Origin of the sequence: Pseudomonas sp. 2,4-D (assembly GCF_030418155.1) — a bacterium.
Lineage (GTDB): Bacteria > Pseudomonadota > Gammaproteobacteria > Pseudomonadales > Pseudomonadaceae > Aquipseudomonas > Aquipseudomonas alloputida.
On sequence record NZ_JAUHUI010000044.1, the window covers coordinates 1 to 42,282 of the forward strand.

Sequence of the window (42,282 nt, forward strand, 5' to 3'; positions counted from 1 at the left end):
CCAGCGCTTGACGGGCATCCATGCCCGTCACCTCCCTCCGCAAGCCCTGCGCTCGGCCTCCTGAAGTCGCAATCTGCGTCGCTTGAACTATCGCGCACTTACAAGCAAAAGCAAGGGCAAGGACTCTGTCAGATCAGACATTTCGCCAATGTATAAGGCAAAAAAATACCGCACTGTCACCAGTGCGGTATTTTTCAGGTAAAGCCTGAACGATCAACGCTCCAGCAGAATCCGCAACATGCGGCGCAGCGGTTCGGCGGCGCCCCACAGCAGCTGGTCACCCACGGTGAAAGCGCCCAGGTACTGCGAACCCATGTTCAGCTTGCGCAGGCGGCCAACCGGAATGTTCAGGGTGCCGGTGACCTTGGTAGGGGTCAGCTCCTGCATGCTGATTTCACGCTGGTTCGGCACCAGCTTCACCCAAGGGTTGTGCTGGCTGATCATGCCTTCGATGTCGGCGATCGGCACGTCCTTGTTCAGCTTGATGGTCAGCGCCTGGCTGTGGCAACGCATGGCGCCGATGCGCACACAGATACCATCGACCGGGATCGGGCTCTTGAAGCGGCCGAGGATCTTGTTGGTTTCGGCCTGGGCCTTCCACTCTTCGCGGCTCTGACCGTTCGGCAGTTCCTTGTCGATCCACGGGATCAGGCTGCCCGCCAGTGGCACGCCAAAGTTCTCGGTCGGGAACGCTTCGCTGCGCATGGTCTCGGCAACCTTGCGGTCGATATCGAGAATGGCGCTGGCCGGGTTGGCCAGGTCATCGGCCACTGCCGCGTGGGTAGCACCCATCTGCTTGATCAGTTCGCGCATGTTCTGCGCACCGGCACCCGAAGCCGCCTGGTAGGTCATGGCGCTCATCCACTCGACCAGACCGGCCTCGAACAGGCCACCCAGGCCCATCAGCATCAGGCTGACAGTGCAGTTGCCACCGATGTAGTTCTTGGTACCTGCGTCCAGCTGCTGGTCGATGACCTTGCGGTTGACCGGATCAAGGATGATCACCGCGTCATCCTGCATGCGCAGGGACGAAGCGGCGTCGATCCAGTAACCCTGCCAGCCGGCTTCACGCAGCTTGGGGAAGACCTCGTTGGTGTAGTCGCCGCCCTGGCAGGTCAGGATCACGTCGAGGGTCTTGAGTTCTTCAATCGAATAAGCGTCCTTGAGGGGCGCTGTATCCTTGCCCACGTTCGGACCCTGGCCACCAACATTGGAGGTAGTGAAGAACACCGGCTCGATAAGGTCGAAATCCTGCTCCTCCAGCATCCGCTGCATGAGCACGGAACCGACCATACCGCGCCAACCGATCAGACCTACACGTTTCATCGCAACTACACCTTTGCTAAAAGTGGGCCGCCACCGGGAATTTTGGGGGGCGGGCCAGAGAGATTACAGATTCCGCAGCGCTGCGACTACTGCGTCGCCCATTTCCTGCGTACCAACTTTGCGGCAGCCTTCCGAGAAGATGTCGCCGGTACGCAGCCCCTGGTCCAGAACCAGGCTCACGGCCTTCTCGATCGCCTCGGCGGCAGCCGACTGATTGAAGCTGTAACGCAACATCATCGACACCGACAGGATGGTCGCCAGCGGGTTGGCGATACCAAGGCCAGCGATGTCCGGTGCCGAGCCGTGGCACGGCTCGTACATGCCCTTGTTGTCGGCATCCAGGGACGCCGACGGCAGCATGCCGATGGAACCGGTCAACATGGAAGCTTCATCCGACAGAATGTCACCGAACATGTTGTCGGTCACCATCACGTCGAACTGTTTGGGGGCACGCACCAGCTGCATGGCAGCGTTGTCGACGTACATGTGGCTCAGTTCCACGTCCGGGTAGTCCTTGGCCACGTCTTCGACCACCTCACGCCACAGCTGGCTGGAGGCCAGAACGTTGGCCTTGTCCACCGAGCACAGCTTCTTGCCGCGCACGCGGGCCATGTCGAAGCCGACACGGGCAATGCGGCGCACTTCGCTTTCGCTGTACGGCAGGGTGTCGTAGGCCTGGCGTTCGCCGCCTTCCAGCTCGCGCTGACCACGCGGGGCACCGAAGTAGATGCCGCCGGTCAGCTCTCGGACGATGAGGATGTCCAGGCCCGATACGATTTCCGGCTTCAGCGACGAGGCATCGGCCAGTTGCGGGTAAAGGATGGCTGGGCGCAGGTTGGCGAACAGGCCCAGTTGCGAGCGGATCTTCAGCAGGCCGCGCTCGGGGCGAATGTCTCGCTCGATCTTGTCCCACTTCGGCCCGCCCACAGCTCCCAGCAGCACCGCATCGGCCTTGCGCGCACGCTCCAGGGTTTCGTCGGCCAGCGGCACACCGTGTTTGTCGATGGCGGCACCGCCAATCACGTCGTGCGCCAGGCTGAAGCCGAGCTGGAACTTGTCGTTGGCCAGCTCCAGTACCTTGACTGCCTCGGCCATGATTTCCGGGCCGATACCGTCACCTGGGAGAATCAGAATCTGCTTGCTCATGCTTTCCTCTATCCATTCACGCGGCGTGGCCAAGCGGGCCCCACCGAAAAGTGCTTAACGCTCGGCCCACAACACCAGCACATCGGTGCTGAACGAGCCGTCGGCCTCGATCTGGTAATACTGCCGTACTTCTTCGCCCATGGCTTGCTGCAATTGGCGGATGGCCACACGCATCGGCTCGGGGGTGCGCATGCGCTCAACCCAGGTGCTCCACTCCAGGCGCAACGGCTGGCGGGTGTGGCTGCGCACGTGCAGGCCGGCTTCGCTGACCTGGCGTTGCCACTCGGCGGCGGAGTAGTCGCGCACGTGGCTGGTGTCGCGCAGCACTTCGACCGTTTGCAGGTAAGTGTCGAGCAGCGGGCTGCCCGGCGACATCACGTCGATGAACGCCGCCACTCCACCTGGCTTGAGCACCCGAAGCACCTCGCGAAGGGCCAGGCCCAGGTCGCTCCAGTGGTGGGCCGAATAACGGCTGAAGACGAACTCGAACGACGCGTCGGCGAACGGCAGGCGTTCGGCAGCGCCGCGTTCGGTCGTGATATTGGCCAGGCCGCGTTCGGCGGCGGCGCTGGCGACCACGTCGAGCATGGACTGCGAGAGGTCGTAGGCGACCACTTCGGCAACCAGCGGGGCGACGTGGAAGCTGACATGACCGGCACCGCAGCCCAGGTCCAGCACGCGGGCATGGGCCTGCCCTGCCAGCTCAGCCTGCAGCAGGGCGAATTCACTGCCTTGGGCGTGCACGGCGCTGCTGAGGTAGGCGCTGGCCTGCTCGCCGAACTGGCGCTGGACCACATCGATGTGCTGGGTGCTGGTCATGTCTCGTTCCTTTAGATTTTTGTTGCCTGTGCCGGCCTCTTCGCGGGTAAACCCGCTCCTACAACGACCGCGTAACTGTCTGTAGGAGCGAAGAGGCCCGCACTGTCACCTACGAACTTCAGGCATCACGGAACAGCCAAGGCTGGCTGGCGCGGTGCTTGGCTTCGAAGGCCTTGATCGCGTCGCTGTCCTGCAGGGTCAGGCCGATATCGTCCAGACCGTTGAGCAGGCAGTGCTTGCGGAACGCATCGATTTCGAAGTGCAGCACCTTGCCATCCGGGCGGGTCACAGCCTGCGCCTGCAGGTCGATGGTCAGCTGGTAGCCCGGGTTGGCTTCGACCTGCTTGAACAGCTCGTCGACTTCCTCATCGTTCAGAATGATCGGCAGCAAGCCGTTCTTGAAGCTGTTGTTGAAGAAAATGTCGGCAAAGCTCGGCGCAATGATGCTGCGGAAGCCGTACTCATCCAGCGCCCAAGGGGCATGCTCACGGCTGGAGCCACAACCAAAGTTTTCCCGCGCCAGCAACACGCTGGCGCCCTGGTAGCGCGCGTGGTTGAGCACGAACTCTTCGTTGACCGGGCGCTTGCTGTTGTCCTGGTAGGGCTGACCCACGTCCAGGTAACGCCACTCGTCGAACAGGTTCGGACCGAAGCCGGTGCGCTTGATCGACTTCAAGAACTGCTTGGGGATGATCTGGTCGGTGTCGACGTTGGCACGGTCCAACGGCGCGACGAGGCCAGTGTGCTGGGTAAAGGCTTTCATGCTGCGCTCCCTTGGATCAACTCGCGAACATCGATGAAGTGGCCCGCTACAGCAGCAGCGGCGGCCATGGCCGGACTGACCAGGTGGGTACGGCCACCGGCGCCCTGACGGCCTTCGAAGTTGCGGTTGGAGGTGGACGCACAGTGCTCGCCGCTTTCCAGGCGGTCCGGGTTCATCGCCAGGCACATCGAGCAGCCTGGTTCACGCCATTCGAAACCGGCTTCGAGGAAGATCTTGTCCAAGCCTTCACGCTCGGCCTGGGCCTTGACCAGACCCGAACCCGGCACGACGATGGCTTGCTTGACGCTGGCGGCCACCTTGCGGCCCTTGGCGATTTCCGCCGCAGCGCGCAGGTCCTCGATTCGTGAGTTGGTGCACGAGCCGATGAACACACGGTCCAGCTTGATATCGGTGATCGCCTGGTTGGCGGTCAGCCCCATGTACTTCAAGGCACGTTCGATCGAACCACGCTTGACCAGGTCGGTCTCAGCAGCCGGGTCTGGCACACGCTGGTCGACGGCCAGGACCATTTCGGGCGAAGTGCCCCAGCTGACCTGTGGCTTGATCTGGCTGGCATCCAGCTCGACCACAGTGTCGAATACGGCATCGTCATCCGACACCAGGTCCTTCCACGACTCGACCGCTTGCTTCCACTGCTCGCCCTTCGGCGCGTAAGGACGCCCTTCGACGTAGGCAACGGTAGTGGCATCGGTCGCCACCAGGCCCACACGGGCACCGGCTTCGATGGACATGTTGCAGATGGTCATGCGGCCTTCCATCGACAATTCGCGAATGGCACTGCCTGCGAATTCCATGGCGTGACCGTTGCCACCGGCGGTGCCGATCTTGCCGATCACGGCCAGCACGATATCCTTGGCGGTAACGCCGGCCGGCAATTGGCCTTCCACGCGTACCAGCATGTTCTTCATCTTCTTGGCGACCAGGCACTGGGTGGCGAGCACGTGCTCGACCTCGGAGGTGCCGATGCCGTGGGCCAGGGCACCGAAAGCGCCGTGGGTGGAGGTGTGCGAGTCACCGCAGACCACGGTCATGCCCGGCAAGGTGGCGCCCTGCTCCGGGCTGATGACGTGGACGATGCCCTGGCGCTCGTCGTTCATCTTGAATTCGACGATGCCGTATTCGTCACAGTTCTCGTCGAGGGTCTGCACCTGCAGGCGCGACACCTGGTCGACGATCGCCTCGATACCGCCCTTGCGCTCTGGCGTGGTCGGCACGTTGTGGTCAGGTGTGGCGATGTTGGCGTCGATACGCCATGGCTTGCGGTTGGCCAGGCGCAGGCCTTCGAAGGCCTGGGGCGACGTCACTTCGTGGATGATGTGGCGGTCGATGTAGATCAAGGACGAGCCGTCATCACGGCGCTTGACCTCATGGGCTTCCCAGAGTTTGTCGTAGAGCGTTTTGCCAGCCATCAGACTGTTCCTCATCAGCGTCTTTCTATGCCAAAGACCCCTTGGCTTGTACGGACGATGCTAGGGGGTTAGATTGAATAACTCAAATTCATAATTTTTATGCTTTGGATAACCCAAAGGAATACAACACCATGGACCTGGCCAACCTCAGTGCCTTCATCGCCATTGCCGAAACCGGCAGCTTTTCCGGCGCAGCCGAACGTCTGTTCCTGACCCAGCCGGCCATCAGCAAACGCATCGCCGGCCTGGAGCAGCAACTGGACGTGCGCCTGTTCGACCGCCTGGGCCGCGAGGTGACCCTGACTGAAGCCGGGCGCGCACTGCTGCCGCGGGCCTACCAGATCCTCAACGTCCTGGATGATACCCGACGGGCGCTGACCAATCTGACCGGGGCCGTGAGCGGTCGCCTGACCCTGGCCACCAGCCACCACATCGGCCTGCACCGCCTGCCCCCGTTGTTACGGGTTTTCACCCGCCAGTACCCGGCAGTGGCACTGGATATTCAGTTCATGGATTCGGAACAGGCCTACGACGAGATTCTGCATGGCCGTGCCGAAATCGCCGTGATCACCCTTGCGCCCGAGCCGCACCACTTGGTCAAGGCCGTGCCGGTATGGGATGACGCCCTGGACTTTGTCGCCGCCCCCGAGCACCCGCTGGCCAACAACCATTCGGTCAGCTTGGCTGACATCGCCCGCCATCCGGCGGTATTCCCCGGCGGCAATACCTTTACCCACCATATTGTCCAGCGCCTGTTCGAAAGCCAGGGCCTGACGCCGAACATCGCCATGAGCACCAACTACCTGGAAACCATCAAGATGATGGTGTCGATCGGCCTGGCCTGGAGCGTGCTGCCACGCACCATGCTCGACGAACAGGTTGCACCCATCGTTTTGCCCGGCATACAGCTGTCGCGCCAGCTAGGCTACATTCTGCACACGGAGCGTACGCTATCGAATGCGGCCAGGGCTTTCATGGCCCTGCTCGACAGCCACTCAGGGCCCACCTGACTGGCTGCCAGCCCGCTATTCCGATTCCAAGGACACGCCATACGCCAAAGGTCTGGTACCGATGCCCAAATCAGCAAACCGCTTTTTGCGCCTGCCGCGCATACCTGCAGCTGATCCCCAGGAGTCCGAGCAGGCCTGGCAGAACGCCCCACAACTGCTGGCAGCGCTCAACGGTGCGCGCCTGGGTGCCTGGCTGTGGGATATCGAAAGCGGCAGGGTCAGTTGGTCGCGGGGCACCCAGGCCCTGTTCGGTTTCGATCCACAGCGGCCACTGCCCGCCGATATCGATTACCTCGACCTGCTGCCCGAGGAGGACCGCGCCCGCACGCGCCAGGTGTTCCAGGCGGTGGTCAATGGCGAGCCGGTGGAGCAAGCCATGCGCCACCGTATCCGCTGGCCGGACGGCAGCCTGCACTGGCTGGAGATCAACGGCAGCCTGACCCACGACCCGCACGGCCGACCGCAGATGATCGGCGTGATCCGCGAGATCACCCGCCAGCGCGAACGGGAAACAGCACTGATCAATTCGGAAAAGCGCTTCGCCACGCTGTTCCACCTGAGCCCCAACGCCATTTTGCTGACCCGTCGCCACGATGGCATGATCTTCGAGGTCAACCAGCACTTCGAAAACATGTTCGGCTGGCCCGGCAGTCAGGTGATCGGCAAGACCAGCCTGGAACTGGGCCTGTGGGTCAACCCCGAACAGCGCCACCAGATCATGGAGTCGACCTGCGCCAACGGCGGCCCGTTGATCATGGAGGTGCAATTTCGTGCGACCAGCGGCAAGGTGCATGACGGCATCCTGTGCACCCAGGGCATCGAGCTGGAAGGCGTGACCTTCCTGATCAGTACATTCGTCGACACCACCGAACGCAAGCGTGCCGAGCAGGCCCTGAAGGACAGCCAGGAGCGGCTGGACCTGGCCCTGGACTCGGCGCAACTGGGCACCTGGGACTGGCACATCCCAAGCGGCATGCTCTACGGCTCAGCCCGCGCGGCGCAGCTGCATGGCTTGCCGCCCATCCCTTTTCATGAATCGTTCGATGCGTTCTTCGAAGGTGTGCCGGAGCAAGAGCGCAACTCGATGCGACAGGCCTACCGTAGCCTGCGCGAAGGGCCTGCCGGCAACTATCAGATCACCTACCGGGTACAGTTGGAAAACGGCACTTCACGCTACATCGAAAGCCGCGCGCGGCTGTATCGCGACGACCAGGGCGCCCCCCTGCGCATGGCGGGCACCTTGCTCGACATTACAGATCAGGTGGAGCGCGAACAGCGCCTGAGCGCCTCGGAAGAGAAGTTTGCCAGCCTGTTCCAGGTCAGCCCCGACCCGATCTGCGTCACCCGCCAGGACACTGGCCAGTTCATCGAGATCAATCCGGCGTTCACCCAGACCTTCGGCTGGAGCAGCGCGCAGGTGCTTGGACGTACCGCCGAGGAAATCGGCCTGTGGGCCGAGTCCGTCGAGCGCGCGAAACGTATCGAGCAGGTGATCCGCGAACAGGCCTTGAGCAACGTCGCCGTGGTACTCAACCACCGCAACGGCGACCCGCTGACCTGTGTGATTTCCAGCCGCCTGATCACCGTCGACGACCAGCCCTGCAGCGTGACCACCCTGCGCGACATCACCCAGCAACAGCGCGCCGAAGCCGCGCTGAAGTCCAGCGAGGAGAAGTTCGCCAAGGCCTTCCACTCCAGTCCCGACGCTATCACCATCACCGAACGCCACAGCGGCCGCTACCTGGAGGTCAACGACGGCTTCTGCCGCCTGACCGGCTACAGCACTGATGAAGTGATCGGCCACACGGTGTATGAGATCGGCATCTGGGCCGACGACAAGCAGCGCGGCGCGCTGCTGGCCGAGTTGCGCGAGCGCGGCCGGGTACACCACCGCGAGATGCTCGGGCGCAACAAGCGTGGCGATATCCTCACGGTCGAGGTTTCGGTGGAACCGATCACCCTCAACGAAGTGGATTGCCTGCTGCTGACCGCCCGCGACGTCAGCCAGTTGAAGAACGCCCAGGCGCAGATACGCCACCTGGCCTATCACGACCCGCTGACCAACCTGCCCAACCGCGCCTTGCTGATGGACCGCCTGAGCCAGCAGATCGCCCTGCTCAAGCGCCATAACCTGCGTGGCGCCCTGCTGTTCCTCGACCTCGACCACTTCAAGCACATCAACGACTCGCTGGGCCACCCGGTGGGCGACACTGTGCTGAAGATCATCACCGCCCGCCTTGAGGCCAGCGTGCGCCTGGAGGACACCGTGGCGCGTCTGGGGGGCGACGAATTCGTGGTGCTGCTCAGCGGCCTGGAAGGGAGCCGCGAACACGTGGAAGAGAAAGTGCGCGAGCTGGCCGACACCCTGCGCGAACTGTTGGCCGAGCCAATGTCACTGGATGGCCAGCGCCTGCAAGTAACGCCCAGCATCGGCGTGGCGCTGATCCCGGACCACGGCACCACACCGGCCGACCTGCTCAAGCGTGCCGATATCGCCCTGTACCGGGCCAAGGACTCCGGTCGAAACACCACACAGCTGTTCCACACCACCATGCAGAAGGCCGCCAGCGAGCGCCTGCGCATGGAAAACGACCTGCGCCTGGCCCTGGCCCGTGGCGAACTGGCGCTGCACTTCCAGCCGCAGGTGGATGCCCGCGACAACCGCATTGTCGGTGCTGAAGTACTGCTGCGCTGGCACCACCCGCTTCTGGGCCAGCAACCGCCCTCGCAGTTCATTCAGGTACTGGAAGAAAGCGGCCTGATCCTTGAAGTTGGCAGCTGGATTCTCGACGAAGCCTGCGACGCCTGCGCCCGCATGCTCACCGACGGGTTGATCGACGCTGATGATTTCAGCCTGTGCGTGAACATAAGCCCGCGACAGTTCCGCCAGAACGACTTTGTCGGGCGGGTGCTGCGCAGCCTGGACGATTACCGCCTGCCGCGGCAGATGCTGACGCTGGAAATCACGGAAGGCATCGTCATCCAGAACCTGGAAGACACCATCAGCAAGATGCGCGAGCTGAAGCGCTACGGGGTGAGTTTTGCCATGGATGACTTCGGCACCGGCTATTCCTCGCTGACTTACCTGAAGCGCCTGCCGGTCGATGCGCTGAAAATTGACCAAAGCTTCGTACGCGATGCACCGGTCGACCCCAACGACGCAGAAATTGTCCGCGCCATTGTCGCCATGGCGCGCAGCCTGGACCTGGCGGTGATTGCCGAAGGGGTAGAGCTGACCGAACAGCTGGCGTTTCTCGAGCGGCTGGGGTGCCATCTGTACCAGGGTTATCTGCACAGCCGGCCATTGCCGTTGCTGGAGTTTCGGCAGATGTTGCTGGAGGCGCCGGCAGATTACTGATCGCATGACGGCCGCGCGCCTACGCGGGACCATGTGAGAAGCACGAAAAAGGGCACCTCTGGAGGTGCCCTTTTTCAGTGCTGCGCGGTCAGTTCAGCGCTGGTTTTTCGCCATTGATCGGAATGCGCTTGGCCTTGGCTTCTTCAGGCACGATGCGCAGCAGGTCGATGCTGAGCAGGCCATTGGCCAGGCCGGCGGCCTTCACTTCGATGTGATCTGCCAGGCGGAACGACAGCTTGAAGGCGCGTTGTGCGATACCCTGGTGCAGGTAGGTCACTTCAGCGGCGCTATTGTCGCGCTTGCCACCGGTCACGGTCAGGACACCTTTTTCGACCTGCAGGTCGAGGTCCTCTTCCTGGAAACCAGCTGCAGCAACCACGATGCGGTAGTGGTCATCGCCATGCTTTTCCACGTTGTAGGGCGGGTAGCTGCTACCGGCCTCGTTACGTGCCGCGGATTCGAACAGGTCGTTGAAACGGTCGAAACCAACGGAATGACGGAACAGTGGAGCAAGAGAGAAAGCAGTAGTCATGGTCATAAACTCCTGAGATTCAGCAAGTAAGTCATTACGCGACCCGGCTTCGGCATCGCGTACTCAAAAGATATGGCCGAGGGAAATGCTTTCAAGGGGTAGTTAGAAAAAATTTGTTTTTTGCACGGGGTTTGATGGCCTCTTCGCGGGTAAACCCGCTCCTACACGACGGCCTGTGCCCCGCCACCGACATGTGTCCACCCTCGATCAGGCGTAGGAGCGGGTTTACCCGCGAATACGGTAGCAGCGGCAACGGTGAACGGCGGGTGGTAATTGGCCAGCAGGGCCGGCCCTTTCGCGGGTAAACCCGCTCCTACACGACGGCCTGTGACCAACCACCGACCTGTGTCCACCACCGATCCGGCGTAGGAGCGGGTTTACCCGCGAATACGGTGGCGGCGTCAACAGTGAACGGCGGGTGGAGATTGGCCAGCAGGCCCGGCCCTTTCGCGGGTAAACCCGCGAAGAGGCCATGACAGGTACAGCGAACTCAACTGGCAGGCACAGGGTCGGCAACGACAGTGGACGCATGCACCGGCAGCAGCGGGTTGCGCAGCCAGCGCTCCACCAGCGGCCACACCTGCACCTGCGCGGCCTTGCTCACCAGCATGTCGACATGCCCAAAGGCCTCGAAACCTTCTTCACGACCCAGCCGCAGGAACTGCTTGCGCTCGCCGCCCAACTGCTCGAACAGCTTGCGACAGGCCCACACCGGGTCCTGGAAGTCCCCTGCACCGGCCACCGCCAGCAGCGGTACATCCACTTCAGCCAGCCCTGCCCACCAATCGCTCTGCTTGTCGCCAAAGCGCCCGAACAGGCCGTGCCAGCGCATGCTCTCCAAGGCGAGGCCTATCGGCTCGTCTTCAGGCCCACGCTTGAAACGTGGCCCGGATATCTGCCCCCAACGCTTGAGCACCAGCTTCGCGCCCCAAGCCAGCGGCGGCACTTTCAACGGCCAATAGACACGGCTGATCTGGGTACCGAACAACGCCACACTGGCGACTTGCCCGGGCGCCAGGAAGCCGCCACCCAGTGCTGCCGCCAATGTCGTACCACCCAGCGAATGGCCGACCCAGTGCGGCGCCTGGCCCGATTGCTCGTGCACGAACGCGTTGAACAACGGCAGGTCATCACGGGCGTAGGCGGCAACGCTGTTGTGTTTCCAGTCCTGGTTACGCGGCGACAGGCCGTGGCCTCGCATTTCCGGGATCCAGACATCGAAACCTGCGCGCGCAAGGTAGGCGCCCAGGCCAACCCCTTTGGGCGAATACCAGAAGCGCCGATTGGAAAAACTGCCGTGCAGGAGAATGACCGGCACGCCTTGGGCCTGACCCTGGTCGGCCAGTCCCAGACGGGTGATGGCGAGCTCGACGCTGGGATCCGGACCATTACCGGCCTTGATCCGATACACGTCTTCGCTGAGATCGCCGCGGCGCTCGGCACTGAGCAGGGCCACGGGGAATAAAGTGCTGCTGCTTTGCATAAGGTTGCTTGGTGCACAAAAAAGGGCGGGGTCCATTGCTGGAACTCGCCCTGGAAAAAAACCAGGCAGGAGGACGCCAGACGTCCCCCCGCGTTTTACTGCATCAGGCCGCGCCTTGGCCTTCGGCCAGGAAGAACCAGGTTTCGAGTACCGAGTCCGGGTTCAGCGACACGCTTTCGATGCCCTGCTCCATCAGCCACTTGGCCAGGTCCGGGTGGTCCGATGGGCCTTGGCCGCAGATGCCGATGTACTTGCCAGCCTTGTTGCACGCGGCAATGGCGTTGGCCAGCAGCTTCTTCACCGCAGGGTTACGCTCGTCGAACAGGTGGGCAATGATGCCCGAGTCACGGTCCAGGCCCAGGGTCAGCTGGGTCAGGTCGTTGGAACCGATCGAGAAGCCGTCGAAGTATTCCAGGAACTCTTCGGCGAGGATGGCGTTGGACGGCAGTTCGCACATCATGATCACGCGCAGGCCGTTGTCGCCGCGGGCCAGGCCGTTTTCGGCGAGCAGGTCCACGACCTGGCTGGCTTCGCCCAAGGTGCGTACGAACGGCACCATGATCTCGACGTTGGTCAGGCCCATCTCGTTGCGCACACGCTTAAGTGCACGGCACTCGAGCTCGAAGCAGTCACGGAACGATTCGCTGATGTAACGCGAAGCACCGCGGAAGCCCAGCATCGGGTTTTCTTCTTCCGGCTCGTACAGCTTGCCGCCGATGAGGTTGGCGTACTCGTTGGACTTGAAGTCCGACAGGCGCACGATGACCTTTTTCGGGTAGAAGGCCGCCGCCAGGGTGCTGATGCCTTCTACCAGCTTCTCGACGTAGAAGCCAACCGGGTCGTTGTAGCCGGCGATGCGCTTGTCGACGCTTTCTTTCAGGTCGGCAGGCAGGCCCGCATAGTTCAGCAGCGCCTTGGGGTGCACGCCGATCATGCGGTTGATGATGAACTCCAGGCGTGCCAGCCCGACACCGGCGTTGGGCAGCTGGGCGAAGTCGAAGGCGCGGTCCGGGTTGCCGACGTTCATCATGATCTTGAACGGCAGTTCCGGCATGGCATCGACCGAGTTCTGCTTGATGTCGAAGCCCAGCTCGCCTTCGAAGATAAAGCCGGTATCGCCTTCGGCACAGGAAACGGTCACGCCCTGGCCGTCTTTCAGTATCTGGGTAGCGTTGCCGCAACCGACAACCGCCGGGATACCCAGCTCACGGGCGATGATCGCTGCGTGGCAGGTACGGCCACCGCGGTTGGTGACGATGGCACTGGCGCGCTTCATCACCGGTTCCCAGTCAGGGTCGGTCATGTCGGAGACCAGCACGTCGCCTGGCTGGACCTTGTCCATTTCCGATACGTCGTTGATGACGCGAACCTTGCCGGCGCCGATACGCTGGCCAATGGCACGGCCTTCGACCAGCACGGTGCCTTTCTCTTTGAGCAGGTAGCGTTCCATGACGTTGGCGCTGGAACGGCTCTTCACCGTCTCAGGGCGGGCCTGGACGATGTACAGCTTGCCATCGTCACCGTCCTTGGCCCACTCGATGTCCATCGGGCGCTGGTAGTGCTGCTCGATGATCATGGCCTGCTTGGCCAGCTCGCTGACCTCGGCATCGGTCAGGCAGAAGCGTGCGCGCTCGGCGCGGTCGACTTCGACGGTCTTGACCGAACGGCCGGCCTTGGCTTCGTCGCCATAGACCATCTTGATCGCCTTGCTGCCCAGGTTACGGCGCAGGATGGCCGGGCGGCCGGCCTGGAGGGTGTTCTTGTGCACGTAGAATTCGTCAGGGTTGACTGCACCCTGTACGACGGTTTCGCCCAGGCCATAGGCGCCAGTGATGAACACCACGTCGCGGAAGCCCGACTCGGTGTCGAGGGTGAACATGACGCCGGCGGTGCCGGTTTCGGAGCGAACCATGCGCTGCACACCGGCAGACAAGGCAACCAGCTTGTGATCGAAGCCCTGGTGCACGCGGTAGGCGATGGCGCGGTCATTGAACAGCGAAGCGAACACTTCCTTGGCCGCGCGGATCACGTTATCGACGCCGCGGATGTTGAGGAAGGTTTCCTGCTGGCCGGCGAACGAGGCGTCTGGCAGGTCTTCAGCGGTAGCCGAGGAACGGACAGCAACGGCCATGTTGTCGTTGCCGGCGGCCATTTCTGCGAAGGCCGTACGGATTTCCGAATCCAGGCGTGGCGGGAATTCGGCTTCCATGACCCACTGGCGAATCTGCGCGCCGGTCTTGGTCAGGGCATTGATGTCGTCAACGTCCAGCGCGTCGAGCGCGGCGTGAATGCGGTCGTTCAGCCCGCTCTGCTCGAGAAAGTCACGGTACGCCTGAGCCGTAGTGGCAAAGCCGCCCGGCACCGACACGCCGGCACCGGCGAGGTTACTGATCATCTCGCCCAGGGATGCGTTCTTGCCCCCCACATGCTCCACATCATGGACGCCGAGCTTATCGAGGGAAACTACGTACTCTACCAAGGTGATCTCTCCACTAACTGTGTTGGAAAAGCTCAAAAGGCGCCCGCCTGTCTTCTGTGACTTGGCCGGGCGTTTGTGGCCTGTACCTGGAAAATAGGCTCTGCAAATGTGGCAGAATGTCGACAGCCGCATTCGGCAAACCGAACTTATCATATCCAAGAATCGTCATCAGCTTAAGGCCCAGATCGCAAATGAAACGAACCGCGTTCTTCATCTCCGACGGCACGGGTATCACTGCCGAAACCCTGGGCCAGAGTTTGCTCGCGCAATTCGAGAGCATTCCATTCAACAAATTCACCCGTCCTTACATCGATTCGCCGGACAAAGCGCGGGCCATGGTCCAGCAAATCAACGCTGCGGCCGAGCGGGATGGGGTCCGCCCGATCATCTTCGACACCATTGTCAACCAGGACATCCGCGAGATCCTGGCGACGTCGAATGGCTTCATGATCGACATCTTTTCTTCGTTTTTATCCCCACTTGAGCAGGAATTGATCGCCCATTCGTCGTATTCCGTGGGCAAATCCCACTCGATTGGTGGCAATTCCAACTACATGGAACGCATCGAGGCGGTGAATTTCGCCCTGGATAACGACGATGGTGCACGCACCCACTACTACGACAAAGCCGACCTGATTCTGGTTGGTGTGTCGCGCTGTGGCAAAACCCCAACCTGCCTGTACATGGCCATGCAGTTCGGCATCCGTGCCGCCAATTACCCGCTGACCGAGGACGACATGGAGCGCCTGCAGCTGCCGGCGGTGCTGAAAAAGCACCACAGCAAGCTGTTTGGCCTGACCATCGACCCCGACCGCCTCACCGCCATCCGCCACGAACGCAAGCCCAACAGCCGCTATTCCAGCTTTGCCCAGTGCGAATTCGAAGTGCGTGAAGTGGAAAGCCTGTTCCGCAGGGAGAACATCCCCAATATCAATTCCACGCATTTTTCGGTGGAAGAGATTTCCGCCAAGATCCTGGTCGAAAAAGGCGTGGAGAGGCGGTTCAAGTAACGGCCCCGCCCCCTGTAGGAGCGGGTTTACCCGCGAATACGGTGGCGGCAGCGACAGTGAACGGCGGGTGGAAATTGGCCAGCAGGGCCGGCCTCTTCGCGGGTGAACCCGCTCCTACACGACGGGCTGTGTCCAACCCCCGATGTGTGTCCACCACCAATCTGTGTAGGAGCGGGCTCACCCGCGAAGGGGCCAGCCCAGGAATACAAAAAAAGCCCCGGCATCACTGCCGGGGCTTTGTTTTACCTCACCAGAAGGCTCAGGACGGCACCACCGCCGCCTGCCCGCTCATGGCCAGGTCGACCAGCTCGCGGTTCGCCACCGCGTACATCGCATAGTCAGTGCCCGTGGCATTGCGCAAGTCGTCGAGCATGGCGCGCCAGCGCTCCACCATTCCCCGATGCTGCTCTGACCACAACGCCACGCGGGCATCCATGTCTTGCGGTGCATCGACCATCTGCAGGACCGAAATGGTGATCGCCCGCTGCTGCAAGTCGATATCGTCGCGGAAAGCCTCGCGCGCCAGCGCCTGCCAGTTGTTTTCCACCGGCAGGTTGCTGATTTCCTGCAAGTACCAGGTCAGGTCCAGTGCGCTGCCCACGGCGAAGAATGCCTTGGCCACCTGCGCTGGCTCATGGCCGGTCACGTCGGCCGCCTCAATGATTGGCAGCAGGGTGTACAGGTGGCTGGTACCCGCCACCATCCGCGCCAGCAACTCCGGCACACCGGCGTCGACAAAGCCTTGGTAGCGCACCATCCAGCGTTCGCGGGTGGGGCCTTCGAGCAGCTCATCCAGCTTCAGACCCAGCTGCGCGATCTTCGGCCCGAAGTGCGCGGTATCGCGCCCGGCGTCCTGTTCGTTGCGGCGGCTACGCAGGAACCAGCGGGTGGCACGGCGGCCCAGGCGCATCAGCTCGTCCATCAGGGTGAGCTGGATTTCCGCCGGCACCTGATAGTCCAGCGCCTCGATCTGGCGGAACCAGTGCGGCAGGTGGAAGATGTCGCGCACGATCACGTAAGCGCCGGCCACGTTGGCCGGGCTCATGCCGGTCGACTCCTTCAGGCGCTGTACGAAGGTGATACCCATGTTGTTGACCAGGTCGTTGGCGATCTGGGTGCTGACGATTTCGCGCTTCAGGCGGTGGCGGCGCATGGCCTCGGCGAACTTGCTGACCAGGGACGGCGGGAAAGCGGTTTCCATGTCACGGGTCAGGTAGTCGTCGTCCGGCACCAGCGACTTGAGCAGTTGCTCCTTGAGGTCGATCTTGCTGTACGAGATCAGCACCGACAGCTCGGCGCGGGTCAGGCCCTGGCCGGCAGCCAGGCGTTCGGCCAACTGCTCTTCAGACGGCAGGAATTCAATGGCACGGTCCAGCTTGCCCCGCGCCTCGAGGTCGGCCATCAGGCGCTTGTACTCGGCAATCCGCTCGCGGGCGCGGCGGGCGGCCAGCGAAAGCGCCTGGGTCTGCTTGTAGTTGTTGCCCAGCACCAGGCCGGCCACTTCGTCGGTCATGCTGCCCAGCAGCTGGTTGCGCTGCTTCTCGGTCATGTCGCCACCCTGCACCACTTCGTTGAGCAGGATCTTGATGTTGACCTCGTGGTCGGAGCAGTCCACGCCGCCGGCGTTGTCGATGAAGTCGGTGTTGGTGGCGCCGCCATTCAGGCCGAACTCGACGCGGCCGAGCTGGGTCATGCCCAGGTTGCCACCCTCGCCCACCACCTTGCAGCGCAGTTCGTTACCGTTGACCCGCAGCGCATCGTTTGCCTTGTCGCCGACATCGGCGTGGCTCTCCGTACTGGCCTTGACATAGGTCCCGATACCACCGTTCCACAGCAGGTCTACCGGGGCCTTGAGCAGCGCATTGAGCAACTCGGTCGGGGTCAGGCGGTCGGCTTCGATGGCGAAGCGCTCTTTCATCTGCGGGCTGATGGCGATGCTCTTGGCACTGCGCGGGAAGATCCCGCCGCCTTCGGACATGATGCTGGTGTCGTAGTCGCTCCAGGCCGAACGCGGCAGATCGAACAGGCGCTTGCGTTCAGCGAAACTGGAAGCGGGCTCCGGGTTGGGGTCGATGAAGATATGCAGGTGGTTGAACGCGGCCACCAGTTGCAGCTTGTCGGACATCAGCAGGCCATTGCCGAACACGTCACCGGCCATATCGCCCACACCAATGACGGTGATCGGGTCTTCCTGCACGTTGATGCCACGCTCGCGGAAGTGACGCTGCACGCCCACCCAGGCACCGCGTGCGGTAATGCCCATTTTCTTGTGGTCGTAACCGGCCGAGCCGCCCGATGCAAAGGCATCGCCCAGCCAGAAGCCGTAATCGATGGCAATGCCGTTGGCGATGTCGGAGAAGGTCGCGGTGCCTTTGTCGGCCGCCACCACCAGGTACGGGTCGTCATCGTCATGACGCACCACGTTGGCCGGCGGCACCACGCCACCGTCCTTGAGGTTGTCGGTGATGTCGAGCAGGCCGGAAATGAAGATGCGGTAGCACGCCACGCCTTCGGCGGCAATCTCGTCACGGCTGCCGCCAATCGGCAGACGGCGCGGCAGGAAGCCCCCCTTGGCGCCGACCGGCACGATGACCGAGTTCTTCACCTGCTGGGCTTTGACCAGGCCCAGCACTTCGGTGCGGAAGTCTTCTTCGCGGTCGGACCAGCGCAGGCCGCCACGAGCGACGTTGCCAAAGCGCAGGTGCACGCCCTCGACGCGTGGCGAATAGACGAATATCTCGAACTTTGGCACCGGCTTGGGCAGTTCGGGGATCAGCTTGGGGTTGAACTTGAAGCTGAAGTACGACTTGTTCTGGCCGCTTGCGTCGGGCTGGTAGAAGTTGGTACGCAGGGTGGCCTTGATCAGGTCCAGGTAGCGCCGCAGGATGCGGTCTTCGTTGAGCACTTGCACGTCGTCCAGCGCAGTCAGAATGGCCTGTTCCAGGCGCTGCTGCTTGTCGTCAAGGTCGTCCTGGGTAAGCTTGCGCGCCAGGTAGAAGCGAGTCTTGAACAACCGGGTCAGCTCACGGGCGATGTCGGTGTGGTTGTTCAGGGTGCTGGCGATATAGCCCAGATCGAAGCCCAGACGGATCTGTTTCAGGTAACGGGCGTAGGCACGCAGCAAGGCCACGTCACGCCACGGCAAGCCGGCGGTGAGCACCAGGCGGTTGAAAGCGTCGTTCTCGGCATCACCACGGACGATGTGGATGAAGGCGTCCTGCAGGGTATCGTTGAGCTGCTGGATATCCAGGCTCAGGCCTTCGCTGTAGGTGAAGGCGAAGTCGTGGATCCAGTATTCACGGCCATTGGCATGGCGCAGGCGATACGGGAACTCGCCGAGCACGCGCAGGCCGAGGTTTTCCAGAATCGGCAGCACGTCGGACAGCGCCAGCGGGGTGTCGGCGTGGTACAACTTGCAGTGCAGGATGCGCTCGCCCATCTGGGTCAACGGCTGGTAGAAGCTCATGGCCAGCGGCTTGCTTTCCGACAGGTTCAGCACATGCTGCAGGTCGACCACCGCCGAGTGCGCGGCGAAGCGCTCGCGGTAACCGGCCGGGAACCCTTTGGGGAAATCGGCAAGGATGTTGGTGCCCTGGGCTTCGCCGAAGTTCTCCACCACCAGTGCCGAGTAGTCGTCATGCCACGAGCGGCAGGCCTGGATGACTTCGCGTTCCAGCTGCTGCGGGTCGATGTCGATACGGTTCTTGGGGTCGACCCGCAGAATAAGTTGCACACGGGCCAATACCGATTCGGAGAAGAAGGTCCAGAACTCGCAGTCGGTGGCCTTCAGGCGCTCCATCAGCACCTGCTGGATCTTCTGCCGCACTTCGGTGGAGTAGATTTCCCGCGGGACGTAGGCCAGGCAGTAGCAGAAGCGGCCATACGGGTCTTTGCGCAGGAACACGCGGATCTTGTTGCGCTCCTGGATCTGCACGATTGCCATGACCGTGCTGAACAGCTCGTCGATCGGCGTCTGGAACAGGTCGTCGCGCGGCAGCACTTCCAGCACCTGGGCCAGTTCCTTGCCCAGGTGGGCCTTGGGATCGAAGCCCGAACGGCGCTCGACTTCGGCCACCTTCACGCGGATGTACGGAATGGCATGTACGCTTTCGCCATACACCGACGAGGTGTACAGCCCCATGAAGCGGTGCTCCTTGATGACCTTGCCGTCGGCGTCCAGCTGGCGGATCGACACATAGTCCGGGTAGGCCGGGCGATGCACGCGGCTGGGCAGCGCGGCCTTGGCGAACGACAGCAGCAGCGGCTCGTTGAGGTAGGCCACAGCGTAGTCTTCGATGCGCAGCTCTTCTGCGGTCAGGCCCACACGCAGACGACGCGGCAGGCCGAGGAACGACTGCTCGTCGTAGACCATCTGGCCGCCATCGGCGTCGCCCTTGACGGTGAATTCTTCATAGCCCAGGAAGGTGAAGTGGTTATCCAGCAGCCACTCAAGGAAGGCCTTGACTTCGCCCTTCTCGTTTTGGGCAGGACCAAAGCCGGTCTGTTCCACCTGCGCCACCACTTCACGCAGTTTGGCCTTCATCGGGTCGAAGTCGGCCACCACCACCCGTACCTCGGCCAGCACCTGCTCGATCTCGCGGGTCAGCACTGTCAGCTCGGCGGCATTGGCGCAGCGGTCGATCTCCAGGTACATCAGTGACTCGTAGCGCACGCCCTCGCCCTGGGTTCCCTTGGGCAGCAGCTCCAACAGCTCGCCCTTGGCGCCACGGCGCACGCTGAGCACGGTGGTTTGCAGGGTGTGGATGCTGTAGCCACGGCGGTTGAGCTCGGTGCGCACCGAGTCGACCAGGAACGGCAAGTCATGGTGCAGCACTTCGACCACGGTATGGGTCGACTGCCAGCCATTGCGTTCGTAATCAGGGTTGTACACCCGCACTTGCGGGTATTCGGGGTCGAAACGCTCGATGATGCGCCAGGCTGACAGGGTGCAGCCGGCCAGGTCGGAAAGCCTGCGCTGGGTGAGTTCGTCCAGAGAGATGATGCCGAAGAACTGCTCGGCGAACAGCGCCACTTGTGGCAGGGACTGCTCGCTGATGTGCTGCGCCAGGGCCGCTTGCAGTTGATGCTGGAAGTCGGCTTTGCTGGCTGCGGTGAAGAACGCCATCTGTGGTACTCCGCTTGGGCTTTGTAATAATTGAAGCGTCGCTGCGTGCGCCGTGTACGGATCAACGATAGCCAACCCGTGGCATGGCGGACGGTAAAAAACCAGACGTTGAACGTGCGCATGCACGCCCAGGGCTCGCCGAAGCTTAACGACTGATCGGTCATCTACGCTTGCAGCGCTGCGACAATTTCGGTCAAGGGGCGGTAACTTTACGTTTATGCCTGTACGCAAGACTGTCAGAATTCCCTTCCGTTTCCTTTGACCCGAGCCTGCTCATGCAAATCAACACCGCCCTGCTGTTCGCCACCCCTTGCGATGACGAGGAAGACAACATGGCGACCCTGTGCTGCCACAGCGACAAGGGTCAGATGTTCCTGCTTACCCGTTACCCGGACGAGGACACCGTCGACCTGACGCTGGATGACGAGCCGTCGACGCTGGATGGCCTTAAAGTGACCCTGAGCGCCAAGCGCCTGCTGATCGAAGTGGCGGCCGGCGACCGGGACGCGCTGAAGGGGGATGAAGTACTGGAAATCAACCTGACCAGCGAGCTGAGTGACATGGATGAAGTGAAGGAAACCCTGGAGAACATCCTGGCCGGTACTGGAACCTTGGTCTGCGAGCTTTGAACCCTGCCCCTGCCTAGTGGGAGCGCGCTCCCACAATGATCAGGCCAGCGCCTGCTGCATCTCTTTGGCCTGCACCCGCAACGCCTCGCAAAACGGCTCCACCGCTGCCGATGCCGGCCGATGGTCCGGGCGTATGAGCATCACCTGATAGGGCACCGATACCCGTAACCTGCGGATCGGTAGCCCGCCTTGCGCCGCCTCCAGCCCGCTCAGTGGGTTGATGATCGCCACCCCCAGGCCTTGCCTGACCATGGCGCACACCGAAGCGGCACTGGTGGTTTCGATGACCGTGCGGCGGTTAACCCCGGCCGCACGAAAGTGCTGATCCAGACGCTGGCGGTAGGTATCCAGGCTGGCCAGGTTGATGAAGTCGACCTCATGGAAATCACTCAGCTCCAGTTCAGCCTTCACCTGCAGCGGGTGATGCTCGGGCAACACGCACACCATGTTGGCACTGAACAGCAATTCACCATACGCGCCGCGCGGTATCTGTTCGACTTCAGTCAGGCCAAGGTCATGCTGCTGGGCAACCAGTGACTCCTCCAGCAACGGCGACTCCTGCGCAAGAATGCTCACGCTCACGCCACTGTGCTGCTGGTGAAAGCGCTGGCAAGCCTTGGGCAACAAGGTTTGCGAGAACAGCGGCAGGCAGGTGATGGCCAGCCGGCCCTGCTCGAAGTTGCGGATGGCCTGGGCAAAGCGATCGATCCGCTCCAGCCCGACGTAGGCGCGTTCGACCTCTTCGATCAACAGCAGCGCCTGGGCCGTCGCCACCAGGCGCCCGCCCTCGCGCTCGAACAGGTTCAGGCCAGTTACCTGCTCCAGCCGCGCCAGTTCGCGGCTGACGGTGGGCTGCGAGGTGAACAGCAGGCGCGCCGCACCCGTGACACTGCCAGCGGCCATGATGGCGCGGAACACTTCGATGTGGCGGACGGACAATTTCACGGCAATACCCTGAGATTCGACAATGGGTATATCAGATATGAATGGCAGACAGAAGAATAGCTATTTTTCTGAATCCACCCTTTGGCTCATCCTCGTGGCCTTCCTTATACGAGTAACGCCACCATGACCGCACCCTTCACCCTCCTGGCCGAGGCGGTTCGCCAGCACGGCTCGCCACTATGGGCATACGACACCCGCACCATCGCCGATCGTGTCAAGCAGTTGAACGTGTTCGACACCGTACGTTTCGCCCAGAAAGCCAACCCGAACTTGCATGTGCTGCGCCTGATGCGCGCCCATGGCCTGGTGCTGGACGCAGTGTCGCTGGGAGAGATGGAACGGGCCTTCGCCGCCGGCGCGAGTGTTGACGGTGACCCTGCCGGCGTGGTTTTGACCTGCGACGCGCTGGACCGCCCCACCCTGGAACGCGTGGTGGCGTCAAAGATCGAAGTCAATGCCGGCTCCATTGACATGCTGCGCCAACTGGGTGAACGCTCGCCCGGCCACCGCGTGTGGATCCGCATCAACCCAGGCTTCGGCCATGGCCACAGCCGCAAGACCAATACCGGCGGCGAAAACAGCAAGCATGGCATCTGGCACGAAGAGCTGGACGAAGCGCTGGCGTGCATCAAGGCCCATGGCCTGCACCTGGTGGGCGTGCACATGCACATTGGTTCCGGGGTGGACTACCAGCACCTGGAACAGGTGGCCCGCTCGATGATCGAGCTGATCGGCCGTCTGGGCGTGGACATCGAGGCGTTCTCCATCGGCGGCGGGCTTTCCACCCCTTACCGCAGCACCGACAAACCGGTCGACCTGCAGCGCTATGCGCAGACCTGGGCGGTGGCGCGCAAGGAGATCGAAGCGATGCTCGGCCACCCGGTGCGCATGGAGATCGAACCCGGGCGCTTCCTGGTGGCGGAGTCGGGCTACCTGGTGGCCGAAGTCCGTGCCGTGAAACAGGTGGGGCGCAATACCTTCGTCATGATCGACGCCGGCTTCAACGACCTGATGCGCCCGGCGATGTACGGCGCCTACCACGGCATGACCCTGCTCGATGCCGATGGCCAGGCAGTAGATCGCCCGCGCCAGCCGACCGTGGTGGCCGGGCCGTTGTGTGAATCGGGTGACGTGTTCACTCAGGATGACCAGGCACTGACCCCGCAGGACCTGCCCCAGGCACAGGTGGGCGACCTGCTGGTAATCCACGATGCCGGGGCCTATGGCGCGTCGATGTCGTCGAACTACAACAGCCGGCCGCTGCTGCCGGAGTTCCTGATCGAGAACGGTGCCCTGCGGATGATCCGCCGGCGCCAGACGGTGCAGGACCTGCTGAGCCTGGAGGCCGGGTTCTAACCACTGCCCTGCAAGCCTGCACGACTCTTTGTGGGAGCGGCCTTGAGTCGCGATAGGGCTGCACAGCAGCCCCACAAATGTAGCCGTGATGCCGAAACCCGGGCCGCTTTGCGGCCCAATCGCGACGCAAGGCCGCTCCCACAGGGTGTGTGCTCGCGGTCCTTGCAATAAGCCCCGCCTCTCGCGACAATGCGATCAATTCCCATTAATATCGCGGTCTTGACGCCATGGCAACGCTCGATCCCCAGGCCCTGCACCAGCTGTACAGCGAAAACAACAGCTGGCTGAAGGGCTGGCTGCGCGCCCGCCTGGGCAACGCCGCCGACGCTTCCGACCTGGCGCACGACACGTTCTTGCGGGTAATGACCGCGCGTAACCCGTTGCCGATCCGTGAGCCGCGCAGCTACCTCAGCGCTATCGCCCGCGCCCTTCTGATAGACAAAGCTCGCCGTCGCATCATCGAAAAAGCTTACCTGCAGGCTCTAGCCCTGCGTCCGGAACCGGTCGAGGTGTCGCCGGAGGTGCGCTTGTCCATCATAGAAATGCTGGTGGCCGTGGACAGCCTGCTCGACGAACTCGGCGCCAAGACCCGCGCCATCTTCCTTGCCGTTCAACTCGAAGGCCTGACCTACGGCGCTGCGGCCGAGCGCTTCGGCGTGTCGATCACCACCGTGAAGAATCACCTGATCAAGGCCATGACTCGCTGCCTGCTGGCAGTCGAAGGCTGACGCCCATGGATCTCAAGACACTCGAAGCCGCTGCCACCTGGTATGTTCAGCTCAACGACGGCGCCAATAGCGAGGCCCGCACCCAGGCCTGGCGACAGTGGCTGCAGGCCAGCCCCCTGCACGCAGCCGCCTGGGCGCGGGTAGAAAAGCTGCAGCAGCAATGGGCCATGGTGCCGCCGCAGGCGGCGCTGTCCGGCCTTGGCGCGGCCCAGGCGCAGCGGCGTGACGTGCTGAAAGTGCTGGGCCTGCTGATGGCCATGGGGGGCGGCAGCTGGCTGGCGGCCGAGCAGGTGCCCCATCGTGCCTTGCTGGCCCAGCACAGTACCCGCAGCGGCGAGCGCCGCGCCCTGCACCTGGAAGATGGTTCACAGCTGGAGCTGAACGTGGATACCGCGCTGGATGTGCGCTACGCCACAAAGGTGAGGGCGATTCAGCTGTATCAGGGGGAAATTCTGGTGCGTCCGGTCAGCGATCGTCAGCAGCGCCCGTTCATCGTGCACACCGATGACGGCAGCGTACTGGCCCGCAGTACCGCGTTCAGCATCCGCAAACTGGCGCAGCAGACCCGCGTGGGTGTGCTTGAGGCCCGCGTCGAAGTTCGCCCCCTGCGCCACCCTGATCGAGTGCTGCAACTGCACGCTGGCCAGCAAGTGAGTTTTGATCAGGATGTCGTCCTCGACGCCCATGCACTCCCCGCCGATTCCACGGCCTGGTTGCAAGGCATGCTCAGCGTGAACGACTGGCGCCTTGGCGATTTCCTCGAAGAACTGGGGCGCTATCGTCCAGGTGTGCTGCGCTGTGCCTCGTCGATCCAGGCCATGAGCATTTCCGGTGCGTTCCGCATTGACGACACCGATATCGCCCTGGCCAACCTGCCGAAAACCTTGCCCGTGAAAGTGCGCTACTTAAGCCGCTACTGGGTGAGTGTGGAGCCCGCCTGAGCAACTGCGGAAAAATTTTCGCCGCAATCTTGCTGATTTCGATTCTCGTCCGTCCCTGACACAAGCCGCGACGACAGCGACTTTCTGCCATGACTCGGAAGGACCACGAAATGCCACACCTGCACCCTACCCCAGCTACCAAGCTCAGCCAGGCCGTCCGCCTGGTGCTGTTCGGCATGTCCCTGGCCAGCGCGCCCGGCCTGCTGCTGATGCCTGCCCAGGCAATGGCCCAAAGCCAGGCCACCTACCATGTCCCTGCTGGCTCACTGGGCAACGCCATCACCCAGTTTGGCGTACAGGCGGGTGTGACCATTTCGTTCGACACCGCACAGACGCGCAACCTCGACAGCGCGGGCCTGGAAGGCAGCTTCAGTGTCGAGGAAGGTCTGGCGCGGCTGCTGGGCAACAGTGGCCTGCAGGCGCAACGTCAGGGCAATGGCGGCTATGTGCTGGTCCCTGCGCAAAACGGTTCGGCCATGGAACTGGCGCCGATGAACATCGACGCCAACCGCCTGGATGCGACCAGCGAAGGCACCCAGTCCTACGCCGCCCGTGCCATCACCATCGGCAAGGGCGTACACACGCTGAAAGAAACCCCGCAGTCGGTCACCGTGATGACCCGCAAGATGCTCGACGACCAGAACCTCAACACACTGGAGCAGGTACTGGACAAGACCCCGGGCATCACCGTGTATGACTCGCCCATGGGCGGCAAGTATTTCTATTCCCGTGGTTTCAACCTGGATGGCCAGTACCAGTACGACGGCGTGCCCTTGGACGTGGGCGGCAACTACGTGCAGGCCAACAGCTTTTCCAGCGACATGGCGTTCTATGACCGCGTCGAGGTGCTTAAAGGTGCGGCCGGCATGATGAAAGGCTCTGGCTCCTCCGCCGGGGGCGTCAACTTCGTGCGCAAACGGGGGCAGGAAAAAGCCGCCACCACCGTCACCCTGTCAGCCGGCAGCTGGGACAACTACCGCGGGCAAGTGGACGTGGGCGGCCCGCTGAACGCGTCGGGCACCGTGCGGGGGCGCGCCGTGGCGACGCTGCAGGACCGCCAGTACTTCTATGACACGGCCAAGCGCCAGGACCAGATACTGTACGGCGCCATCGACTGGGACGTCACGGCCGACACCACCGTGGGCTTTGGCCTGGCTTACGAGGATGTCGATGCCACCCCGTGCTACGCCGGCCTGCCACGCTACGCCGATGGCAGTGACCTGAAGCTGTCGCGCTCCACCTGCCTGGGGGCCAGCTGGAACGACATGCAAAGCCAGCGTATTACCGGCTTTGCCGACCTCAAGCACCGCTTCAACGATGACTGGACCCTGAACTTCGCCTCGATCTACACCCACAACACCCAGGACATCGAATACGCTTATTCCGAAGGCACGGTACCAGTCGGCGCCAGCACCGCCAGCATGAACGTCCGGGCCGGCCGTTTCGACTACGACCAAGACGACTACGGCTTCGATAGCTATGTCGATGGCAAGTTCGAGGCGTTCGGCCTGCAGCACGAGCTGATCATGGGGGTCAACGCCAGCCGACAGAAAACCCATGATTACTTCGCGCTGATGCTGCTGGACGGCAAGCAGGACCCGTTCAACCCATCCTCGAACTTCACACACCCGTCCAAGGCCGATTACCTGGTCAACCCGAGCCGCGGTGGCAGCGTGCCAACCGACTCCACCACCACCCAGTACGGCACTTACGCCAACCTGCGGCTGAAGCTGGCAGAGCCGCTGACCCTGGTGCTGGGCGCGCGGGTCAGCTGGTACCGCAACAAGAGCGACTCCTATACCCAGCTCTACGATTACTGGGTACATAACCGCAGTGAAGAAAACGGCCAGGTCACGCCGTTCGCCGCCGTGCTGTACGACCTGAACGACCAGTGGACCGCCTACGCCAGCTACGCCGACATCTTCCAGCCGCAGAGCGACAAGGTGAATGCCGAGCGGCAAGCGTTACAGCCCAAGACCGGTGCCAACTACGAGATCGGCATCAAGGGCGAGCTGCTTGATGGCGCATTGAACACCTCGTTCAACCTGTTCCGCACCATCGAGAATCACCGCGCGGAAACCGACTACAACGAAGCCTGCCCGTCAGGCGACGGCTATTGCTACACCGACAGCGGTAAGGTGCGTGCGCAGGGTTTCGAGGCCGAGATCAGCGGCTCGCCAATCGAGCGGCTGCAGCTGCTGGCGGGTTACACGTACACCCAGACCAAGTACCTGAGTACCATCGAAGACACCGACCCCACCGAGCTGACCTTCACCTCCAGCTTCATCCCGCGGCACATGCTCAAGGTGTGGGGTGACTACCAGCTGGGCGGTGCACTGGAGCGCTTCACCGTCGGCGCCGGCCTGAACAGCCAGAGCGAGAACTTCCGTACCACCGGCACTACCCGCGTCGAGCAGGCGGGCTACACCGTATGGAACGGCCGCGTGCAGTACCGCATCGACCCGAACTGGACGGTCGCGCTAAACGGCAACAACCTGTTCGACAAGAAGTACTACGCCACCATCGGTGCGCCGGCGTGGGGCAATTTCTATGGCGAGCCACGCAACTTCATGGTGACGTTGCAAGGCACGTTCTAAGCGATCACGGGCGGTTGCGGGGGATCGTGCAGAGAACAGAGCAATGGGGCGCAAGGTGGCCCCGGCAAATGATGCAGGTTGGCTCAAACCCTGGGGCCGCTGCGCGGCCCATCGCGACACAAGGTCGCCCCTACACGGGCCGCGTCAACCCATTGATTGTTTTAGCAGATAAGGAAATCGCTCATGCGCCCGAACAAGGCTTGCCCGGTAGTCATCCGCACAATGATCGCGGCTAGAGCCCGATCGCCACTTCACGCTCGCCGCTCATGTATTGCTGCAGGCGGCTGCGCAGCCAGCGTTCGGCCGGGTCGCTGTCGGTAGTGCTCAGCCAGACCATGGCCAGCTCCAGCGCAGCCGTCTCGAACGGCAGCGTCTCGGCCTGCAGGTTGCCCCAGCGCTCCATGCCGTGGGCGGCATAGTCGGGGCAGCAGGCCAGCAGGTCGGTCCCGGCCAGAATCGCCGGCAGCGCGCTGAACTGCGGCACCGACAACACCACCTTGCGTTCGCGGCCAATCTCTTTCAGCCAGTCATCGACCACACCCTGCGTATTGGCGGTGGGCGATACCTGAACGTGCGGGCGGGCACAGAACTCATCCAACGTCAGTGGGGTGGCTGATTTGTCGGCCCGCACCACCCTGCCCTGCATCGTGCGCAGCACCTTGCGCTTGGCGTTGGCCGGCAGCCCCTTGGTCTGGCTGATGCCGACCGTCACATCGCCTGCGGCCAGCAAGTCCGGAATGCGCCAGTAATCCACGTGCTGCACGACCACCACCACATTCGGTGCCTCCACCCGCAGCGCCCGCAGCAACGGCGGCAACAGCCCCGACTCGACATCATCGGACAAACCGATGCGGAAGGTCATCTTGCTGGTCAGCGGGTCGAAATCATGGGTCATGCTGAGGGCGACAGACATCGCATCCAAGGCTGGCGTGAGGTACTTGATCACCTCTTCGGCCCTGGCCGGGGGTTCCATGCGGTTGCCCACTCGAACCAGCAACGGGTCGTTGAACATCGCGCGCAACCTGGCCAGCGCGGCGCTGACCGTGGGCTGGGCGACGAACAGCTTCTCCGCGGCACGGGTGAGGTTGCGTTCCTGCATCAGCGCTTCGAATACCACCATCAGGTTGATATCGGCTTTGCGCAGTTCGTTGCGGTTCATGGGTGCTCCCGGGCCGTGCTTGTTGTTCGGGTTCAATTCCAGCATCGACATGCATCCTAGCCGAGTCGAAACCTGCACTGCACTTTATGCAATCGCCATTGCCCCCTACTGCGCGACCGGGGTAATCTTCCGCTCTCTTCCCTTCCGGCCTCCCCTGCCGTGCACCGCCCAGGCGTTGACTCGCGAAGCGGTCATTCATGATGCCGACACTTGCATGGCCGCCGCTCACTGGCGCGCCCATCCGCCATCAATACACCCAGGATGACAACATGATCATTCGCCAAGGCATCGCTGCAGACTACCCGCAGCTGCTCGACATCTGGCTGCGCGCTGTTCGCGCGACGCACCACTTCCTGCAACCCTCCGACATCGACGCACTATTGCCACAGCTGCGCGACGTGTACTTCCCGGCCGTCGACCTGTGGGTTGCGGAAGACACCGATGACCAGCCACTGGGCTTTATCGGCTTCAATGAAAACCATGTGGAAATGCTCTTCGTCGATCCAGCGCACCACCGCCAGGGCATTGGCCGTGCACTGCTGGATTTCGGCCGCCAGTCACGCAGTGCGATGAGTGTCGATGTCAACGAGCAGAACCCACAGGCAACAGCGTTCTATCAGCACTATGGCTTCGTCCAGACTGGCCGTTCACCGCTGGATGGCGAAGGTCGCCCGTTCCCTTTGCTGCACATGAGCTTGCCCACCCGGGCGTGAGCAGGAGGCACTCACCGCGATGGCCCGGCCCATCAGGCCTTGTGTCGGATGGTTTTGAGGTGTCTGCGTAGGGATCAGGTCAGGGCCACCATGTGCTTGCCACAACATGTCCAGCGCCTGCGAGATCGGGCGCCGAATAATTGCGCCGAACAGCCAATCTTCGCAATCCAGCATCAATAAGCCGCCGTATAATCGGATCCAATACCGAGGATGCCCCGCATGCAAGCATTGGAAATGGATTATGGTCACGGCGAACAGGTCGCCAGCCACTGCCACGCCGAAGACCAGCTGATCTACGCTGCCAGCGGTGTGATGCGGGTCAGCAGCGAGGGCGGTAGCTGGGTGATCCCCGGCGGGCATGCGTTGTGGATGCCCGCCGGGGTCAGCCATGCCATCCGCATGGAGGGCGTGGTCTGCATGCGTACCTTGCTGTTTGAGGCACGGGTCGAGCGCTGCCAGGTCATCGTGGTATCCGGCCTGCTGCACGAGTTGATCCTGGCTGCGTCACGCATGCTTGACAGACGTGACGGCGAGCACGTGCGGGCACTGATTCAGTGTGAGCTGGCCACTGCCAGGTGCATCGATGCCTTTGTGCAATTGCCGCAACAGGCGCGGCTGCGTGCCTGGTGCGAGCGCTTCCTGCAGGACCCGGCTCAGGACCTGACCTTGGAGCAATGCGGCGCTCAACTGAACATGAGTGCCCGCAGTGTGGCCAGGCTGTTCCAGCGCGAGGTGGGCATGTCGTATGGCCAATGGCGCGCCCGTGCCCGGGTGATGCTCAGCCAGCAGTGCCTGGCCGATGACAAGCCGATCCTGAACGTTGCGCTGGAGCACGGCTACCAGAGCGCCAGCGCATTTACTGCCATGTTCAAGCGCATCCTCGGCTATGCGCCGAGTGATTGGCAAAACGGTACCGCGCGCGAGTACTGAGCCTCAGGTTGTCCCGCTTGCGCGCAGGGTTGTCCCGCTTGCGACAGCGACGCCCATGCAACCCTCGTTAACCTCGTGTCACGACCCTTGAGCGACAATCGTGATGCCCTTACTGCACTCATTTCCCGGCCCTGCCCGGCTTGCCACAGCCCTCGGCATGCTCGCTGCACTCGCGGCGTGCGGCCACCAATCCACTCCTGCCGAACCCCCTCTAGCGCTGCAGGCAGACCCGCTGGCGAACATGCCGGCCGGCGTCAGCAAACAGCCCCTGCCCGAACGCTGGTGGGCACTGTATCAAGACCCCCAACTCAATCGCTGGGTACAGCAAGCCCTGGCGCACAACCAAGGCCTGGCACAGGCCGAGGCCAACGTGCAGGCCATGCTGGCTGGCATCGGCGAGTTCGACGCCAGGCGCTGGCCGTCTACCGACATAGGCGTTGCCGCTACCTATGGCAGAAGCGCCGCTGACCAGACGCTGGCCGAGGCGACCGACAGCAATGCGCCGTCGCAATGGCAATTCAACCCGGGCATCGAGCTGGCCTATCAGGTGGACATCTGGGGCCAGGTACGCGCCGCCATCCAACGTGCCAGGGTGCAAGCCGAAGCCAGCGCTGCGGCGCTAGACCTGGTACGCCTGCAGGTGGTCGCCCAGACCACCCGCGCCTACATCGACCAGTGCACCTACGCGGCGCGCCTGGAGGCAGCGAAGCAGGCCTTGCAAACCCTCGACCACAGCGTGCAACTCAGCCAGCGCCAGCGCCAGGCCGGTGTGGCCACTGCCCTCGACAGCGAGCGCCTGCTGGGCTTGCGGGAACAGGAGCGTGCGCAACTGCCGATGCTCTCAGCCCGGCGGCAGATAGCGCTTTACGAACTGAGCATGCTCAGTGGCCAGGCCTCGGTGGACGAGCCCACGACCTGCGTAGCCATCCCCACGCTGTCGACGCCGCTGCCGGCTGGCGATGGCTGGCATTTGCTCGAACGCCGGCCAGATGTGCGCCAGGCCGAACGGGAACTGCAAGCGGCCACCCTGGAGACCGACATCGTGCGGGCCGACCTTTACCCAAAGGTCAGCTTCGGCGCTTCGTTGACGTCTTCGGACCATCACCTTGCCAACCTCGGCGACAGCCGCGCGGTGATGTTCGGCATTGGCCCGCTGATCCGCTGGGAATTTCCCAACCTGAAGGCCAACCGCGCACGGGTGAGCAAAGCCGAGGCATTGCAGCGGGCACAGGTCGCCCGTTACCACGGCGTGGCGCTGAGCGCGCTGAAAGACGTGCGCCAGGCACTGGCCCGCTACGACGGCGAGCGACAACGGTTGCAGGCGCTGGACGCAGCCCTGGCGCACAGCCAGCACAGCTTTGCCCTGGCCCAGGGTAACTACCGCGCCGGCACCGTGGACGGGCTGGCCCTGCTCGACAGCGAGCGCGAAATGATCAGCCTGCGGGCCAGACACACAGAAGCCCGAGGGCGCCTGGCGCAAGCGCAGGTAAACCTGTTCCGCGCGCTGGGCGGGCGGTGGTAGCGAGAAGCAAGACCAGCAGCGAGCACCGCCCACTGTAGGAGCGGGTTTACCCGCGAAGAATACACCGCGGTGGATGGCACGGGCTTCGCCCGTGTTCGCGGGCAAGCCCGCTCCCACACGGATCGCGCCAGCTTTTAGAAATCGAGCAAGACAGTTGCACCCACAACCGACAGCCAGCAGGTCCAATTCGAGAATGGAAACCAACCATGAATGTTGCCGTAGACAAACCCTCACCCGCCGAAACTGAACAGCGGCCGAGCGCTAAAACCCGTCGCCGCCTGGCAGTCATCGCCAGCGGCAGCCTGGCCGCAATCACCCTGCTGGCCTTCACCAGCTACTGGTTCAGCACCGGCCGCTATCTGGAAACCACCGACGATGCCTACGTCCGCGCCGACTGGGTGGCCCTGAGCCCACGCGTGGCGGGCTACGTAGCCGAGGTCGAGGTGGCTGACGACCAGCCGGTGAAAGCCGGCGATGTGCTGGTGCGCCTGCAAAACCGCGACTACCGCGCCCGCCTCGACCAGGCCCGGGCTGGCGTGACCGAGGCACAGGCGGCACTGGCCGCCGCCCAGGCCAGCCAACAGGTAGCGACCGAGCGCATCGACCAGCAACAGCAAGCCATCCTGCAGGCCGAGGCCGTCGTGCGCAGCGCCACCGCCGAACAGCGTCGCAGTGAACTGGATGTCCAACGCTACCGTGGCCTGGTGCGTGACGACGCAGCGACCGTGCAGCGCCTGGAAACCGCCAGTGCCCATGCCAGCCAGGCACAAGCCGCGCTGCAAGGTGCCCAGGCCGCGCTGCGCCAGCAACGCTCACAACTGGCCATGGCCAAGGCCCAGTCAGCCCAGGCCGAGGCCAAACAGCAACAACGGGCTGCGGCCCTGGCACGCGCCCAGGCCCACCAACAGCTCGCCGAGCAGGACGAGCAGGACACCGTGATCCGCGCGCCGATCACCGGCGTGGTCGGCCAGCGCCGCGTGCGCACCGGCCAGTACGTGGTGCCGGGCCAGCCGCTGCTGGCTGTGGTGCCCCTGCAGCAAGCCTATGTGGTGGCCAACTACAAGGAAACCCAACTGGCCCGCATGCGCCCCGGGCAACCGGTAGAAATACGTGTCGACAGCTTCGCCAGCCAGCCACTGCATGGCCATGTGGCCAGTTTTTCGCCAGCCTCGGGCAATGTCTTCGCCTTGCTGCCGTCGGACAACGCCACCGGCAACTTCACCAAGATCGTCCAGCGTTTCCCGGTGCGCATTCTGCTCGACAAACCGCTGGATGGCCCGCAGGTACTGCCCGGCATGTCGGTGGTCAGTACAGTCGACACACGCCCCGCAGAGGTTGCCGATGCGCACTGAGCAAACGGTCTCGCTGCGTGCCTGGGTAGCGGTGCTTGGCGGCCTGTTCGGCTGCTTCATGGCGGGCATGAACGTGCATGTCACCAGCGCCGCACTGCCGGAAATCCGCGGCTCGCTGGGTGCCAGCTTCGAGGAAGGCTCATGGATTTCCACCGCCTACCTGGTGGCGGAAATCGTGATGATTCCGCTGACGGCCTGGTTGGTGGACGTGTTCTCGCTGCGCCGGGTCATGTGGACCGGCTCGCTCATCTTTCTGATCGCCTCGGTGGCCTGCTCATGGGCGCCCAACCTGGAGGCGATGATTGTAATCCGGGTGATCCAGGGGGCTGCGGGCGCGGTGCTGATTCCCCTGTCGTTCCAGCTGATCATCACCGAACTGCCGGCCAGCAAGATGGCCATGGGCATGGCGCTGTTCAGCCTGGCCAACAGCGTGGCACAGGCCGCCGGGCCGTCGATTGGCGGCTGGCTGACCGATGCCTATTCGTGGCGCTGGATCTTCTATCTGCAACTTTTCCCCGGCATTGCGCTGCTGTTGGCCATCGCCTGGTCGATCGAGGCCAAGCCCATGAAGCTTGAGCTGCTACGCAAAGGTGACTGGCTGGGTATCGCCGCCATGGTGATCGGCCTGGGCGGCTTGCAGATCGTGCTGGAAGAAGGCGGTCGGCTGGACTGGTTCGGCTCGCCGCTCATTGTCGGCATGAGCGTGGTCGCTGCCATTGCGTTGGTGGTGTTCGTGGTGACCCAGCTGTTCGGCCAGCGCGCGTTCATCAACCTGCGCTTGCTCGGGCACTACAACTTCGGTGTCGCCAGCGTGGCGATGTTCATCTTTGGCGCTGCCACGTTCGGCCTGGTGTTCCTGGTGCCCAACTACCTCTCGCAGTTGCAGGGGTTCAGCGCGCACGACGTGGGCGTGGCGCTGATCGCCTATGGCGTGGTGCAGTTGCTGCTGGCGCCGTTGATGCCCCGGCTGATGGGCTGGACCAGTGCCAAGTTCATGGTCGCCAGCGGCTTTTTGATCATGGCGCTGGGCTGCTGGCTGGGGGCTAGCCTGAGCGCCGACAGTGCCGACAACGTGATCATCCCGTCCACGGTGGTACGTGGTATTGGCCAGCCTTTCATCATGGTTGCGTTATCGGTGCTGGCGGTGGCCGGGCTGGACAAGCGTGAGGCCGGCTCAGCCTCGGCGGTGTTCTCGATGTTGCGCAACCTGGGTGGCGCCATCGGCACGGCCGGGTTGACGCAACTGGTGGCAACCCGTGAACGCTTTCATAGTGAGCGCATTCACGAGCAGGTGACGCTGTTCGAGCCAAGCGTCCAGGCGCGTATCAACCAGACGGTGCAAAGCTGGCTGCCGCATCAGCAGCAAATGCTGGAAGCGTTGGCGGCGACCATTCGGCGAGAGGCTTACCTGATGGCCTACAGTGATGCGTTCTACCTGGCGTGCCTGGCATTGGTCGGGTGTGCCCTGGCAGCGTTGCTGCTGCGAGCCAGGCAGCAGCATTGACGGCGGTATCGACCTCTGTGGGCGGCCGGAGCGCTCGGCATTCGGCCGCTGTTACACTGTCAACCGATGAAATTGGCGAGCCCGAGCAAAGGTATGAACCCGACGCGCTACTCCACCGTGGCAAAGGACTTGATGCAAGCGATTGCCAGCGGCCGCTACCCGGTGGGCAGCCTGCTGCCGACCGAGTTCGAGCTGTGCGACCTTTACAATGTGAGCCGGCACACGGTGCGTGCCGCTATCAACCAGCTGCTCACCCAAGGGCTGGTGTCGCGCCGCAAACGCGTGGGCACCCGGGTGGAGGCCAGCAGCCCGCGCGGCGGCTATTCGCAGTCGTTGCCCAGTGTGGCTGACCTGGCGCACCTGGCAGACACCCAGCAGCGGGAAATCCAGGGCGTGCGCCACTTTGTCGCCGACCTGAGCGAGGCGGCGAGGCTGGGGCTGGTGCCGGGGGAGCATTACTTCTGCGTGTCGAGCATCCGCGTCGACCGGCAGCACGATGGCGCGCCGCTGTGCTGGGTAGACGTGTATGCACAGCGCGACTACATCGCGGTCATCGAGCTGGCCCGCGAGCACCCTGACCAGCTGATTGCCGGCTTGATCGAACAGCACTACGGCCGGGCAATCGCAGTGGTCGACCAGCAGGTGCGTGCGGTGTTGCTGACTGCGGAAATGGCCCGGGCGCTGAAGGCCGAGGCGGGCTCGCCGGGGCTGAAGATCATCCGCCACTACCGCGAGGAAAATGGTGATTTGATGGCGGTTTCCGAGACCGTGCACCCGGATGACCGCTTTACCTTGGTCACCCAGATGCGCCGCGACCGCTCCCCCGCCTGAACCCGCTCGTACAGGGATGGTGCAACTTTCAGCTAATGAACAGACCGTTGCCCCTAAAGCGCCCCCAGTTGCCTTTCAGCTTCGACCAACTGCCTCGCCCGCGCCGTGCTCACCCGGTGATCGCGTGCCAGCCAGGCGTAGATCGTCGGTAGCACGAACAAGGTGAACAAGGTCCCCACCAGCATCCCGCACACAATCACCACCCCCAACCCAAAACGGCTGTTGGCGCCGGCGCCGCTGGCGAACAGCAGTGGCAGCACGCCAAAAGTCATCGCCGCCGTGGTCATCAGCACTGGCCGCAAGCGTATTTGCGCCGCGCGAACAATGGCGGCGGCACGATCGAGGTTGTCGCGCACCTGAATCTCGTTGGCGAACTCCACCATCAGGATGCCGTGCTTGCTGATCAGGCCGATCAGCGTCACCAGGCCAATCTGCGTGTAAATGTTCAGCGTGGCCCAGCCCAGCGCCAGCGGCAGCAGCGCACCGCAGATCGACAGCGGCACAGTCACCAGGATGATCAGTGGGTCAACCAGGCTTTCGTACTGAGCCGCCAGCACCAGGTAGATCACCACCAGCGCAGCAAGAAACGCCCACATCAAGGCAAAGCCCTCCTGCACATACTGGCGCGATTCCGATTGCCAGTCGTGGCTGAAGCCCGGCGGCAGTTCACCGGTGAGCTGTTCGAGAAAGGCCACGGCGCTACCCATCGACACCCCCGGCGCCGGGATGGCCTGCAGGGTACTGGCGTTCTGCTGATCGAACTGCAACAGGCGGTTGGGCGCCACTTCGATTTCCAGGTGCACCACCGTGGCCAGCGGCACCAGGCTGCCATCTTCGGCGCGCACGTATTGTCGGTTCAGCGCCGCAGGGCTCAGGCGCTGGTCCTGGATACTCTGAGGGATCACGTCGTAGGAACGCCCGAACAGGGCAAAGCGGTTGAGGTACTGCTCGCCCACCAGCACACCCAGTGACTCGCCAATGGCCTGCATGCTGATGCCCAGGCTAGCCGCCTTGGCCCGGTCGACGCGCACCTTGACCACCGGGTTGTTGTAGTCGAGGTCGCTGTCCACCACGGCGAACAGGCCGCTGTCGCGGGCGCGCTGCTTGAGCACCTCCATGGTCTGGTACAGCTCTGGATAATCCCGGGCGCTGCGCAGTACCATTTGCACCGGCAGGCCGCCACTGGAGCCCGGCAGCGAAGCGACCTGGAAGGCAAAGATACTGCTGCCTTCGATATCCGCCACGGCCTGCTGCAACTGCGCCTGCACCTGTGCGGCGGACCGCTCGCGCGCCTGCCAGGCGCTGAGGTTGATACCCCCGAAACTGGCGGCCGGGCCGTCGGTGCCGTTGATGATCCAGGTGTCGGTGGTTTCGGCGATGGACTTCATCACCTGGTCAAGCTTCAGCGCAAAGCGTTCCGCATATTCAAGGCTGGCATGCTGCGGCGACTTGATGGCGGTCAGCACCGCTGCCTGGTCCTCGGGCGGCGCCAGCTCGCGTTGGGGCAGCAGGTAAAGCCAGGGCAGGCTCAAACACACCAGCAGCGCCACGCCACCGCCGATCCAGCGATGTGACAAGGTGTAGGCCAGCACCCGCCCATAGGTACCCGTCAACGCAGCAAACAACCGATCCGCCCTATTGGCCATCGCGCCATGCTGCTGCCCGGGTTGCAACAGTAACGAGCTCATCACCGGCGACAAGGTCAGCGCCACAATGCCGGACACGATCACCGCCCCCGCCAGGGTCAAGGCAAACTCACGGAACAGCGTGCCGGTCAGCCCGCCCATCAAGCCAATGGGCGCATACACCGCCGCCAAGGTCAGGGTCATGGCGATCACCGGCCCGGCAATTTCCCGCGCCCCGGCCAATGCTGCCGCGACCGGCGACTTGCCCTCCTCGATATGCCGGTGCACGTTTTCCACCACCACAATGGCATCGTCCACCACCAGGCCGATGGCCAGCACCATCGCCAGCAAGGTCAGCAGGTTGAGGCTGAAACCAAACATCAACATCAGGCCCGCAGCCCCCAGCATCGACAGCGGAATGGCCACCACCGCGATCAGCACGCTGCGCAGCGAACCCAGGCACAGCCAGATCACCAACACCACGATAAGCATCGCCTCCACCAAGGTGCGCAGCACTTCATGGATCGACGCATCGATGAAGCGTGCGGTTTCATAGGCCAGCGCCACTTTCACACCAGGCGGCAAGGTCTGCTGGATCTGTGGCAGCAGTTGGCGAATACCCTCGACGATCACCAGAGGGTTGCCGCTGGGCGTAGGGAACAGCCCCAGGTGCACGGCAGGTTTGCCGTCCATGGTGGCGCTGGTCTGCGTGGCCGCCGCACTCAGCTCGACGGTGCCGATATCGCGCAGGCGCACCAGGTCGGTGCCATCGTTGCGGATGATCAGCTCACGGAAGTCTTCGACCCGGGTCAGGTCGGTGTCCACCTGGATATCGGCCAGCACATACTGCCCGCGCACCTGGCCCGGCGTTGCCTGGTAGTTGTTGGCACGTACCGCCTGCGCCACGTCCGCCGCCGTCACCCCGCGCCCGGCCATCTGTTCACTGTCCAGCCACAGGCGCATGGCCAGGCGCTGCCCGCCGAACGACTGCACCTTGGCCACGCCGTCGATACCGGAGAACTGCGGTTCCACCACCCGCGACAGGTAATCGCTCAGTTCCGGTATCGACAGGCTGTCGCTGGCAAACCCCACATAGGCCACGGCAGTGGAGTCGCCTGCCGACAGCTCCACCACCGGGTCGTAGGCTTTTTCCGGCAGGCGATAGCGCACCTGGTTGACCTTGGCCATGGTTTCGGCCAGCGCCTGGGTCGAATCGCGGTTGAGCACCATGCGCAAGGTGATCAGGCTGCGCCCCTGCTGCGACGACGAGGACAGGTAGTCGATGCCCTCGACCGACGACACCGCCTGGGTGATCGGCTGCGTCACGAAACCCTGCATCAACTCGGCGGAGGCACCGGGGTACTCGGTGCTGATGGTAATGGTCGAGCTTTCCAGCAACGGGTACTGGCGGATCGGCAACTTGCCCATGGCAAACAGCCCCATCAGGATGATCAGGCTGCTGACCACCAGCGCCAGCACCGGGCGGCGCACGAAGACATCGGTAAACCTCACGACTGCCGCCCTCCCTGGCTAGCCTGCAGGCTGTCCTGCGCCACTGGCTCGACCGGCATGCCATCACTCAGTTTCAGCTGGCCGGAAACCACCACACGGTCGCCGGGCGTCAGGCCGGAGGTGATTTCCACCCGCCCCTGCCAGCGCTCACCGGTGGTTACCTGCACCCGGCTCACCCGGGTGCCATGCTGCGGGTCCTGGGTAGCGACAAACACCGTCTGCCCGTAGGCGGTGTAGGTAATCGCGGTTTCCGGCACGGCCAGCACGGTCGACGGCTGCGCAGCATCCAGCCGCACGCCGGCATACATACCCGGCTGCAACTGCCCTTGCGGGTTCGGCAAGGCCGCCTGTACCTGTACAAGGCGTGCTTTGCTGACAACCGGGTCGACCGCCACCACCCGCGCCTGGAAGTCTTGCCCACGCACCGCGTCCACCGTCAGTGCCAGCGCCTGCCCGGCGTGCACTTCGGGGGCGGCCTGCTCGCCCAAGGCAAAGTTCACATGCAACTGGCTGATGTCGGCCAGGCTGACGATGGTCTCGCCAGCGCCCAGGTACTGGCCCTGATGCACACGGCGGATGCCGAGCTTGCCGGCAAACGGTGCGCGAATGGCCTTCTGCGCGATCAGCGCCTCGACATGCTGCAGCTCACCACGGGCCACGTCCACGGCCGTGGCTGCGTTGTCCAGCAGCTCTTGCGACACGGCATTCATCGCGCGCAGTTTGCGGCTGCGCTGCAGCACCACGTCAGCGTTACGCAACCTGGCCTGCAACTGCACGCGCAGGGCCTGCTCGGGTGCATCGTTGAGCTGCACCAGCAACTGCCCGGCCGCTACCGTCTGCCCCGACTCGAAGGCGATGCGGGTAATACGCCCTGCCATCTCGGCCGCCACCTGCACCTGGTTGACCGCCTCCAACTCCCCCGAAGCAAAGCGCTGCCGCGCCAGTTGCACCTGCTCGGCCGTGGCCAGCGCCACCTTGGTCGCCGGCCACACCGCCGCAGCGGGCGGCGCCGAGCCGCTTCCCACCAGCGCATAGGCAGCGGCCAGCGCACCGGCAACAGCGCCGGCCCAGGCCAGTAACGTCCGATTGTTCATGCTCAGCTCCGATCACAGGGAAAGCGGTTGCAGGGAAGATCGGGCAGGACTATAAGAGCTCAACTTAACTTGAGGTCAACAGGCATGGCAGCGGACAACACACGGATGCTCACAGTGGGTGAAGTGGCCAAGCGCAGCGGCGTGGCGGTGTCTGCGCTGCACTTCTACGAAACCAAGGGGCTGATCGCCAGCGTCCGCACGGCAGGCAACCAGCGCCGCTATCCCTCGCTGGTGCTGCGTACCCTGGCGATCATCAAGGTAGCCCAGCGCACGGGAATTCCGCTTGAGGAAATCAAACAGGCCTTCAGCCGTTATGCCCCCAACAGCAAGCTCACAGCAGCACAATGGAGCGAGATGTCCACGGCCTGGCGCGAAGACCTGAATGCCCGCATTCGCACACTGGAAGCACTGCGCGACAGCCTCGACAACTGCATTGGCTGCGGTTGCCTGTCGCTGGAGGACTGCCCGCTGCGCAACCCCGAGGATGTGCTGGGCAAGGAAGGGACCGGGGCGCGGATCCTCGAAAAGAAGGCGCGCTAACCTCGCGCGCTCATGCCAGGTGCGACTCTATGCCGGCGCGCATGACCTGCAGGTGACAAACAGTCGCTTTGAACCATTGCGACGATTCACCGCCCTAACCCTGTGCTGTTAACCCAAAGCCGCTCACAGGAAGGAACTAAGCCATCATGAAACGCGAACAGATCGAAGGTGTAGCAGAAGACCTGGCTGGCAAGGCGCAAAGCGCCGTAGGTCGCCTGGTCGAAGACCCGGCGCTGGAAGCCGAAGGCGATGCGCGTCAGGCCGCAGGCCAGGTGACCAAGACCTACGGCGACACCCTGGACAGGGTGTCCTCGTTCGTCAAGGAAAAGCCCTTCGCCGCACTGGCCATCACCGCCGCCGTCACTCTGGTGGTCTCTCGCCTGCTGCGCCGCTGAACCACGGCGCCTCAGGTGGTTCAGGGCCGGATATCTTGTCCGGCCTGCGCCATCACCAGATGGCGATATCGTAGGTCAGGTAAAGGCGATTGCTGTCTCGGCCGCGGGCGAAATCTGATCGATACACATAGTTTCGCAGCTTTACGCCCAGCCCTTTCAGCGGTCCGCCCTGCACCACGTAGGCAATCTCGGCGTCACGCTCCCATTCTTTGATGCCCTCGCCACCTGAGCGGCCATTGTCGCCACTCAGGTAGCGCGTCATGAAGGTCAGCCCCGGTACCCCGGCGGCAGCGAAGTTGTAGGCGTAGCTGGCCATCCAGGTCTTCTCTTCCTCTTCGATGAACTTGCCGATGCCGACGTTGCTGAACGAATAGACCGTTGCCCCACTGATATACGGCAGCCCCGCTTCACCATCGAGCACCTGGTAACCTGCGCCGACGGTATGCCCGGAGTGGGCGTACGACAGTTGGCTGCTGAACATGTCGTTGTCGATGCCACCGCCATACGCCGTACCGCTGTCGCGGCTTTTGAAGTAACGCAGGTCGGTGGTCAGCACGCCGCCGCCCAGCGGCAGATCGTGCACCAGCCCGGCGAAGTCCTGGCGGTAGAAATGCTCGAGCTCGCCATGAAAATAACTCAGGCGCAGTTGCTTGCTGACGGCGTAGTCAGCACCAGCGAAGCTGAAATCACCAGACGCTGGGCCGCCATACCCGTCCAGGTACAACCCGGTGCTATCGGATGAGTCGCGCTGTTTGAAGCGATCCAGGTGGCCGGCAGTAAGGGTGAGGTTGTCGATGTCGGTGCTGGTCAGCTGGGTTCCCTGGTAAGTCTGCGGCAGCAGCCGCGCATCGTTGTACACCAATACCGGCGTCTTGGGCAGCAAGGTGCCATGCTTGACCACGGTGCTGCCCAGACGGGCCTTGGCCGTGATACCGGCGCTGGCGAATTCGTCGGCCGCGCGGCCATCGTCATGCACTGGCAGCAGCCCGGTGCCGCTGCGCCCACGGCCGGAGTCGAGCTTGAAGCCGACCAGGCCCAAGGCGTCGAGCCCCAGGCCGAGGGTGCCTTGGGTGAAGCCGGACTGGTAATCGAGCAGAAAGCCTTGAGCCCATTCCACCCGTTCGCTTTTGGCAGTGGCGGCGGCGCGGGCGCTCATACCCTGCTCGTCACGGAAATTCTCGTTGAAATACACGTTGCGCAACTGCAGCTTGAGCTTGCTGTCTTCGATGAAACCGGCGGCACCGGCCACAGGCAGCCAGCCGCACAGCAGGCCACAAGTGGCCCCACGGAAAAGAAATCGGGACATGATGGTTACTCTGTTGTTGTTCTTGGGTGAGTCAGAGGGGCGCCGAGCGGCGCCCTGAGTGCTTCAAACCATGAAGGACAAGGCGCCCGTCAGCAGTGCCAGCGCAGTGATCACCAGAGAAG

General features: G+C 63.2%; 30 protein-coding genes. 16 read left to right on the forward strand and 14 right to left on the reverse strand.

Going from position 1 to position 42,282, the window contains the following annotated elements:
* Positions 1-213 precede the first annotated feature (213 nt).
* From asd to leuC, 5 genes are all read right to left on the reverse strand, one after another.
* Positions 214-1,326 carry an aspartate-semialdehyde dehydrogenase gene (gene asd, locus QYE47_RS22905; RefSeq protein ID WP_003247195.1) on the reverse strand — a complete coding sequence of 371 codons (1,113 nt, stop codon included), beginning with the start codon at positions 1,324-1,326 and terminating at the stop codon, positions 214-216.
* Positions 1,327-1,389: 63 nt separating this feature from the next.
* On the reverse strand, positions 1,390-2,472 hold the full coding sequence (leuB, locus tag QYE47_RS22910; RefSeq protein WP_003247194.1) for a 3-isopropylmalate dehydrogenase: 1,083 nt from the start codon (positions 2,470-2,472) through the stop codon (positions 1,390-1,392).
* A gap of 54 nt (positions 2,473-2,526) precedes the next feature.
* Entirely contained in the window at positions 2,527-3,291 is a 765-nt protein-coding gene (locus tag QYE47_RS22915; protein WP_301159135.1) for a class I SAM-dependent methyltransferase, read from the reverse strand.
* A 118-nt stretch (positions 3,292-3,409) separates the two neighbouring features.
* Complete coding sequence (gene leuD, locus QYE47_RS22920) at positions 3,410-4,054, reverse strand: 3-isopropylmalate dehydratase small subunit (RefSeq protein ID WP_014591909.1); 645 nt, start codon at positions 4,052-4,054, stop codon at positions 3,410-3,412.
* Positions 4,051-5,484 (reverse strand): 3-isopropylmalate dehydratase large subunit, encoded by a 1,434-nt coding sequence (leuC, locus tag QYE47_RS22925; protein WP_010953002.1) that lies wholly within the window; start codon positions 5,482-5,484, stop codon positions 4,051-4,053. The genes leuD and leuC overlap by 4 nt, the downstream gene beginning before the upstream one ends.
* A 131-nt stretch (positions 5,485-5,615) precedes the next feature.
* Between leuC and QYE47_RS22930 the strand changes: the two genes are divergently transcribed.
* The gene (locus tag QYE47_RS22930) at positions 5,616-6,494 is read left to right on the forward strand and encodes a LysR family transcriptional regulator (protein WP_014591910.1); all 879 of its coding nucleotides are present in this window, start codon (positions 5,616-5,618) and stop codon (positions 6,492-6,494) included.
* 61 nt (positions 6,495-6,555) lie between these two features.
* Positions 6,556-9,852 carry a bifunctional diguanylate cyclase/phosphodiesterase gene (locus QYE47_RS22935; RefSeq protein WP_014591911.1) on the forward strand — a complete coding sequence of 1,099 codons (3,297 nt, stop codon included), beginning with the start codon at positions 6,556-6,558 and terminating at the stop codon, positions 9,850-9,852.
* An 88-nt stretch (positions 9,853-9,940) separates the two neighbouring features.
* On the opposite strand, the gene QYE47_RS22940 is transcribed toward QYE47_RS22935, so the two are convergent.
* From QYE47_RS22940 to ppsA, 3 genes are all read right to left on the reverse strand, one after another.
* Entirely contained in the window at positions 9,941-10,384 is a 444-nt protein-coding gene (locus QYE47_RS22940) for an Hsp20 family protein (protein WP_019437397.1), read from the reverse strand.
* A gap of 490 nt (positions 10,385-10,874) precedes the next feature.
* Positions 10,875-11,867: an alpha/beta fold hydrolase gene (locus tag QYE47_RS22945; protein ID WP_076403467.1), complete on the reverse strand. Its 993-nt coding sequence runs from the start codon at positions 11,865-11,867 to the stop codon at positions 10,875-10,877.
* A 103-nt stretch (positions 11,868-11,970) separates the two neighbouring features.
* Entirely contained in the window at positions 11,971-14,346 is a 2,376-nt protein-coding gene (gene ppsA / locus QYE47_RS22950) for a phosphoenolpyruvate synthase (RefSeq protein ID WP_019437371.1), read from the reverse strand.
* Between the two features lie 191 nt (positions 14,347-14,537).
* Here ppsA and QYE47_RS22955 point away from each other — a divergent pair, with 191 nt between their 5' ends.
* On the forward strand, positions 14,538-15,356 hold the full coding sequence (locus tag QYE47_RS22955) for a pyruvate, water dikinase regulatory protein (RefSeq protein WP_003248634.1): 819 nt from the start codon (positions 14,538-14,540) through the stop codon (positions 15,354-15,356).
* 259 nt (positions 15,357-15,615) lie between these two features.
* On the opposite strand, the gene QYE47_RS22960 is transcribed toward QYE47_RS22955, so the two are convergent.
* Positions 15,616-20,481, reverse strand: coding sequence for an NAD-glutamate dehydrogenase (locus tag QYE47_RS22960; protein WP_014591820.1), 4,866 nt, complete (start codon positions 20,479-20,481; stop codon positions 15,616-15,618).
* A gap of 275 nt (positions 20,482-20,756) precedes the next feature.
* On the opposite strand from QYE47_RS22960, the gene QYE47_RS22965 reads away from it, so the two are divergent.
* Positions 20,757-21,110 (forward strand): hypothetical protein, encoded by a 354-nt coding sequence (locus QYE47_RS22965; protein WP_014591821.1) that lies wholly within the window; start codon positions 20,757-20,759, stop codon positions 21,108-21,110.
* Between the two features lie 39 nt (positions 21,111-21,149).
* Here the strand turns inward: QYE47_RS22965 and QYE47_RS22970 are convergent, their stop codons facing one another.
* Complete coding sequence (locus QYE47_RS22970; protein ID WP_010953080.1) at positions 21,150-22,055, reverse strand: LysR family transcriptional regulator; 906 nt, start codon at positions 22,053-22,055, stop codon at positions 21,150-21,152.
* A 123-nt stretch (positions 22,056-22,178) separates the two neighbouring features.
* On the opposite strand from QYE47_RS22970, the gene lysA reads away from it, so the two are divergent.
* The 4 genes from lysA (at position 22,179) to QYE47_RS22990 (ending at position 27,677) form a co-directional block, all read left to right on the forward strand.
* Positions 22,179-23,411: a diaminopimelate decarboxylase gene (gene lysA, locus QYE47_RS22975; RefSeq protein ID WP_014591823.1), complete on the forward strand. Its 1,233-nt coding sequence runs from the start codon at positions 22,179-22,181 to the stop codon at positions 23,409-23,411.
* A 227-nt stretch (positions 23,412-23,638) separates the two neighbouring features.
* Positions 23,639-24,139: a sigma-70 family RNA polymerase sigma factor gene (locus tag QYE47_RS22980; protein ID WP_012053194.1), complete on the forward strand. Its 501-nt coding sequence runs from the start codon at positions 23,639-23,641 to the stop codon at positions 24,137-24,139.
* Between the two features lie 5 nt (positions 24,140-24,144).
* Positions 24,145-25,080, forward strand: coding sequence for a FecR domain-containing protein (locus QYE47_RS22985; RefSeq protein ID WP_070384165.1), 936 nt, complete (start codon positions 24,145-24,147; stop codon positions 25,078-25,080).
* Between the two features lie 110 nt (positions 25,081-25,190).
* Positions 25,191-27,677, forward strand: a complete 2,487-nt coding sequence (locus QYE47_RS22990) for a TonB-dependent receptor (RefSeq protein ID WP_014591825.1) — start codon at positions 25,191-25,193, stop codon at positions 27,675-27,677.
* A gap of 232 nt (positions 27,678-27,909) precedes the next feature.
* Here QYE47_RS22990 and QYE47_RS22995 read toward each other — a convergent pair whose 3' ends face one another.
* The gene (locus tag QYE47_RS22995; protein WP_014591826.1) at positions 27,910-28,881 is read right to left on the reverse strand and encodes a LysR substrate-binding domain-containing protein; all 972 of its coding nucleotides are present in this window, start codon (positions 28,879-28,881) and stop codon (positions 27,910-27,912) included.
* A gap of 224 nt (positions 28,882-29,105) precedes the next feature.
* Between QYE47_RS22995 and QYE47_RS23000 the strand changes: the two genes are divergently transcribed.
* The 6 genes from QYE47_RS23000 to QYE47_RS23025 all read left to right on the forward strand — a co-directional run bounded on the left by QYE47_RS23000 (position 29,106) and on the right by QYE47_RS23025 (position 35,688).
* Positions 29,106-29,549: an acetyltransferase gene (locus QYE47_RS23000; RefSeq protein WP_070384166.1), complete on the forward strand. Its 444-nt coding sequence runs from the start codon at positions 29,106-29,108 to the stop codon at positions 29,547-29,549.
* A 219-nt stretch (positions 29,550-29,768) separates the two neighbouring features.
* Positions 29,769-30,479: a helix-turn-helix transcriptional regulator gene (locus tag QYE47_RS23005; RefSeq protein ID WP_014591828.1), complete on the forward strand. Its 711-nt coding sequence runs from the start codon at positions 29,769-29,771 to the stop codon at positions 30,477-30,479.
* A 103-nt stretch (positions 30,480-30,582) separates the two neighbouring features.
* On the forward strand, positions 30,583-32,001 hold the full coding sequence (locus QYE47_RS23010) for an efflux transporter outer membrane subunit (protein ID WP_080557814.1): 1,419 nt from the start codon (positions 30,583-30,585) through the stop codon (positions 31,999-32,001).
* A 206-nt stretch (positions 32,002-32,207) separates the two neighbouring features.
* Entirely contained in the window at positions 32,208-33,353 is a 1,146-nt protein-coding gene (locus QYE47_RS23015; RefSeq protein ID WP_014591830.1) for an HlyD family secretion protein, read from the forward strand.
* Positions 33,343-34,857, forward strand: coding sequence for a DHA2 family efflux MFS transporter permease subunit (locus tag QYE47_RS23020; protein WP_014591831.1), 1,515 nt, complete (start codon positions 33,343-33,345; stop codon positions 34,855-34,857). Before QYE47_RS23015 ends, QYE47_RS23020 begins: the two co-directional genes overlap by 11 nt.
* Before the next feature lie 93 nt (positions 34,858-34,950).
* Positions 34,951-35,688, forward strand: a complete 738-nt coding sequence (locus QYE47_RS23025) for a GntR family transcriptional regulator (RefSeq protein WP_014591832.1) — start codon at positions 34,951-34,953, stop codon at positions 35,686-35,688.
* Between the two features lie 53 nt (positions 35,689-35,741).
* Here the strand turns inward: QYE47_RS23025 and QYE47_RS23030 are convergent, their stop codons facing one another.
* Together QYE47_RS23030 and QYE47_RS23035 are read right to left on the reverse strand one after the other, a co-directional pair.
* The gene (locus QYE47_RS23030) at positions 35,742-38,825 is read right to left on the reverse strand and encodes a MexW/MexI family multidrug efflux RND transporter permease subunit (protein ID WP_301159136.1); all 3,084 of its coding nucleotides are present in this window, start codon (positions 38,823-38,825) and stop codon (positions 35,742-35,744) included.
* The gene (locus QYE47_RS23035) at positions 38,822-39,919 is read right to left on the reverse strand and encodes an efflux RND transporter periplasmic adaptor subunit (protein WP_014591834.1); all 1,098 of its coding nucleotides are present in this window, start codon (positions 39,917-39,919) and stop codon (positions 38,822-38,824) included. The genes QYE47_RS23030 and QYE47_RS23035 overlap by 4 nt, the downstream gene beginning before the upstream one ends.
* Positions 39,920-40,003: 84 nt before the next feature.
* Here QYE47_RS23035 and soxR point away from each other — a divergent pair, with 84 nt between their 5' ends.
* A complete protein-coding gene (soxR, locus tag QYE47_RS23040; RefSeq protein WP_003247276.1) occupies positions 40,004-40,459 on the forward strand; it encodes a redox-sensitive transcriptional activator SoxR in 456 nt (151 codons plus the stop codon).
* 146 nt (positions 40,460-40,605) lie between these two features.
* Positions 40,606-40,854, forward strand: a complete 249-nt coding sequence (locus QYE47_RS23045; protein WP_014591836.1) for a CsbD family protein — start codon at positions 40,606-40,608, stop codon at positions 40,852-40,854.
* Between the two features lie 52 nt (positions 40,855-40,906).
* Here QYE47_RS23045 and QYE47_RS23050 read toward each other — a convergent pair whose 3' ends face one another.
* Positions 40,907-42,160 (reverse strand): OprD family porin, encoded by a 1,254-nt coding sequence (locus QYE47_RS23050; protein WP_014591837.1) that lies wholly within the window; start codon positions 42,158-42,160, stop codon positions 40,907-40,909.
* Between the last annotated feature and the right edge of the window lie 122 nt (positions 42,161-42,282).

Bases quoted from the DNA above. Each gene is read 5' to 3' on its own strand.
- asd (WP_003247195.1), bottom strand. From the start codon at position 1,326: ATGAAACGTGTAGGTCTGATCGGTTGGCGCGGTATGGTCGGTTCCGTG.
- leuB (WP_003247194.1), bottom strand. From the start codon at position 2,472: ATGAGCAAGCAGATTCTGATTCTCCCAGGTGACGGTATCGGCCCGGAA.
- QYE47_RS22915 (WP_301159135.1), bottom strand. From the start codon at position 3,291: ATGACCAGCACCCAGCACATCGATGTGGTCCAGCGCCAGTTCGGCGAG.
- leuD (WP_014591909.1), bottom strand. From the start codon at position 4,054: ATGAAAGCCTTTACCCAGCACACTGGCCTCGTCGCGCCGTTGGACCGT.
- leuC (WP_010953002.1), bottom strand. From the start codon at position 5,484: ATGGCTGGCAAAACGCTCTACGACAAACTCTGGGAAGCCCATGAGGTC.
- QYE47_RS22930 (WP_014591910.1), top strand. From the start codon at position 5,616: ATGGACCTGGCCAACCTCAGTGCCTTCATCGCCATTGCCGAAACCGGC.
- QYE47_RS22935 (WP_014591911.1), top strand. From the start codon at position 6,556: ATGCCCAAATCAGCAAACCGCTTTTTGCGCCTGCCGCGCATACCTGCA.
- QYE47_RS22940 (WP_019437397.1), bottom strand. From the start codon at position 10,384: ATGACTACTGCTTTCTCTCTTGCTCCACTGTTCCGTCATTCCGTTGGT.
- QYE47_RS22945 (WP_076403467.1), bottom strand. From the start codon at position 11,867: ATGCAAAGCAGCAGCACTTTATTCCCCGTGGCCCTGCTCAGTGCCGAG.
- QYE47_RS22955 (WP_003248634.1), top strand. From the start codon at position 14,538: ATGAAACGAACCGCGTTCTTCATCTCCGACGGCACGGGTATCACTGCC.
- QYE47_RS22960 (WP_014591820.1), bottom strand. From the start codon at position 20,481: ATGGCGTTCTTCACCGCAGCCAGCAAAGCCGACTTCCAGCATCAACTG.
- QYE47_RS22965 (WP_014591821.1), top strand. From the start codon at position 20,757: ATGCAAATCAACACCGCCCTGCTGTTCGCCACCCCTTGCGATGACGAG.
- lysA (WP_014591823.1), top strand. From the start codon at position 22,179: ATGACCGCACCCTTCACCCTCCTGGCCGAGGCGGTTCGCCAGCACGGC.
- QYE47_RS22980 (WP_012053194.1), top strand. From the start codon at position 23,639: ATGGCAACGCTCGATCCCCAGGCCCTGCACCAGCTGTACAGCGAAAAC.
- QYE47_RS22985 (WP_070384165.1), top strand. From the start codon at position 24,145: ATGGATCTCAAGACACTCGAAGCCGCTGCCACCTGGTATGTTCAGCTC.
- QYE47_RS22990 (WP_014591825.1), top strand. From the start codon at position 25,191: ATGCCACACCTGCACCCTACCCCAGCTACCAAGCTCAGCCAGGCCGTC.
- QYE47_RS22995 (WP_014591826.1), bottom strand. From the start codon at position 28,881: ATGCTGGAATTGAACCCGAACAACAAGCACGGCCCGGGAGCACCCATG.
- QYE47_RS23000 (WP_070384166.1), top strand. From the start codon at position 29,106: ATGATCATTCGCCAAGGCATCGCTGCAGACTACCCGCAGCTGCTCGAC.
- QYE47_RS23005 (WP_014591828.1), top strand. From the start codon at position 29,769: ATGCAAGCATTGGAAATGGATTATGGTCACGGCGAACAGGTCGCCAGC.
- QYE47_RS23010 (WP_080557814.1), top strand. From the start codon at position 30,583: ATGCCCTTACTGCACTCATTTCCCGGCCCTGCCCGGCTTGCCACAGCC.
- QYE47_RS23015 (WP_014591830.1), top strand. From the start codon at position 32,208: ATGAATGTTGCCGTAGACAAACCCTCACCCGCCGAAACTGAACAGCGG.
- QYE47_RS23020 (WP_014591831.1), top strand. From the start codon at position 33,343: ATGCGCACTGAGCAAACGGTCTCGCTGCGTGCCTGGGTAGCGGTGCTT.
- QYE47_RS23025 (WP_014591832.1), top strand. From the start codon at position 34,951: ATGAACCCGACGCGCTACTCCACCGTGGCAAAGGACTTGATGCAAGCG.
- QYE47_RS23035 (WP_014591834.1), bottom strand. From the start codon at position 39,919: ATGAACAATCGGACGTTACTGGCCTGGGCCGGCGCTGTTGCCGGTGCG.
- soxR (WP_003247276.1), top strand. From the start codon at position 40,004: ATGGCAGCGGACAACACACGGATGCTCACAGTGGGTGAAGTGGCCAAG.
- QYE47_RS23045 (WP_014591836.1), top strand. From the start codon at position 40,606: ATGAAACGCGAACAGATCGAAGGTGTAGCAGAAGACCTGGCTGGCAAG.
- QYE47_RS23050 (WP_014591837.1), bottom strand. From the start codon at position 42,160: ATGTCCCGATTTCTTTTCCGTGGGGCCACTTGTGGCCTGCTGTGCGGC.